47 protein-coding genes are annotated in these 57,671 nt (G+C 67.8%); 30 read left to right on the top strand and 17 right to left on the bottom strand.

Going from position 1 to position 57,671, the window contains the following annotated elements; genetic code table 11:
- Positions 1-57: 57 nt before the first annotated feature.
- The 7 genes from U858_RS0126215 to U858_RS0126185 form a co-directional block, all read right to left on the bottom strand.
- Positions 58-876: an NAD-dependent protein deacetylase gene (locus U858_RS0126215; protein ID WP_025140093.1), complete on the bottom strand. Its 819-nt coding sequence runs from the start codon at positions 874-876 to the stop codon at positions 58-60.
- 31 nt (positions 877-907) lie between these two features.
- The gene (gene epsC, locus U858_RS0126210) at positions 908-1,855 is read right to left on the bottom strand and encodes a serine O-acetyltransferase EpsC (RefSeq protein ID WP_025140092.1); all 948 of its coding nucleotides are present in this window, start codon (positions 1,853-1,855) and stop codon (positions 908-910) included.
- 194 nt (positions 1,856-2,049) lie between these two features.
- Complete coding sequence (galE, locus tag U858_RS0126205; RefSeq protein WP_025140091.1) at positions 2,050-3,102, bottom strand: UDP-glucose 4-epimerase GalE; 1,053 nt, start codon at positions 3,100-3,102, stop codon at positions 2,050-2,052.
- Positions 3,103-3,114: 12 nt separating this feature from the next.
- On the bottom strand, positions 3,115-4,788 hold the full coding sequence (pgi, locus tag U858_RS0126200) for a glucose-6-phosphate isomerase (RefSeq protein WP_025140090.1): 1,674 nt from the start codon (positions 4,786-4,788) through the stop codon (positions 3,115-3,117).
- A 13-nt stretch (positions 4,789-4,801) separates the two neighbouring features.
- Entirely contained in the window at positions 4,802-6,205 is a 1,404-nt protein-coding gene (locus U858_RS0126195) for a phosphomannomutase/phosphoglucomutase (protein WP_025140089.1), read from the bottom strand.
- A gap of 18 nt (positions 6,206-6,223) precedes the next feature.
- Positions 6,224-8,485, bottom strand: coding sequence for a GNVR domain-containing protein (locus tag U858_RS0126190; protein ID WP_025140088.1), 2,262 nt, complete (start codon positions 8,483-8,485; stop codon positions 6,224-6,226).
- A 100-nt stretch (positions 8,486-8,585) separates the two neighbouring features.
- Positions 8,586-9,722 carry a polysaccharide biosynthesis/export family protein gene (locus tag U858_RS0126185; RefSeq protein WP_025140087.1) on the bottom strand — a complete coding sequence of 379 codons (1,137 nt, stop codon included), beginning with the start codon at positions 9,720-9,722 and terminating at the stop codon, positions 8,586-8,588.
- Positions 9,723-9,969: 247 nt separating this feature from the next.
- On the opposite strand from U858_RS0126185, the gene U858_RS0126180 reads away from it, so the two are divergent.
- The 13 genes from U858_RS0126180 to U858_RS0126120 are packed head-to-tail and all read left to right on the top strand — an operon-like array spanning position 9,970 to position 23,248.
- Positions 9,970-11,379, top strand: a complete 1,410-nt coding sequence (locus tag U858_RS0126180) for an undecaprenyl-phosphate glucose phosphotransferase (protein WP_025140086.1) — start codon at positions 9,970-9,972, stop codon at positions 11,377-11,379.
- Positions 11,369-11,914 carry a GDP-mannose mannosyl hydrolase gene (locus U858_RS0126175; RefSeq protein ID WP_081821736.1) on the top strand — a complete coding sequence of 182 codons (546 nt, stop codon included), beginning with the start codon at positions 11,369-11,371 and terminating at the stop codon, positions 11,912-11,914. The genes U858_RS0126180 and U858_RS0126175 overlap by 11 nt, the downstream gene beginning before the upstream one ends.
- Positions 11,911-13,341: a mannose-1-phosphate guanylyltransferase/mannose-6-phosphate isomerase gene (locus tag U858_RS0126170; RefSeq protein WP_025140084.1), complete on the top strand. Its 1,431-nt coding sequence runs from the start codon at positions 11,911-11,913 to the stop codon at positions 13,339-13,341. The genes U858_RS0126175 and U858_RS0126170 overlap by 4 nt, the downstream gene beginning before the upstream one ends.
- Entirely contained in the window at positions 13,328-13,741 is a 414-nt protein-coding gene (locus tag U858_RS0126165; protein WP_025140083.1) for a VanZ family protein, read from the top strand. Before U858_RS0126170 ends, U858_RS0126165 begins: the two co-directional genes overlap by 14 nt.
- A gap of 10 nt (positions 13,742-13,751) precedes the next feature.
- Positions 13,752-14,861: a GDP-mannose 4,6-dehydratase gene (gene gmd, locus U858_RS0126160; protein ID WP_025140082.1), complete on the top strand. Its 1,110-nt coding sequence runs from the start codon at positions 13,752-13,754 to the stop codon at positions 14,859-14,861.
- 6 nt (positions 14,862-14,867) lie between these two features.
- On the top strand, positions 14,868-15,821 hold the full coding sequence (locus tag U858_RS0126155) for a GDP-L-fucose synthase (RefSeq protein ID WP_025140081.1): 954 nt from the start codon (positions 14,868-14,870) through the stop codon (positions 15,819-15,821).
- A gap of 31 nt (positions 15,822-15,852) precedes the next feature.
- Positions 15,853-17,169, top strand: a complete 1,317-nt coding sequence (locus U858_RS0126150; RefSeq protein ID WP_025140080.1) for a lipopolysaccharide biosynthesis protein — start codon at positions 15,853-15,855, stop codon at positions 17,167-17,169.
- Positions 17,170-17,189: 20 nt separating this feature from the next.
- Complete coding sequence (locus U858_RS0126145; protein WP_025140079.1) at positions 17,190-18,092, top strand: glycosyltransferase family 2 protein; 903 nt, start codon at positions 17,190-17,192, stop codon at positions 18,090-18,092.
- Positions 18,093-18,118: 26 nt separating this feature from the next.
- Positions 18,119-19,411 carry an O-antigen ligase family protein gene (locus tag U858_RS0126140; RefSeq protein WP_025140078.1) on the top strand — a complete coding sequence of 431 codons (1,293 nt, stop codon included), beginning with the start codon at positions 18,119-18,121 and terminating at the stop codon, positions 19,409-19,411.
- Positions 19,404-20,543: a glycosyltransferase gene (locus tag U858_RS0126135; protein ID WP_025140077.1), complete on the top strand. Its 1,140-nt coding sequence runs from the start codon at positions 19,404-19,406 to the stop codon at positions 20,541-20,543. The genes U858_RS0126140 and U858_RS0126135 overlap by 8 nt, the downstream gene beginning before the upstream one ends.
- A 13-nt stretch (positions 20,544-20,556) precedes the next feature.
- A complete protein-coding gene (locus U858_RS0126130) occupies positions 20,557-21,444 on the top strand; it encodes a glycosyltransferase family 2 protein (RefSeq protein WP_025140076.1) in 888 nt (295 codons plus the stop codon).
- Positions 21,441-22,001 (top strand): putative colanic acid biosynthesis acetyltransferase, encoded by a 561-nt coding sequence (locus tag U858_RS0126125; protein ID WP_025140075.1) that lies wholly within the window; start codon positions 21,441-21,443, stop codon positions 21,999-22,001. Before U858_RS0126130 ends, U858_RS0126125 begins: the two co-directional genes overlap by 4 nt.
- Positions 21,998-23,248 carry a glycosyltransferase WbuB gene (locus U858_RS0126120; RefSeq protein ID WP_025140074.1) on the top strand — a complete coding sequence of 417 codons (1,251 nt, stop codon included), beginning with the start codon at positions 21,998-22,000 and terminating at the stop codon, positions 23,246-23,248. The genes U858_RS0126125 and U858_RS0126120 overlap by 4 nt, the downstream gene beginning before the upstream one ends.
- On the opposite strand, the gene U858_RS0126115 is transcribed toward U858_RS0126120, so the two are convergent.
- The 3 genes from U858_RS0126115 to U858_RS0126105 all read right to left on the bottom strand — a co-directional run bounded on the left by U858_RS0126115 (position 23,226) and on the right by U858_RS0126105 (position 27,154).
- Positions 23,226-23,900: a response regulator transcription factor gene (locus tag U858_RS0126115; protein WP_025140073.1), complete on the bottom strand. Its 675-nt coding sequence runs from the start codon at positions 23,898-23,900 to the stop codon at positions 23,226-23,228. The two genes, U858_RS0126120 and U858_RS0126115, sit on opposite strands and share 23 nt — an antisense overlap.
- A gap of 346 nt (positions 23,901-24,246) precedes the next feature.
- Entirely contained in the window at positions 24,247-24,996 is a 750-nt protein-coding gene (locus U858_RS0126110; protein WP_025140072.1) for a response regulator transcription factor, read from the bottom strand.
- Between the two features lie 565 nt (positions 24,997-25,561).
- Complete coding sequence (locus tag U858_RS0126105; protein ID WP_025140071.1) at positions 25,562-27,154, bottom strand: hypothetical protein; 1,593 nt, start codon at positions 27,152-27,154, stop codon at positions 25,562-25,564.
- A gap of 324 nt (positions 27,155-27,478) precedes the next feature.
- Between U858_RS0126105 and U858_RS0126100 the strand changes: the two genes are divergently transcribed.
- The 10 genes from U858_RS0126100 to U858_RS0126055 all read left to right on the top strand — a co-directional run bounded on the left by U858_RS0126100 (position 27,479) and on the right by U858_RS0126055 (position 41,676).
- On the top strand, positions 27,479-28,150 hold the full coding sequence (locus U858_RS0126100) for a TetR/AcrR family transcriptional regulator (protein ID WP_025140070.1): 672 nt from the start codon (positions 27,479-27,481) through the stop codon (positions 28,148-28,150).
- 56 nt (positions 28,151-28,206) lie between these two features.
- A complete protein-coding gene (locus tag U858_RS0126095) occupies positions 28,207-30,555 on the top strand; it encodes an acyl-CoA dehydrogenase (RefSeq protein WP_025140069.1) in 2,349 nt (782 codons plus the stop codon).
- A gap of 16 nt (positions 30,556-30,571) precedes the next feature.
- Complete coding sequence (locus U858_RS0126090) at positions 30,572-31,867, top strand: acetyl-CoA C-acetyltransferase (RefSeq protein WP_025140068.1); 1,296 nt, start codon at positions 30,572-30,574, stop codon at positions 31,865-31,867.
- Positions 31,864-33,798: a 3-hydroxyacyl-CoA dehydrogenase NAD-binding domain-containing protein gene (locus U858_RS0126085; protein WP_025140067.1), complete on the top strand. Its 1,935-nt coding sequence runs from the start codon at positions 31,864-31,866 to the stop codon at positions 33,796-33,798. The genes U858_RS0126090 and U858_RS0126085 overlap by 4 nt, the downstream gene beginning before the upstream one ends.
- Positions 33,799-33,906: 108 nt before the next feature.
- Positions 33,907-35,217, top strand: a complete 1,311-nt coding sequence (locus tag U858_RS0126080; protein WP_025140066.1) for an OmpP1/FadL family transporter — start codon at positions 33,907-33,909, stop codon at positions 35,215-35,217.
- Positions 35,218-35,278: 61 nt separating this feature from the next.
- Entirely contained in the window at positions 35,279-37,669 is a 2,391-nt protein-coding gene (locus U858_RS0126075; RefSeq protein WP_025140065.1) for a 3-hydroxyacyl-CoA dehydrogenase/enoyl-CoA hydratase family protein, read from the top strand.
- A gap of 9 nt (positions 37,670-37,678) precedes the next feature.
- Complete coding sequence (locus U858_RS0126070; protein ID WP_025140064.1) at positions 37,679-38,878, top strand: acetyl-CoA C-acyltransferase; 1,200 nt, start codon at positions 37,679-37,681, stop codon at positions 38,876-38,878.
- A 4-nt stretch (positions 38,879-38,882) separates the two neighbouring features.
- The gene (locus U858_RS0126065) at positions 38,883-39,428 is read left to right on the top strand and encodes a DUF4442 domain-containing protein (protein ID WP_025140063.1); all 546 of its coding nucleotides are present in this window, start codon (positions 38,883-38,885) and stop codon (positions 39,426-39,428) included.
- Entirely contained in the window at positions 39,392-39,985 is a 594-nt protein-coding gene (locus tag U858_RS0126060; RefSeq protein WP_025140062.1) for a chalcone isomerase family protein, read from the top strand. Before U858_RS0126065 ends, U858_RS0126060 begins: the two co-directional genes overlap by 37 nt.
- Positions 39,986-39,987: 2 nt before the next feature.
- Positions 39,988-41,676 carry an AMP-binding protein gene (locus U858_RS0126055; protein ID WP_025140061.1) on the top strand — a complete coding sequence of 563 codons (1,689 nt, stop codon included), beginning with the start codon at positions 39,988-39,990 and terminating at the stop codon, positions 41,674-41,676.
- A gap of 48 nt (positions 41,677-41,724) precedes the next feature.
- Here U858_RS0126055 and U858_RS0126050 read toward each other — a convergent pair whose 3' ends face one another.
- Both U858_RS0126050 and U858_RS0126045 read right to left on the bottom strand, forming a co-directional pair.
- Positions 41,725-43,293 (bottom strand): sulfatase-like hydrolase/transferase, encoded by a 1,569-nt coding sequence (locus U858_RS0126050; protein WP_025140060.1) that lies wholly within the window; start codon positions 43,291-43,293, stop codon positions 41,725-41,727.
- 12 nt (positions 43,294-43,305) lie between these two features.
- Complete coding sequence (locus U858_RS0126045; protein WP_025140059.1) at positions 43,306-44,268, bottom strand: Bug family tripartite tricarboxylate transporter substrate binding protein; 963 nt, start codon at positions 44,266-44,268, stop codon at positions 43,306-43,308.
- A 143-nt stretch (positions 44,269-44,411) separates the two neighbouring features.
- Between U858_RS0126045 and U858_RS0126040 the strand changes: the two genes are divergently transcribed.
- From U858_RS0126040 to U858_RS0126015, 6 genes are all read left to right on the top strand, one after another.
- Positions 44,412-44,933, top strand: a complete 522-nt coding sequence (locus tag U858_RS0126040; RefSeq protein WP_025140058.1) for a MarR family winged helix-turn-helix transcriptional regulator — start codon at positions 44,412-44,414, stop codon at positions 44,931-44,933.
- Positions 44,934-45,004: 71 nt separating this feature from the next.
- The gene (locus U858_RS0126035) at positions 45,005-46,858 is read left to right on the top strand and encodes an ABC transporter ATP-binding protein (RefSeq protein WP_025140057.1); all 1,854 of its coding nucleotides are present in this window, start codon (positions 45,005-45,007) and stop codon (positions 46,856-46,858) included.
- A 143-nt stretch (positions 46,859-47,001) separates the two neighbouring features.
- On the top strand, positions 47,002-48,030 hold the full coding sequence (locus tag U858_RS0126030; RefSeq protein WP_025140056.1) for a 2-keto-3-deoxygluconate permease: 1,029 nt from the start codon (positions 47,002-47,004) through the stop codon (positions 48,028-48,030).
- Positions 48,027-49,247: a D-threonate kinase gene (gene dtnK / locus U858_RS0126025; RefSeq protein ID WP_025140055.1), complete on the top strand. Its 1,221-nt coding sequence runs from the start codon at positions 48,027-48,029 to the stop codon at positions 49,245-49,247. Before U858_RS0126030 ends, dtnK begins: the two co-directional genes overlap by 4 nt.
- Entirely contained in the window at positions 49,244-50,296 is a 1,053-nt protein-coding gene (gene pdxA, locus U858_RS0126020) for a 4-hydroxythreonine-4-phosphate dehydrogenase PdxA (protein ID WP_025140054.1), read from the top strand. The genes dtnK and pdxA overlap by 4 nt, the downstream gene beginning before the upstream one ends.
- Positions 50,297-50,300: 4 nt before the next feature.
- Positions 50,301-51,260, top strand: a complete 960-nt coding sequence (locus tag U858_RS0126015; RefSeq protein ID WP_025140053.1) for a GntR family transcriptional regulator — start codon at positions 50,301-50,303, stop codon at positions 51,258-51,260.
- A 13-nt stretch (positions 51,261-51,273) separates the two neighbouring features.
- Here the strand turns inward: U858_RS0126015 and U858_RS0126010 are convergent, their stop codons facing one another.
- From U858_RS0126010 to U858_RS0125990, 5 genes are all read right to left on the bottom strand, one after another.
- Positions 51,274-52,776, bottom strand: a complete 1,503-nt coding sequence (locus tag U858_RS0126010) for a class I adenylate-forming enzyme family protein (RefSeq protein ID WP_369797728.1) — start codon at positions 52,774-52,776, stop codon at positions 51,274-51,276.
- 66 nt (positions 52,777-52,842) lie between these two features.
- Positions 52,843-53,577, bottom strand: a complete 735-nt coding sequence (locus U858_RS0126005) for a CoA-transferase subunit beta (RefSeq protein WP_025140051.1) — start codon at positions 53,575-53,577, stop codon at positions 52,843-52,845.
- The gene (locus tag U858_RS0126000) at positions 53,570-54,400 is read right to left on the bottom strand and encodes a CoA transferase subunit A (RefSeq protein ID WP_025140050.1); all 831 of its coding nucleotides are present in this window, start codon (positions 54,398-54,400) and stop codon (positions 53,570-53,572) included. Before U858_RS0126000 ends, U858_RS0126005 begins: the two co-directional genes overlap by 8 nt.
- 53 nt (positions 54,401-54,453) lie before the next feature.
- Complete coding sequence (locus U858_RS0125995) at positions 54,454-55,176, bottom strand: enoyl-CoA hydratase/isomerase family protein (protein WP_025140049.1); 723 nt, start codon at positions 55,174-55,176, stop codon at positions 54,454-54,456.
- Positions 55,173-56,336, bottom strand: coding sequence for a CaiB/BaiF CoA-transferase family protein (locus U858_RS0125990; RefSeq protein WP_025140048.1), 1,164 nt, complete (start codon positions 56,334-56,336; stop codon positions 55,173-55,175). The genes U858_RS0125995 and U858_RS0125990 overlap by 4 nt, the downstream gene beginning before the upstream one ends.
- 288 nt (positions 56,337-56,624) lie before the next feature.
- On the opposite strand from U858_RS0125990, the gene U858_RS0125985 reads away from it, so the two are divergent.
- Complete coding sequence (locus U858_RS0125985) at positions 56,625-57,590, top strand: tripartite tricarboxylate transporter substrate binding protein (protein ID WP_025140047.1); 966 nt, start codon at positions 56,625-56,627, stop codon at positions 57,588-57,590.
- Positions 57,591-57,671 lie beyond the last annotated feature (81 nt).

Raw genomic sequence — 57,671 nt, 5'->3', positions numbered from 1 at the left:
CCTTACAGGGCAGGGACTTGGTTAAACCGGTCAAAAACCGGCCGGTCTCTGTCCCCGTTATAGGGCGTCCAGCGCCACTGCGCAGGGCAGTTCCACCTTGAGCGTGAGCAGGTTGTCGGCCCGGGTGCGGCCCAGGTTGATGGCGGCGATCGGCATGCCATTGCGGGATGCCGCCGTCACAAACCGGTAACCGGAATAGACCATCAGCGACGAACCTGCCACCAGCACCGCGTCGGCGGCCATGAGGCCGGCGTTGGCCCGGTCGACCCGGTCGCGCGGCACGGTTTCGCCGAAAAACACGACGTCGGGTTTGACGATGCCGCCGCAGCGCGGACAGGGCGGCACGCGGAACGACGCAAAATCCACGCCGTCCAGGTCGGCGTCGCCGTCGGGCGCATCGTCGGCCTCGAAGGCGATCCAGTCGGGATTGCGTTCGTGCAGGGCTTCCTGCCAGGCCTGGCGGCCTCCCCGCCAATCGCAGTTCATGCAGCGTACTTCGTCCAGCCGGCCGTGCAGGTCGACCACGTCGCGGCTGCCGGCAGCCTCGTGCAGGCCGTCGACGTTCTGGGTCACCAGAATGGACACCAGGCCGCGGTGCTGCAGCCGCGCCAGCGCGCGGTGCGAGGCATTGGGCTGCACCTGGCCGAAACGGCGCCAGCCCACCATGCTGCGGGCCCAGTAGCGGGCCCGGGCCAGGTCGTCGCCCATGAACGTCTGCAAGGTCATGGGCGGCTTGCGCTTCCATTCGCCGTCGGTGTCGCGGTAGTCGGGAATGCCGGAATCGGTGCTGACGCCCGCCCCGGTCAGGACGAACAGCCGCGGGTGGCGGTCGACGAAGCCGCGCAGCGCGGCCAGATCCGAAACTCGTGTGTCCATCGTGGCTCCGAGGGCGTTTGGGCCGCGGGCGTCAGCCGCCCAGGCCGCAATCCGGCATGTCGCTGACCAGGCTGGCCTGGGTGACGTTGCTGCCCGGCGGCACGCTGCGCGTGAGCCAGACGTTGCCGCCGATGGTCGAGCCCTTGCCGATGGTGACGCGACCCAGGATGGTGGCGCCCGCGTAGATCACGACATCATCTTCGATCAGCGGATGGCGCGCCAGGCCTTTCTTGAGCTCGCCGTTTTCGCCGGGCGGGAAGCGCTTGGCGCCCAGCGTGACCATCTGGTAGAGCCGCACGCGGTCGCCGATGATGGCGGTTTCGCCGATCACGACACCGGTGCCGTGGTCGATGAAGAAGCTGCGGCCGATGGTGGCGCCGGGGTGGATGTCGATGCCGGTGTCGGCATGGGCGATCTCGGCCACGATGCGCGCCAGCATGGGCACGCCCAGCCGGTACAGCACGTTGGCCAGGCGGTGGTGGATCATGGCCGCCACGCCGGGGTAGCACAGCAGCACTTCGTCGACGCTGTGCGCGGCCGGGTCGCCCTGGTAGGCGGCGGTCACATCCAGGTCAAGCGCGGCGCGTACGCGCGGCAGCTCGGCGCCGAACTGGCGCACGATCTCGATGGCGCGCTGCTGGGTATCGGCCTGCAAGGCCGGATCGTGGCGCCCGACGTATTGCAGCTCCAGCCCGACCTGGTGCAGCAAGGCATCCAGCGCCGCGCCGATGGTGTGGCCGACGTAGAAGTCTTCGACTTCCTCGCGCAGGTCGATGGGGCCCAGGCGCATCGGGAACAAGGCGCCACAGAGGTCCTTGATGATCTGGCGCAGGCTTTCCTGGGACGGGAATTCACGCAGGCCGGCGTCTTCGCGCAGACGGCCGCGGGGGCCGCGCCAGGCGACGCGGGCCTCGCGCAGGCCGGACACAATGCTGTCCAGGTTCCAGTGGGCGGGCGGCAGGTAGGTCGGGCCGCTCATTGGGGCCGTCCCGTCGGGATGGAAAAGCCGGCGCGCAGGCCGGCCTGGGAATGAGAGTCGAACATGAGGGTGCCTCGCTGACGGTGCATCGCCGGATGACGGCCGGGCCGCGCGGCGATGCTGCTTCGCAATATATCCGTCAACTGTAACCGCTTGCGCGGCATTCGCGGAATTCGTCCGACAGGCTGTTGGGGTTATGCCGCAGGCGGATCGGCGTCGTAGCCTTCGGGGTTGCCCTGCTGCCAGCGCCAGCCGTCGGCGCACATGGCGTCCACGCCATGGCGGCTGCGCCAGCCCAGCAGCGAGGCCGCCAGCGCCGGGTCGGCCCACATGCGCTCGATGTCGCCCGGCCGGCGCGCCACCGTGCGCAGCGGAATGCGGCACTGGTTGACCCGTTCGAACGCGCGCACCAGTTCCAGCACGCTGGTGCCCTGCCCCGTGCCCAGGTTGACCGCGACAAAGCCAGGATGGCCGGCCGCATAGGCCAGGGCCCGCACATGCCCCTGGGCGAGATCCATGACGTGCAGGTAATCGCGCACGCCGGTGCCGTCTGCCGTGGCGTAGTCGTCACCGAACACGTTCAGGAAGGGCCGCCGCCCCACCGCCACCTGGGTGATGAAGGGGAACAGATTGTTGGGCACATCGCGCGGGCTTTCGCCGATCTGGCCGCTGGGATGCGCGCCGATCGGGTTGAAGTAGCGCAAGGTCACCGCGCCGAAATCCGGTTCGGCCGCACACAGGTCGCGCAGCATCTGCTCGACCATCAGCTTGGTGCGGCCGTAGGGGTTGGCGGGGGCCAGCGGGTGGGCTTCGGTGAACGGCAGCGACTGGGGTTCACCGTAGACCGTGGCGGACGAGCTGAACACCAGCCGCGCCACGCCGGTTTCGCGCATGGCGCGCAGCAACGCCAGCGAGCCCGCCACGTTGTTGTCGTAGTACTTGAGCGGGTCGGCCACCGATTCGCCCACGGCCTTGCAGCCGGCCAGGTGCAGCACGGCCTGCACCGGGTCGCCGTCGGCCGCCGCCCGCGCCAGCAAGCCCTGCACCTGGCCGGGCTGGCGGATGTCCCCTTCGACCAGGGAAATCCGCGCGCCGCACAGGCGTTCGACCCGCCGCACCGCCTCGGGGCTGCCGTTGCTGAAGTTGTCCAGCACCAGCGGCCGCTGGCCCGCGGCCAGCATCGCCACCAGCGTGTGGGCGCCGATGTAGCCCGCGCCGCCGGTGACCAATACCCGCATGTCCGCCATCGCCAGGCTCCGTCAGAGATGGGCAGCCACGCCGGGCACCCAGGCATGGCGCGGACGCGGCGCCTGCGCGTGGCCACGGTAGCGGTCGATCCAGTACGAGGTCGAGGCATCGTGGCCCCAGTCGACCACGCCGGCCGACACGGGCACCGCCAGCTCGCGCTCGATGCCGGTGGCCAGCCGCTTGCCCAGTTCCACGCCCCATTGATCGAAGGGGTTGATGCCCCAGACCACGCTCTGCACGAACACCTTGTGCTCGTACAGCGCCAGCAGCGCGCCCAGGCCGCGCGGGTCCAGCTGGCGCAGCACGATCAGCGTGGACGGTCGCCCGCCCGGATGCACCTGATGGCGGGCCAGGCTCAGCGCCTTGTCCGGGTCGTCGACATGGGCGACGTCCAGCAGCGCCTGTTCCAGCGACTTGCCGCGCAAGAGCGCCTGGCGCTGCGCCAGGCAGTTGGCCAGCAGCATGCGATGGGCATCCGGGCTATCGGCATGGCCTTGCAGGCTGGCGATGAAGTCCACCGGCGCGCCCTCGGCGCTCTGGTGCAGCCATTGGAAGAAGGTGTGCTGGCCGTCGGTGCCCGGCATGCCCCAGATGATGGGGGCCGTAGGCACGCCAACCTCGGCACCGTCACCGGCGACGCGCTTGCCCAGCGATTCCATTTCCAGCTGCTGCAGGTAGGTCACCAGGTGCAGCAGCCGGGCGCTGTAAGCGGCGATGTTCAGCGAGGTATGGCCCAGCACGCTGCAGTTGACCAGCCCGGCCAAGGCGAGCTGCACCGGCGCGTTGGACGCCAGCGGCGCCTGCTGGAAGTGCTGGTCCATGGCTTCGGCGCCGGCGCGCATGCCGATCAGCACCTCGGCGCCGACGGTCAGCGCGATGGACAGGCCGGCAACCGACCAGACGGAATAGCGTCCGCCGACCCAGTCGCACATGCGGAATACCTGGCTGGACGGCACGCCCAGCGCGCGGGCGGCGGGCACGTTGGCGGTCACGGCCGCCAGGTGCGCGGACACGTCGGCCACGCCGCCCTGCTTGAGCCAGGCGATGGCGGCGCGGGCGTTGTGCAGCGTCTCGGCGGTAGTGAAGGACTTGGACGACACCACCACCAGGCAGCGGCGCGGGTCCAGCCCCGCCACTGCATCATGGAAGGCATGGCCGTCGATGTTGGACACGAAGCGGATCTGGCGGCGCTGGCCCGCGCCGCCAAAGGCCTGGATGGCCAGGCGCGGCCCCCAGTCGCTGCCGCCGATGCCGATGTGCAGCACGGTCGAGAAATCGGCCGTCTGGTCGGTGCGGCGCACGAAGTCGGCCATGCGCGAATATTCGCAGACCGAATCTTCGTCCTGCCCGTCCGGTTGTTCGCGGGTGCGGCCGGCCCGCAGCGCCGTGTGCCAGGCGGGCTTGTCTTCGGTCCAGTTGACCGGACCGCCCGCGAACAGCGCCTGGCGCGCCGCGTCCAGCCCGCGAGCGCGCAGCAGCGCCAGGGCGGCCGCGTCCAGCGCCGGCGATTGCCGTTGCATGGTCAGGTCCACGCACAGGCCCGCGGCCTCGATCACCTTGAGCGCGCTCGCATCCAGCGGCGCGTCGACCGCTGCCTGCGCATACGCCTGCCATTCGGGGCTGTCGGCCAGCCCTGCCGTCTCGCTGTCGGCCGGGGCCTCTATCGCAAAATTCGCCTTTCCCATCGCGTGATGCTCCTTAGAACGGTAAACGGATATGAGGTGCAATGCGCCGGAACGCGTTGCGAAAGTCCTCCTCGATGCGGGCCAGGGCGGCCACGGTGTCTCCTTCAAAACGCAGCACCACCGTCGACGTGGTGTTGGACGGCCGCGCCAGGCCGAAGCCGTCGGCGTAGTCGACCCGCACACCGTCCATGTTGTTGATGGAGAGCGCGCCCGGGAATTCCCCGTTTTCGCGCAGTGCCTCCACCAGTTCGACGTGTTCGCCTTCGGCGGTTTCCAGCTTGATTTCGGGGGTAGCGCAGGACTGCGGCAGGCTTTCGAGCAGCGCCGAGGGGTCCGGCGCCGCGGACAGGATCTCCAGCAGTCGGGCGGCGGCATACAGGCCGTCGTCAAAGCCGTACCAGCGTTCCTTGAAGAAGATGTGGCCGCTCATCTCGCCGGCCAGCAGCGCGCCGGTTTCGCGCATCTTCGCCTTGACCAGCGAATGGCCCGTGCGGCACATGGTGGCCTTGCCGCCCGCTTCGACGACGGCGCGGGCCACGTGGCGGCTGCACTTGACGTCGTACAGGATCTCGGCGCCCGGGTTGCGCGCCAGCACGTCGCGGGCGAACAGGATCAGCTGCCGGTCGGGCCAGATGATCTGGCCGGACTTGCTGACCACGCCCAGCCGGTCGCCGTCGCCGTCGAACGCCAGGCCGACCTCGCAATCGGAATAGCGCAGGCAATAGATCAGGTCCTGCAGGTTCTGCGGGTCGGCCGGGTCCGGATGATGGCCGGGAAACGAGCCGTCTACCTCGCAGAACAGCTCGGTGACCTCGCAGCCCAGCGCGCGGAACAGCGCCGGCGCCACCGCGCCGGCCACGCCGCTGCCGCAGTCGATCGCGATCTTCATCGGCCGCGTCATGCGGATGTCGCCCAGCAGCCGCGCCGCATAGCACGGCTGCATCTGCATCTGGGTGCGCCCGCCCGCCACGCTGGCCGATTCGATCGGCAGGCGCATGGCGTCACGCAGCGCCGTGATGCCCTCGCCGTACAGCGACGCGCCGTCCAGCACGATCTTGAAGCCGTTGTAGGCCGGCGGGTTGTGGCTGCCGGTGATAGCGATGCCGGCGCCGGTGTCCATCAGCCGCGCGGCGAAATAGACCATCGGCGTGGTCGCCATGCCGATGTCGATGACGTGCATGCCGGCCGAGCGCAGCCCGGCCTGCAGCGCCGCCGCCAATTCCACGCTGCTCAGGCGGCCGTCGCGCCCCACCACCACGGCGCGTGCGCCCAGATCGCGCGCCCGCACGCCCACCGCCATGCCCAGGCTATGGGCGAAGCGCGCGTCGATCTCGTCCGGCACCGTGCCGCGTATGTCATAAGCCTTGAAGACCGCATCCAGGATCTGCGGGGATTCCCAGCCAAAAGTTCCATGCATGCCAGTTCTCCGCGGAGGTTACTTGGGGCCGTTCTGCTTGAAATCGCCGTAGTACGCCGCCCGCGAATATCGGTAGCCACCGTACTTGGACCGGAAGCCGAACCGCTCGGGCATCAGCTTCAGGCCGTTGAACAGCACCCCGTCCACCGGCGCCCCCGCCTGGATCAGCCGCTTGGCCGTCTCGCGGATTTCGCCCACGGTATTCATGCCCGACCGCACCACCACCATGACCGCCGCCGCATGCGTGCCGACCACGGCCGCATCCGGCGAGGACAGCACCGGCGCGGTGTCCAGGATCACCATGTCGTACTGGCTGGACAGCTCGCGCAGCGTCTGGCCGAAGATCGGCGACGCCAGCAGTTCCGACGGATCGAAGGTGACCGCGCCAGTGGCGATGAAGTCCACGCCTTCGGACACGCTGTGCTTGCGCACGCGTTCCAGCGGGATGGTGCCCGACAGCACTTCGAACAGGCCGTCTTCCTTGGGCACGCCGAAATAGCGGTTCAGCTGGCCCTTGCGGAAGTCGGCATCGATCAGCAGTACGCGTTTGCCGACGCCACCCTGGATGAAGGCGAAGTTGGCCGACAGGAACGACTTGCCCACGCCCGCCACCGGCCCGGTGAACATGACCATGTTGTTGGCCGACTGGCGCAGCGACGCCTGCAACACGTTGCGGAACGACCGCAGGCTTTCGATGGGCGGCGCATTGCCCTGGCTTTGCGCCAGCAGCGCCGGCACCATGGCGTTCTTGCGCCGGCTGCGGCGCCACAGCTTGTCCTGCAGGTCGCTGTGGGGAATGGCGGCCAGCACCGGCAGGCCGGTGTAGCGTTCCACGTCGTCCGGCTCGGACAAGCCGCCGAACAGCGCATTGCGCACGAAGGCGCACAGCACGCCGAAGATCAGGCCGATGGCCGTGGCCACGCCGATGATGATGGCGGCCTTGGGGCGCACCGGCTTGTCCGGCTGCACCGCGGCATCCAGGATGCGCACGTTGCCGACCTTGCCCGCGCGGATCAGGCGCAATTGCTGCGCATTGTTCAGCAGCCCCGTGTACAGCTCGGTGTTGACGCGCACGTCGCGCACCAGGCGCACCACGTCCTGCTCCAGGTCGGGCAATTGCTTGATGTTGTTGCCGATGCGGTTGACGTCGCCCGTCAGCGACGCGATCTGGCGGTCGATGGCCACGATGCTGGGGTGGGTCGGCGCGAACCGGGTGATCAGTTCCTGGCGCTTGGCGCGCAGTTCCATCACCTTGGTCTGGGCGTCGACCGATTGCGCCAGGATCAGCTTGGCTTCTTCGCTCAGGTCGATGGTGCCGCGCTTGTTGCGCAGCGAGTTGTACTTGGTTTCGGCCGCGTCCAGTTCCTGCTTGAGCTGCGGCAATTGCTTGTCCAGGAACGCCAGCGACTTCTCGGCCTGGGCCGACTTGCGGTTGACGTTCTGCTGCACGTATTCCTGGCCGATCTGGTTCAGCACGGCGGTGGTCAGCACGGGATCATTGCCTTCCATCGTCACGCCGATGACGCCCGACGTGCGGCCGCGTTCAAAGATGCCCAGGCGCGACTGCACGTCCTCGATGGCCGCCAGGCGCGAGCTGCGTGACACGGTGAATTCCGTGCCCGGGCGGCCGCTGAGCGCATCGATGTGCACGTCCATCGCCCCGCCGCCCGGCAAGAGGAAATGTTCCGGCTTGCCCACCGTGCCCTTGAAGGTGGACCCGGTGACCTTGTCGAACAGCGTGTAGGCGCCCTCGCCCTGCGTCGTCACGCGAAACGGCTTGCCCAGCCATTCGTTGGGCACGTCCAGCTGCGAGATCGAAATGGATTCGCCGCCCCAGGCATAGCCGCCGCGCGGCAGGCCGGAGGGGTACGGCAGGCTTTCATGGCGCTGCGCCAGCCATTCGCCCACCACCGGGAAATAGCGCGGCTTGGCGTGGATGTACAGCATGAACTTGTCGACGGCCGGCCCCACCACCATGCGCGAACGCAGCACTTCCATTTCGCCGGAGGTCTCGGCCTTGGTGTCGAAAATGGCCGAGACGTCGCCCAGCAGGCTGCGGCTCTGGCCTTGCGGCAGTTCCTCCTCCACCTGGACGATGATGTCGGCCTGGTAGACCGATGGCGTCACCATCACGTAGAGGGCGGCGCCCAACAGCGCGACCAAAGTGATGGCGATGATCAGCCATCGGTTGGAGAAGATGGCGTCCACGTGCGAGGACAGCGGGGTTTCCTGCTGGCGAGCCGGGACGGAGGGCTCGAACGATTCGATAGGCAACGACATGCAGCTCTCCAAGAATAGGCGCCGCCGCGGTCGCGACGCCCCCAAAGGCGTGGGTCGGGGCCCGCACGCGCCCAGCGGCGCCGGGCGGGCCCCGGGTCGATTACTTGATGGAATGCACGGTCTGCACCGTTTGCGCGCTGGGGAACAGGTTGCTGATGAAGCGGTTCCACCGCACCAGGGCCGCTGTATCCACGAACACGACGTCTTTGGGTTGCAACTCGAACTTCTCCGCCACCGCGTAAGCCTGCGGCGATGCGGCGTTCAGATGGAACACCAGCGGCGTCGCCTGCTCGGTACTGCGCACCACAAACACCTGTGACGAGTCCGCAGTCAGCTGGTTGGGTCCTCCGGCCACACCCAGCGCTTCGTTCAGCGTCAGCCTTCCATCCCTCATCACAATCGAGGCGGGCGTAGTCACTTCGCCCGTCACGAACACCTTGCTGTCGTCTCGCGGCGTCACCCGGACGATGTCGCCCGACTTGAGCATGACATGGTTCAGGTCCTGCCCACGGTCGATCAGGGCGGGCAGGTTGACGCGGGTCGGCTTGCCTTCGCGGATGACATAGACACTGCTGCGATCGCCCGTGGGCAGGATGCCGCCCGCGCGATTGATCGCTTCCAACAGGGTCATGGGAATGTCGTTGATCGCGACGGTGCCCGGCGTCTTGACTTCACCCTCGACGTAGACTCGCTTGCTGCGGTAGCCCAGCACCCGCACCGTGATCTGCGGATCCTGGATGTATTTACCCGAACTGTTCACTATGAGATTGCGCGCCTGAAGTTCCGTCAAGCCCGCCACTTTCAGCAGTCCTGTATAGGGAAATTGGATGTATCCAGTGGATGAGACCGTATAGCCCGGAATGCCCGAGGCGGTATCCCCGAAGGCTAGTTCGGTCACCCCAGTGCCGATGGCGTAGGTTTGCGTCGGAAGCACGAGCTCGGGGTGATCCCACACGACGATCGAAAGAATGTCGCCGGGTCCGATGCGGTACGGCTCGGTCTTGTCGACCAGCTTGGACACGCCGTCGTTGTCCAGCAGCGCCTGGCGGGCGCGGTTGTCGGCCAGCACCAGGCTGGGCGTGATTTCCCGGATCTCCGCCACCGAATTCGGATCGAGCGGATCGACGCGATGCTTGGCGTCGAAGGTCATGCCGGGGGAAAGGGCGCAAGCGCCCAGCGAGGACACGAGCGCGATGGCAGCAATGGCTCGGCTCAACGTTCCGAAAAATGTCGTCATGGCAAATCCACAGTGAATGACTTCGTTGCTTGGAAAGGAGCCCGATGCGTAACGGGTTGCGACATTCCACTCTCTTTTCCAGACCCCGCACATTCGACGGATGCCCTAAGCCTTCTCCTACATCGTTTGGAGGTTTCGGGTGGCTCTTGCACTCAATAAGATTCCCACGGTAGCCACATGCTTTGCGGCAGTGCACCGTTGTTTTCCACGCGGCCGCAGGGCGACTCCCCCCACCCAGGAGTTCGCGATGGATTCGTCCCAATCGGACACGTCGGCAAGATTCAATCGTTCCAGCTATCTGTACCGCATGCTGGACGCCGCAATCGTCGTCATCTGCGGCCTGGCCGTCACCGAACTGAAGTTCGCCGACGAGACCCTGGCGGACCCGCCGCAGATCCATCTGTTCCTGATCTATCTGTGCGGCCTGGGCGTCATCGCGCTCTTTCCCGCCTTCCGCCTGTATGTGTCGTGGCGCGGGCGGATGCTGACCGACCTGGTGGTGCGCAGCCTGGCGGCGTGGGCTACCGTGTTCGCGCTGGGCATTCTGGTCAGTTTTCTCATGCATCAGAGCGCGGCGGTATCGCGCATGTGGGCGGCCACGTGGTTCGGCACGGCCGCCCTGGCGCTGGCTGGCGTACGCCTGGCGGTCTACGCCGTGCTGGGCGCGGCGCGCGACCGCGGGTTGAACCAGAAGCGTGTGCTGCTGGTGGGCTTTGGCGCGCTGGGCCATGACCTGTGGCGCCGGGTGGAACGCTATCGCGAGGCCGGCTACGAAGTGGCGGGCATCTACGCCGAACCGCACGAAAGCCTGCCCCCGCAGGTGCGGCGGCTGCATCAACTGGACGCCCTGCACGGCTTCGTGCGCGAACACAACGTGCGCGAAGTGTGGATCGTGCTGCCGATGGAGGCCGGCCAGGAACTGCGCGAAGTGCTGTATCACCTGCGCAACGACCTGGTGGACATCCGCTGGATTCCCGACGTGATGTCGATCCAGCTGCTGGGCCATCGCATCGGCGAGTTCCTGGGCTTGCCCGCCATTCAGCTGAACAGCCTGCCGGCCGCGGGCGTGCGCGGCCTGGCCAAGGAAGCCTTCGACCGCAGCTTTGCCTTCTGCGCCCTGATCGGCCTGTCGCCGCTGATGCTGGGCGTGGCCTGCCTGGTCAAGCTGACGTCGCGCGGGCCGGTGCTGTTCACCCAGCCGCGCCTGGGCGTAGACGGCAAGGTCTTCCATGTCTACAAGTTCCGCACCATGACCGTGCACCAGGAACACGGCGTGGTCACCCAGGCCACGCGCGACGATGCCCGCATCACCCGCATCGGCGGCTTCCTGCGCCGCACCAGCCTGGACGAGCTGCCGCAGTTCTTGAACGTGCTGCGCGGCGACATGTCGGTGGTCGGCCCGCGCCCGCACGCGCTGGAACACAACGAGCTGTACAAGGACCTGGTGCAGCGCTACATGATGCGGCACCGCGTCAAGCCGGGCATCACCGGCTGGGCGCAGGTCAACGGCCTGCGCGGCCAGACCGACACGCTGCGCAAGATGAGCGACCGGGTCGAGCACGACATCTACTACATCCAGCACTGGACGTTCCGGATGGACCTGATGATCATCGCCCGCACGGCGGTCTCCGGATGGACGGGCCGAAATGTCTACTGAACCCCTGGGCTGGCCCGCCCTGGCCGGCGTGCGCGCCCGCCCTGCCCCCCGCCCCGCCCCGGCCGCCCCCGGCCTGTTGCCCGAGGATGACTTTCGCCGGGCGGTGCAGATGCTGCCGCTGGTGTCCATCGACCTCTTGCTGCGCGACCCCGCCGGGCGCTACCTGACCGGCCTGCGCTGCAATCCGCCCGCCCAGGGCGCCTGGTTCGTGCCGGGCGGACGCGTGCGCAAGGACGAAACGCTGGCCCAGGCGCTGCGCCGGCTGGCCCGCGAAGAATTGGGCCTGACGCTGCCGCCGCAGGCCTGGCGCCCACGCGGCGTGTACGAACACTTCTATGGCACCAATTTTGCCGGCGAGAACGGCCGCTCCACCCATTACATCGTTCTCGCCTACGAAGCCCAGCTGGCGCTGGATACCGCCAGCCTGCCGCTGGGGCAGCACCGACGCTACCGCTGGCAGCCGCCGGCGGCGATTGCCGCCGATCCCGGCGCGCACCCGTACACCCAGGCCTACTTCAAGGAGTCAGCGCCATGACCAACCCCCATCCCCCGTACCGGGCTGTCATCCTTTGCGGCGGCTCGGGCTCGCGCCTGTGGCCGTTGTCGCGGGAACTGTTGCCCAAGCAGTTCATCCGTTTGACCGATGACCGCAGCCTGCTGCAGAACACCCTGCGGCGGCTGGGATCGGCCGGCGCGCAGGCCCGCCCGATGCTGGTCTGCAACGAGGCGCACCGCTACATTGCCGCCGAGCAGGCGCTGGAGCTGGACATCCAGGACGCCGAGATCGTGCTGGAACCCTTTGCCCGCAACACCGCCCCGGCGATTGCCGCGGCCACCCTGCGGGCGATGCGCGACGGCGAAGACCCGGTGATGCTGATCATGCCGTCGGACCACGTGCTGGAAGACGGTCCGGTGCTGGCCGAGGCCTTTGCCCAGGCCTACCAGGCCGCCCGCCAGGGCGCGCTGGTGACCTTCGGCATCACGCCCACGGCGCCGCTGAGCGGCTATGGCTACATTCAATCCGCCGAACCGGATGACCTGGCCCCTGCCCGCCGGGTGCGCCGCTTTGTCGAAAAGCCGTCGCCGGAAGTCGCCCAGCGCTTCATCGAAGACGGCGGCTATTACTGGAACAGCGGCATGTTCGCCTTCCAGGCCTCGGTCTTCCTGGCGGAAATGGAACGGCTGGCGCCCAAGATCCTGGCCCAGGTGCGCCTGGCCGTCAGCGCCGGCCACGGCGAAAGCGCCCTGTTCCAGCTGGACGGCGCCGCCTTCGAGGCCTGCCCCAGCGACTCGATGGACTACGCCATCATGGAACGCACCGACAGCGCCGTGGTGATTCCGCTGGCGGCCTCCTGGAGCGACGTCGGCGCCTGGGACGCGGTCTGGGGCATCGCCCAGAAGACGGCGGAAGGCAATTCCACCACCGGCGACGTCATGGTCGAAGACTCGCGCAACTGCCTCATCCATTCGACCAGCCGCCTGGTGGCCTCGGTGGGGCTGGACGACATCGTGGTGATCGAAACGGCCGACGCCGTGCTGGTCGCCCACAAGACGCGGTCGCAGGACGTCAAGCGGCTGGTCGAGGTCTTCAAGACCCAGCACCGGTCGGAGATGAACCATCACCGCGAAGTGCAGCGCCCCTGGGGCTCGTACGACTCGGTGGGCCACGGTCCGCGCTATCAAGTCAAGCGCATCACGGTCAAGCCTGGCGCCCGCCTGTCGTCGCAGATGCACCATCACCGCGCCGAGCACTGGGTGGTCGTGTCGGGCACCGCCCGCATCTACAACGGCGACAAGCAGTACCTGCTGACCGAGAACCAGTCGACCTACATCCCGCTGGGCGAGGTCCACAGCCTGGAGAACCCCGGCAAGATCCCGCTCGAAATCATCGAGGTGCAATCTGGCGCCTATCTGGGCGAAGACGACATCGTGCGTTTCCAGGACATGTATGGCCGGGTATGACGCGCGGGACGCGGCCTCATCCTTTTGGCGTCCCGGCGTAGCCCGCTACTGCCTGCCCGCCGCCGCGGCATTCTTCGGCGTGCTGATCACGGTGGGCAACCTGCCGGGGCTGGCGGCCCAGATGTCCGACACCTTCGGCGACAAGCGGCTGCACCTGGCCGCCTACGCCTTCCTGACCCTGCTGATCTATGCCTCGGTGCAGCGCCGGCCCGGGCTGACGGCCTTGCTGGCGGTGACGGCGCTGGGTGCGCTGGACGAATGGATCCAATCCTTTTTTGCCTATCGCCAAGCTGAACTCTTAGACCTTTTGGCCGATATCTCCGCGGCGGGTGCGACAGTAATCTCGTTGAACATCGGTTCCGCAGCCTTCGGCTCTTTTCGTGCAATGACTAAGTCTTAAGGATAAAACCATGCCAAAACGGGCACTGATTACCGGCGTTACTGGGCAAGACGGCGCATACCTGGCGGAGTTCCTGCTGGCCAAGGGCTATGAAGTCCATGGCATCAAGCGGCGCGCCTCGCTGTTCAACACCGCGCGCATCGACCACCTGTACCAGGACCCCCACGACCAGCCGCGCAACTTCGTGCTGCACCATGGCGACATGACGGACTCGTGCAGCCTGATCCGTATCGTGCAGTCGGTGCAACCCGACGAGATCTACAACCTGGCCGCGCAGAGCCACGTGGGGGTGTCGTTCGAAGAGCCTGAGTACACCGCCAACGCCGACGGCCTGGGCACGCTGCGCCTGCTGGAGGCGATCCGCATCCTGAAGCTGGAAGACAAGGCCCGCTTCTACCAGGCATCGACGTCGGAGCTGTACGGCCTGGTGCAGGAAACGCCGCAGAAGGAAACCACTCCCTTCTATCCGCGCAGCCCCTACGCCGCGGCCAAGCTGTACGCCTACTGGATCAGCGTGAACTACCGCGAAGCCTACGGCATGTATGCCTGCAACGGCATTCTGTTCAACCACGAATCGCCCAAGCGCGGCGAAACCTTCGTGACCCGCAAGATCACCCGCGGCCTGGCGCGCATCGTGCTGGGGCTGCAGGAATGCCTGTACCTGGGCAACCTGTCGGCGCTGCGAGACTGGGGCCACGCCCGCGACTACGTCGAGATGCAGTGGCTGATGCTGCAGCAGGACACGCCGGAAGACTATGTGATTGCCACCGGCATGCAGTACAGCGTGCGCGAATTCATCAATACGGCGGCGCGCGAGCTGGGCATCCTGCTGGCCTGGGAAGGCGAAGGCCTGGAAGAGACGGCGACGGTGCTGTTCAGCCCGGTGCACGACATCAAGCCCGGCCAGGTCATCGTGCGCGTCGACCCGCGCTACTTCCGCCCGACCGAGGTCGAGACCCTGCTGGGCGACCCGACCAAGGCGCGCGAAAAGCTGGGCTGGTCGCCCCGCACCACCTTCGCGCAGCTGGTCAAGGAAATGGTCGAGAGCGATCTGAAGGACGCCCGGCGCGATGCGCTGGTGGAGCAGAACGGCTACGAAATCTACGCCTACAAGGAGTAGTGCGCCATGACCAACCTGGACCAACGCGTGTTCGTGGCGGGCCACCGCGGCATGGTGGGGGCCGCGCTGGTGCGCGAGCTGCAGCGGCGCGGCTACCGCAACGTGCTGACGCGCAGCCACACCGAGCTGGACCTGGAAAACCAGAACCAGGTGCACCGCTTCTTTTCCACCACCCCGGTGGACGTGGTGTACCTGGCCGCGGCCAAGGTCGGCGGCATCCTGGCCAACCAGAACCATCCGGTGGACTTCCTGTACCACAACCTGATGATCCAGTGCAACGTGATCCGGGCCGCGTACGCGGCCGGGGTGCGCAAGCTGCTGTTCCTGGGGTCCTCGTGCATCTATCCGCGCGAGGCGTCCCAGCCGATCCGCGAAGACGCGCTGCTGACCGGTCCGCTGGAAGCGACCAACGAGCCCTACGCCATCGCCAAGATCGCCGGCCTGAAGCTGTGCGAGGCCTACCAGCGCGAGCATGGCGCCCGCTTCATCTGCGCCATGCCGACCAACCTGTACGGCCCGCATGACAACTACGACCTGCACAGCAGCCACGTGCTGCCTGCACTGATCCGCAAGTTCCATGAAGGCCGCGAGGCCAGCCAGGACAGCGTGACGCTGTGGGGCACCGGCACGCCGCTGCGCGAATTCCTGTACGTCGACGACCTGGCGCAGGCCTGCCTGATGCTGATGGAATCGCCGTCCGCCGAGGGCATCTACAACATCGGCGCCGGGCAGGACCTGTCCATCGCCGACCTGGCCCGGGTGGTGGCGCAGGTGGTGGGCTTTCAGGGCGCCGTCGTGTACGACACCAGCAAGCCCGACGGCACGCCGCGCAAGCTGCTGGATTCGTCGCGGGTGCGGGCGCTGGGCTGGAAGCCCGAAATTTCGCTGCACCACGGCGTGACGCTGGCCTACGGCCATTTCCTGCGCGAGCAGGCCGGCCAACCGCTGCCCGTGGCCTAAGGCCGATCAACAACCGACAACAGGCTATCCGATGGTCCGATTCATCAGGAAGCACATCGCCGGCAATGCCTCGTTCTGGGGGCTGGTGGAATACGGCATCGGCCCGGTCGCGGCGCTGGTGGCCCTGCCCTTGCTGTTTCGCCAGCTGGGCACGGTGGGCTTCGGCCAGTATTCCATGATCATCGCGCTGGCCGGCTTCGGCAACGCCGCCAACCTGGGCGCCGCGGTCACCGCCACCAAGCTGGTGTCCGAACGCATGCACGAACCGGGCGGCGCGCTGCGCGCGGCCGGCGTAGCCATGTCGCTGATCGGCTGCGCGCTGGGCGTGGTGACGCTGGTGGCCATGGTGCTGTGGCTGGCGGTGGACCTGGGCTGGCCGGCGGCCACCTTCGGCGGCGTGGCGGTGACGCTGCTGGCGATGCCCGCGCTGGCGATCTACCTGACCCAGCAGTATGACCAGTTGATGTCCGGCTGCCTGAAAGGCCGGGAAGACTTTCGCGCCACGGCGCTGTGCGAGGTCGTCAGCCGCAGCGGCACGATGGCGCTGGCCTGCGCCACGGCGTGGCTGACCGCCTCGCCCACCTGGACCGGGCTGGCCCAGGCCGTGGGGCTGCTGCTGGCCGGCTCCGTGAAGATGCGCGTGTTCGCCCGCCGCTATGGCCGCGTGCTGGTGCGCCCGGTGCGCGACCGCGGCGCCATGGCCGATGCCTTCCGGTTTTCGCGCTGGTCGTGGCTGAACAGCCTGAGCGCGCTGGCCTTCGGCTCGGTCGACCGGGTGCTGGTGGGCAGCCTGATGGGGCCGGCGGCGCTGGCGATCTACACCGTCGGCGTACAGGTGGGCCAGATGATCCACACCGCGTCGGTGGCGATCTTCCAGAAGGCCATGCCGCGCGTCAGCCGCCTGTCGGTGTCGCCGCCCTACCCCGGCGCGGCCGAGGCCGAAATCCGCCGCATGATGCTGTGGAACCTGGCGTTGTCGGCCAGCGCCACGCTGGCGGTGCTGGCCGTCAGCCAGCCGCTGCTGGACCTGCTGCTGGGCGACGCCGTGGCCCACGGCCATCTGGGCACCTTCCGCCTGCTGATCGTGGCGTCGGGCCTGCTGTCGCTGAACGCGGCCGCGCATTTCTCGCTGCTCGGGCTGGGCAATTCCCGCGCGGTGGCCATTCTCAATGGCCTGGGCGGCCTGGCCATGCTGTGCGTCATGGCGGGCCTGGTCCAGGCCGCCGGAGAACATGCCGCGGCCTGGGGCCGCATGGCTTACGCGGCGATCACGCTGGCCGGCGTGGCCCTCGCCATCCGTCAATCCCGACCAGACTATCCGGGCGCATTGCCTGCGGCCACCCGGTAGCCATCATGTTGAGGTCTTATATGCGCAAGCGTAACAACGAGTTTTCGCGTCAGCTCATCGACTTCGTCAGCGAGCTGCGCCCGCCCGCGCCGATCGCCGGGGGCCTGTTGCCCAAGGTGACCATCGTGACGCCCTCGTTCAACCAGGCCCGCTTTCTGGAACGCACCATCATCTCGGTGCTGAACCAGGGCTATCCGCGCCTGGAATACATCATCATCGATGGCGGCTCCACCGACGGCAGCGTGGACATCATCCGCAAATACGAGCGCTACCTGACCTATTGGGAAAGCGCGCCGGACCGCGGCCAGTCGCATGCCATCAACAAGGGCTTCGAACGCGCCACGGGCGACTATGTCGGCTGGCAGAATTCCGACGACCTGTATTACCCGGGCGCCCTGCGCAAGCTGGGCGCCGCGGCCGCCAAGGGCCGCGCGCCGATCGTCAGCGGCAACCTGTTCGTGGCCGATGCCAACAACCGCATCTTCCGCAAGATCCACTACACCCCCGTCAACCGCGGCACGCTGACGGTGGTGAAGGCGTCGATTCCGAACCAGGCCGCCATCTTCCGCCGCGACCTCTTGCGCAAGCACGGGTTGCTGCAGGAAAGCATGCGCTACTGCATGGACCTGGAACTCTGGAGCCGGCTGCTGCGCGACGGCAAGAACCTGATCGTGCCCGACGCGATGGGCGTCTACACGACGCACGACGAAACCAAGACCGCGCTGATGCAGGACGTGCTGCTGGAAGAACGTTCGCAGATCGTGGACCGCATCCGCCGCACCGAACCCGGCCTGGGCAAGCTGTTCGAACTGTCGTGCCGCGCGTCCAAGGTGGCCGCCCACGCCCGCCAGGGTGATCTGTCGTACCTGTTCGAGAAGCTGACCACCAAGCTGTTGGGACGCGACGACTGGGCCGCGCATTGACGCCTGCCACCCGCCATGGAGACGCCATGCAACCGCACCGCCGCCTTTCCACCTTGCATCTGCTGGGGCTGTTCGCGTTCACCGCGCTGGCCCTGAACGATGACCGCTTCATCCTGGGCGTGGGCAGCTTCAAGCTGTCGCCCTTTGACGTGCTGTTCGTGGCCATCGTGTTCGTCAAGATGCTGCGGCTGGCGGACCCCGGCGCCTACGCCTTGCCGCGCGGCGCGCTGGGCATGCTGCTGGGCTTGCAGACCCTGTCGGTGATCTACCTGCTGCTGGTGTCGTTGCACCATCCTGGCATCGAGACCGGCGACGTGGCCCGCGACCTGCGCATCGTCTTCTACTTCCTGTGCACGCCGTTCCTTTGCTACAAGGACATCGACAGCCCCGCAGCCTACGCGGTGCTGCAGAAGTACATCGTGGCGGCCTGCCTGGCGGTTGCCACGCTGATGCTGCTGGAACAGCTGCAAGGCTTCAACGTCGCCAATCCGCTGCGCAACGTACGGCTGGGCGTGTGGGCGATTCCGTTCGGCGTGGTGTCGCTGCTGTACTTTCGCAAGACGTTGAACGTGACGGGGCCCAAGGCCTACATGTTGACGCTGTACATGCTGCTGGCGCTGGTGTTTTCGCTGAACCGCAGCCAGTACCTGCAATTGGCGGTGTCCGTGCTGCTGGCCATGATGCTGGCGTCCGGGTCGGACATCCGGCGCCGCGTGGTGATGATCTTCGCGCCGGCCGCGGTGGCCGGGCTGCTGGTGTTCGCCAGTATCGGCTACCTCGATGTCCTGACCAATCGCGTCTTCAGCGTCGAGCGCCTGGATGAGGATTCCAGCTACGGCGCCCGCATCCAGGAGATGCAGGGCCAGATGGATTCGTTCGCCGAAAGCCCGGTGTTCGGCAAGGGCGCGGGCTTTCGCAGCTGGGTCATGGGCGAGAACGGCTTCGAGCTCAGCACCTTCGCCCACAATTCCTGGGCCTTCTACCTGATGAAGTTCGGCATCGTCGGCACCATCATGATCATGCTGCCGCCGCTGTTGATCCTGCTGCTGACGCTGTTCCCGCGCTATGCGCATCCCGGGCTGGAGCTGCACCGGCGCTACCTGCTGGCCACCGCGCCGATGTACATCTTCGTCGACTCGCTCTCCGGCGGCCTGGCGTATGCGCCCAAGACCGCCTTCACCGGTTTCCTGCTGTGCTATTGCCTGTCGCTGATGCGCAATGCCCGCGCGATGCCCGTGCCGCGGCCCGCCGCCGTGGTTCCCAGCCCTCGCCCGGACGCCGAGCGTCGGGCGCTACCGCGAGTCATGCCCCATGCCTGATGTCCTGTTCGTGGCGCCCGATCTGCACGGCGGCGTCGGAAGATGCGTTGCCTTCATCGCCGATGCCCTGCCCCAGCGCGGCGTGCCGGCCGCGCTGTTCCTGCTGCGTTCGCGCAACCGCGAATACCCGGTCGCCAATCCGCGGGTGACGCGGGCGCTGCCGGTGCTGGAATCGCCCAGCGCGCTGCGGCTGCAGCTGCCGCTCGCGTTTGCGCGCCTGGTCGCGCAGATCCGGCGCGACAAGCCCGCGGTGGTGTGTTCGCATGGGCTGTTGTGCAACATGCTGGTGGTGCTGGCCAAGAAGGTGCTGCGTGGCCAGTTCGCGACCGTCGCCTTCGAACACAGCAGCCCGGCCATTCATTACGGCGCCTCGCGCATGCGGCGCCTGAAGTGCTGGCTGGTCAGCCAGACCTACCGCCGCCATGACGCCGTGGTCGGCGTGTCGCGCGGGGTCAAGGAAGACCTGGTCAGCATGTTCCCGCCGCTGCGCGGCAAGGTGCGCACGATCTACAACGGCGTGCCGCTGGAAGACGTGCGCGAGCAAAGCGCCGCCTGGCCCGGGCCGACGCCGCCCGACGGCGCGGCAGCACCGTACCACGTGGTCGCGGTGGGGCGCCTGGAAGCCGTCAAGGACTACGCGACCCTGATCGACGCGGCCGCCCTGCTGGACGACCCGGGCATCCGGTTCACCATCCTGGGCGAAGGGTCCGAGCACGCGGCGCTGCAAAAGCGCATCGACGCCCGCGCATCGCGCAGCCCGGTGACGCTGGCCGGCCATATCGACAACCCCTTTCCCGTGATCGCCGGCGCCGGCGCCTTTGCCCTGACCTCGCTGCGCGAGAGCTTCGGCAACGTGCTGGTCGAAGCCCTGTGCCTGGGCGTGCCGGTGATTTCCACCGATTGCCCGCATGGCCCGGCCGAGATCCTGGACTCGGGCCGCTATGGCCTGCTGGTGCCGGTCGGCGACGCGGCGGCCCTGGCCGCGGCGGTGCGCCGTCTGGCCTACGACGGCGAGATGCGCGAACGGCTGGCCGCCCAAGGCCCCGAGCGCGCCGACGCCTTTTCACTCGAACGGCATTGCCACGATGTCATCGCGCTGTTCCAGCCGCTGCTGCGGCGCGGCGCGCCCTGAACAGGAAAGCACCATGTCCAAGATACCGGTATCCGTCGTCGTCATGACGAAGAACGAGGAACGCAACATCGCCAAGTGCCTGAAGGCGCTGGCCGACTTCGACGAAGTCTTCGTGGTTGACTCCAACAGCACCGACGCCACCTGCGCCATGGCCACGGCGCTGGGCGCCAAGGTGTCCAATTTCCAGTGGAACGGCAAGTACCCCAAGAAAAAGCAATGGTGCCTGGAACAGCTGCCCTTCAGCCATCCCGTGGTGCTGTACGTGGACGCCGACGAGGAAATGACGCCGGTGCTGGCCGACGAGATCCGCGCCGCGTTGCCACGCTTCGCGGCCGGCGCAGGCGGCGCCTTCGTGCCGTTCGACTACGTGTTCTGCGGCAAGAAGCTGCTGCACGGCCACCGCGTCTACAAGCTGGCGCTGCTGGCCCGCGACCGGTCCCGCTTCCTGGACTACGACGACCTGGACGTGGCCCACATGTGGGAGGTCGAAGGCCACTACCAGCCCCAGGTGCAGGGCGACACCTTCGCGCTGCGTGCCCGCATGGTGCACAACGACCACGATTCGCTCTACCACTACTTCGACAAGCACAACCGCTATTCCGACTGGGAAGCCAACCTGCGCATCAAGGGCCTGATGAACGACCCGCGCGAGGCCAACGTGGGCGCGCGCGCATTGCTCAAGCGCGTCTTCCAGGCCATGCCGTTCAAGGCGCCCATTTCGTTCCTGCACTCCTACGTGCTGCGGCTGGGTTTCCTGGACGGGCGCGCGGGCTTTGACTATGCCGTGGCCCGCGCCATGTATTACTGGCAGATCCGCATCAAGACCGAAGAGATCCGCAAGGCCCGCCAGGCCGATGCCGGGCAGGCACGCAGCGACGCCCTGCCGGGAGCCGCCAAATGAGCACGCTGCAACGGCTGGACCAGTTCGCGCTCGCGCCCGGCCAACGCGGCCGCTCAGCGCTGACCGTGCAGCTGTGGTGGCTGGTGCAGGGGTCCCTGTTCCGCTGGTCGCCGCAGGTGGCCTATGGTTTTCGCCGCTGGCTGCTGCGCCGCTTTGGCGCGCGGGTGGGCAAGAAGGTGCTGATCCGCCCCAGCGCCACGGTGACCTACCCCTGGAAGGTGGACATCGGCGACTACGCCTGGATCGGAGACGATGCGGTGATATACAGCCTGGGCCCCGTCCACATCGGCGCGCACGCCGTGGTGTCGCAGCGCAGCTACCTGTGCGCCGCCGACCACGACGCGGCGCAGCCCGACTTTCCGCTGCGCGAGCGCGCCGTGCGCATCGAGGATGGCGCCTGGGTCGCCACCGACGTGTTCGTCGGCCCCGGCGTCACCATCGGCCGCGAAGCCGTGGTGGGCGCGCGCAGTTCGGTGTTTCGCAGCCTGCCGCCCGCCATGGTGTGCCACGGCAACCCCTGCCGGCCCGTCAGGCCCCGCGTGGCGCCGCCGGCATGAAAATCCTTCTGTACGGCATCAACTACGCGCCGGAGCTCACCGGCATCGGCAAATACAGCGCCGAGCTGGCCGAATGGCTGGCCGCCCGCGGCCACGAGGTCAGCGTGGTCACCGCGCCGCCCTACTATCCGCAATGGCAGGTGCACGAAGGCTATCGCGCCGGCCGCTACCGCAAGGAAACGCGTGCCGGCGTCACGGTGCGGCGCGCCCCGCTGTGGGTGCCCAAGCGGCCCGGCGGCGCCAAGCGCCTGCTGCACCTGGCCAGCTTCGCGCTGTCCAGCCTGCCCTCACTGCTGCGCGCCGCGGCCGGTCGGCCCGACCTGATCGTGGTGGTCGAACCCGCCCTGTTCTGCGCGCCCGCCGCGTGGCTGGCGGCGCGGCTGTGCGGCGCCAAGGCCTGGCTGCACATCCAGGATTACGAAGTCGATGCGGCGTTCGACCTGGGCCTGCTCAAAGGCGCCGGGCTGCGCGCCGCGGTGCTGCGCGCCGAACGCTGGCTGATGCGGCGCTTCGACCGGGTCTCGACCATCTCCAGCCGCATGCTGGACCTGGCGCTGTACAAGGGTGTGGACCCCGATCGCGCGGTGCTGCTGCCCAACTGGATCGACGTCAACGCCATCACCCCCGACGCCGCCCACCACCTGCGCGCCGAACTGGGCATTCCCGCCGACGCCGTGGTGGCGCTGTATTCGGGCAACATGGGCGGCAAACAGGGCCTGGGCACGCTGGCGCAGGTCGCGCGGCTGCTTGAGCAGGAAGACAGGCTCTGGTTCGTCTTTTGCGGCCAGGGTCCCGAAAAAGCCCCGCTGCAAGCCCAATGCGAGGGCCTGGCGCGCGTGCGCTTCCTGGACCTGCAGCCGGCCGACCGGCTGGGCGCCCTGCTGAACACGGCCGATATCCATCTGCTGCCGCAGCGCGCCGGCGCGGCCGACCTGGTCATGCCGTCGAAGTTGACCGGCATGCTGGCCAGCGGCCGCCCAGTCGTCTGCGGCGCGGCGCGCGGCACCGAACTGGCCGGGGTGGTGGCGCGCTGCGGGCTGGTCACCCCGCCCGAAGACGCCCCCGCCATGGCCGAGGCCGTGCGCAAGCTGGCCTGCAATGGGCAGATCCGCGAAACGCTGGGCGTCGCCGCGCGCCGTTATGCGCTGGACCACCTGCATGTGGATGCGGTGCTGGCGGCGGCCGAACGCGAGTTCGCCGCCGTGGCCGGCGGCCCCGCCCGCCTCATTCCACGTCGCCGCCCTTGACCCCGCCCGGCAGCGCGGGCGCGCTGCCGCTGCGCACCAGTCCCATCTGCACCGCAATGTAGGCCGCCTCGGCCTGGTTGCGCGCATTCAGCTTCCAGTACAGCGTGCGGGCATGGCTCTTGACGGTGGCCACCGAAATGCCCACCTGCTGGCCGATCTCGCGCATGGTCTTGCCCTGCACCAACAGTTGCAGGATCTCTTCCTGGCGCTGGGTCAGTTCACGCAGTTCCTGTAGCGGCGCCGTCGATGACGCCATTGGCCGGCCACTGGGCTGGGGATAGCATTCGCCGCCCGCCAGCACCAGGCTCACGGCCGCGGCCAGCGCATCCGGGCTGGATGCCTTGGGCAGGTAGCCCGCCACGCCTGCGCGGGCGCAGGCGGCCATCACGTGCGGGTCCAGCACCGAATACAGCACCAGCACCAGGCGCGGCATGAACAGCGCCATGGCTTGTGAGAGCAGCCCGATGTCCGGCTCGGCCACGCCGCTGCAACCGACCACCAGCAACTCCACGGGCCGGTTGATAGAGCTGGACATATTAAGGAGGTGGGCTGGCGAAATGGCCAGGATTTCCTCGGCGTTCCGGACACGTTCCAGCACATGCTGGATGGCGACACGAAGCAGAGCGTAGTCTTCGATTAGAACGGTTGTCATCCCGGGGGGAACCTTGTGACGCGGAGCCCAGACACGGTTCCCATGACCAGGCTGCGCCACGCTGCAACGGCGGTTCTAGCGCGTTGCCAGACTCACGGGAATCTCGTCCACTGCGTGGCATCGCTCTGGCGGGCATTGTGATTCGCCATCTCAACCCATGCTTGCGGACACAACCCATGCTATCAGCGGCTACGTTCGCTGAATCTCGTGCAGGAGGATGATTGGAGGAGGAAGGCCGCGGCACGGCGACCGCCGATGCTGCGTTGGATGCCCTAGGCGGGATGGCCGGGTGCAGAAAGATAGCGGGCGGCCGGCTGCCGGGCCGGGGTGCCGATACGCCCTAGTGCTATCCGAGCTTGCGTCCGTAAAGCTGACCGGCATCCACGTCGCGGCCGTTCGGTTCATGCCACTCCAGCGTCGCGCCGCGTTGCAAGGCCGCGTAGACCGCTTCGCCCTTGTTCTTGACGTGCAGGCGCTGGTACAGCGTGCAGGCATGCGTCTTGGCCGTTGCGACCGAGATGTTGAGCATGCGGCTGACGGTCTTGATGGGATAGCCTCTGGCCAGCAGCACCAGCACCTCGTATTGGCGCGGCGTGATCTGCAGCAGTTGCGCTCCCGCGCTCATCGGCATCGAACCCCTGGCGGCGCCATCATCCAGCTCGCGCGTCGGCAATGCGCAAGCCGCCTGCGCCGGTGCTTGCAGCGCCTGTTCGCTGGGAAAGCACTGCCCGCCCGCCATGACCAGGCGGATGGCCGCTTCCAGGATCTCGACCGAAGCCGTCTTCATCAGGCAGCCATAGACGCTGGCGCCCGGCAACCCCTGCACCGGCATCGGCAACGGCATGACATCCGTCAGCAGCAGGATCCGCTTCGGGCTAAGCACCCGCTGGATCTCGTGCAACGTGCTCCAGGCCTCTTCGTTGTCTACCGGCAAGCCGTAGATCAACAGGTCTGCGCCGGCATGCGCGCCATCCGCCTTGGAGACGTCGGCGAGCCCCATCCCTTCGATTTCCCACACATCATCCAACTTGCTCAGAATCTGCCATAACCCCAGCCGCAAGAGCGGGTGGGCTTCAATCAGGACCATCTTGGCCATGGTGTCCTCCTGGTTGTTCAACAGGCCTAGAAGGGATCTTCGCTGTGCTGAAGACTTGTTTTTTTTCCTGCCCCGCGGGGGTGGTCCGCGTATCCCGGAATATCTAATGAAGCCGCACCGGGTCGTTTGGGCTGGGAGACTTTCGTAGCCAACATAACGGATGGCATGAAACCAATCTTATGGTTCGAAATTGGCAAAATCAAGACGCTTCGACTCGATATAATCCGACAAAAACAGAAATCATTCGTTAGCCTTAATCAGCCTCGTAAATCAGGATGAGACGGCCCCATCATCCTTTCATCCGCTAGGGTTTTCACCCCCCTTGCCCATGGGCCGGGCGGCCGTCTCCCTCTGGGGAACAGCCATAAAGGCGGGGTGTGGGGCTTGAATTCAGGCGGGTGAAAGACGGCTGCAAGCGCCGGTGGCGCTGGCCGTGGCGACGGCAAGAATCGGTCGAATTTGCCGGCAGGTCTGTCTATATGTTTCCGCGGACACATTAAGCCCCGGCACGCCGGCGGCAATCGAAATATAGGTAACATTTTTATTTTCAATTACGCCGCGTCATTTACTCCATATAGGCGAAGTCAAATACCGTGTGACCCCCCTGATGGTGCCAATGGTGCATTGAAGCATGACGCTTTTTCAGGAAACTGGCGTAGTGAATTTCGCCATCCGTCTCGACGTAGGTGGAGGGCGACAGCTCTTCGATGCGGTTCAGCGACACGCCCTTGCCGTAGTGGCAGAAGCCTTGGTACTGCGCGCAGCGCATGACCTCTCCCCCAGGCGAGACAACGATTCCCGCGTTGCGGGCCCGCATGGGGTTGCGCACGATGGGGTTGCTGGCGTGCGGCGTCCAGTGCGTGGAGCGCGGCGAATCGGCAAAGAAGGCGAACAGTTCGTCGCAATGATTCTGGCCGTCGGTGCGGTCGATATTGGTTAATAGCCACCAGTATTCGCCGCGTTTGAAAATAATGGTATCGACAGCCGAAATATTGGTCATCAAGGTTAAATCCAATTCCCATTTCAACGGAAATTCCGTGCATTTCCATAATTCTATGCTGCGGTTTCCGCACGTTTCCGGAACCATGTAGGTCACGCCTTCATATTCGAAAACATACGGAAAGGATAAATGGTAAGGCAGGTTCAAGGCCGTCCCCAGAAAGCGGAAAGCCCCGTCCTCAAAGGTTGCCACGGAGATCGTGCCCTTGCGGGAGGTGAAATCGTAATCTTCAAAAAATATATAAGGATGTTGATCTTTGGTATATACAAACGGATCCGCGAAAAACCGTCCCTTGGGGGGCTGCAATACCATGGCCTCGGATACCACCGCCTGTTGCCTGGCCGACGGAAACATACCAATCCGCCACCGCACATTGCGTTTCATGATGCGGCGCACAATCAAATCGGTCATTAACCAGGCCTGACGCGCAATATAGGCCGCGCTGTCCCACTCGGCCGGATCGTCGCGGCGCTGCCCGCTCATGATCTGCATGCCGGGCGGCGTGACGCCGGGCCGCGCGCGCGCCAGCGCCTGCAAGGCGTCGTAGACCATGAAGTTGCCCAGGCTGAAAGCGCGCGTCTGGTTCTTGAGCCAGAACACTTCGGTGTTGAAACTGCGCTGGTCCAGCAAGGTGTCCGCATCCTCGTCCAGGCCCACGCGCCACAGCTTCACCGTGGTGTGGTCCTCGCGTTGGTAGACCTCCCAGAAACCCGCATAACGGCTGGTGGCAACGGCAATGTCGGAATAGCTCAGGCGCCATAATCCCAGCCGCGCCCAGCCCGCCATGCGCGCCCGCACCGGCGGCAACGCGCCCAGCAGAATCACCAGGTCCAGCCCCAGCGCGGCCACGCCATCGTCGTCGGCCGCATCCTGCGCCAACGCCAGCACCGCGGTGGATGCGGGCACGCTGGCGCGCATGTCGTGGCACGTCAGCATCTGCCGCTGCCGGTTGGGCAACAGGCGCGATTCCAGGCGCGACAGCGTGCCGAACAGCGCCTTGGCGCCCAGCCGCGGCTTGCGGTCGGCCGGCGCCTTCTGCATGACCAGCAGCGCGGACAACTCGAAATCCTGGCTGCGCGCGAGCCACTCAGCCATGTCGTGGATCCACCCGGGCTGGTCCGTCCCGTCCAGCAACAGCCCCACTCTGTAGGTCTTCATGTCTCCTGCTCCTGTGTCAGGGCGAAATGGCCTCTCTGCACCGGAACGGCGATCGGGCTCGCCAGGTGCATACGCGGTGCAACGCTTTCAAGTCCTCGCGCTGATACTGAGGCGTTTCGGCGAGGGCTTCCAGACGGCTTTCATCCTAGGGCGGTCGTCCGAGGACAAACGGCCGGCTGCCATTCGGATGAGGGGCGGATCCCACAACGCCATTCGGATGAGCTTCTCGGACGTTAGGGGTAAACCCTATTCGGGATTGCCGGGATCGCATCCCTGCACCGGGACGCGCATACTCCTTTCAAACAAACGTTTGAATTCAACCCGATGCAAGAACTCAGATCCTCCACGACTCGCGAATCCATCCTGGACACCGCCGAAGCCCTGTTCGCGCAACAAGGGCACGACGGCACGTCCATGCGCCAGATCACCGGCGCGGCGGGCGTCAACCTGGCGTCCGTGAATTACCACTTCGGATCCAAGGAATCCCTGGTGCAGGCCGTGCTCAAGCGGCGTCTGGAAATCCTGAACCGCGAACGGCTGCGCCTGCTCGATGAACTCGAGGCCCAGGCCGACGGCAAGCCGCTCAAGCCTTCGCAGATCGTCGATGCCTTCTTCGGCACGCTGTTGCGCCTGGCGGCCGACCCCGGCCAGGCCGGCAGCACTTTCCTGCCGCTGCTCGAACGCACCATGACGGACCCGTCCGACTTCATCCGTGCGCTGTTCGCCGAGGAATACGCCGACGTGCTCGAGCGCTACCGCAACGCGCTGTTCGCCGCCCTGCCCGACGTGCCGCGCGCCGAAATCGTGTGGCGCTTTCAATTCATGCTGGGCGCAACCTCCTACGCCATCATCGGCACCGACCTGCTGCGGTCGGTGACGGGCTGGACGCTGGACGAAGCCGAGCAACCCGACAACCCCGGCCTGCTGCTGCCCCGCCTGATGAGCTTTCTGCTCGGCGGACTGCGCGCACCCTTGCCGCCGCACTGCGCCACCTAGGGCGAACGCGCGCGGCAGGTCCAAAGAACATAGAGAAAGAGAAAGGAGACAAGGAAATGAACGCAGTCATCGTCGCGCTGGTCGTCATCGCGCTCCTGGTTGCCGTCCTGCTGGGCGTACGCCCGATCAGGCGGGCCTTGCTGTCGGCCCCCATCTTCAATCTCTACCGCAAGGTGCTGCCGCAGATGTCGGACACCGAGCGCGATGCGCTGGAAGCCGGCACGGTCTGGTGGGAAGGCGAACTGTTCCGCGGCCGCCCCGACTGGAGCCGCCTGCTGGCCTATCCGCGCCCGCGCCTGACGGCAGAAGAACAGAGTTTCCTGGACAACCAGGCCGAAGAGGCCTGCCGCATGGTCAACGACTGGAGCGTCACGCAAGAGCGCTTCGACCTGCCCGCTGACGTCTGGACCTACCTGAAGCGCAACGGCTTTTTGGGCATGATCATCCCCAAGGAATACGGCGGCCTGGCGTTCTCGGCCTATGCCCATTCCGAAATCGTCACCAAGCTGTCGACGCGCTCGTCGGCGCTGGCCGTGTCCGTCATGGTGCCCAACTCGCTCGGCCCGGCCGAGCTGCTGCTGCACTACGGCACCGACGAACAGAAGAACCACTACCTGCCGCGCCTGGCGCGCGGCGACGACGTGCCCGCCTTCGCGCTGACCAGCCCCTGGGCCGGGTCCGATGCCGCCGCCATCCCCGACAGCGGCATCGTCTGCAAGGGCGAATGGCAGGGCCGCGAAGTCATCGGCATGCGGGTCAGCTGGGACAAGCGCTATATCACGCTGGCGCCGGTCTGCACGCTGCTGGGCCTGGCGTTCCGCCTCTATGACCCGGACGGCCTGCTGGGCAACAAGAAAGACCTGGGCATCACCTGCGCGCTGGTGCCGCACGACCATCCCGGCGTGGACACCGGCCGCCGCCACTTCCCGCTGAACGCCATGTTCATGAACGGCCCCACCCGCGGCCAGGACGTGTTCATGCCGCTGGACTTCATCATCGGCGGCCCGGCCATGGCGGGCCAGGGCTGGCGCATGCTGATGGAATGCCTGGCCGCCGGCCGCTCGATCTCGCTGCCGTCGTCCAACACCGGCATGTCCAAGCTGACCGCGCGCGCAGTCGGCGCCTATGCCCGCGTGCGCAGCCAGTTCCGCACGCCGGTCGGCAAGTTCGAAGGCGTGGAAGAAGCGCTGGCCCGCATCGGCGGCCACACCTACATGATGGACGCCGCCCGCAGCATGACGGCGGGCGCGGTGGACCTGGGTGAAAAGCCCTCGGTCGTATCGGCCATCGTCAAATACCACGTCACCGAACGCGCAAGGCAAGTCGTCAACGACGGCATGGACGTCATCGGCGGCAAGGGCATCTGCCTGGGGCCGTCCAATTTCCTCGGCCGCGCCTACCAGCAGATTCCCATCGGCATCACCGTCGAAGGCGCCAACATCCTGACCCGCAGCCTGATCATCTTCGGCCAGGGCGCGATCCGCTGCCATCCCTATGTGCTGGCCGAGATGCAGGCGGCCCAGTCGCCTGACCGCAAGCAGGGCCTGCACGACTTCGACCGCGCCTTCTGGGGCCATGTCGGTTTCGTGACACGCAACAAACTGCGCGCGCTGGGCACGTCCCTGACCGGCGGCCGCTGGGTCGGCGTCAATGCCGACGTGGCGCCCGAGATGAAGCGCTACTACCAGCTGCTCAGCCGTTATTCCGCCGCCTTCGCGCTGCTGGCCGACACCTCGATGCTGGTGCTGGGCGGCAGCCTGAAGCGCCGCGAGCGCCTGTCGGCGCGCCTGGGCGACATCCTGTCGCAGATGTACCTGGTCAGCGCCACGCTCAAGCGCTTCGAAGACGAAGGCCGTCAGGCCAGCGACGCGCCGCTGGCCCACTGGTCGATCCAGGACGCGCTGTTCCGGCTGCAGGACGCCTTCGAAGGCGTGCTGGAAAACTACCCGAACCGCCTGGTGGCCTGGAGCCTGCGCCGCATCGTCTTCCCGTGGGGCCATGCGCAATCGCTGCCGTCCGACCAGTTGGGCCAGGACGTCGCACAACTGCTGATCAACCCGGGCGCTGCCCGCGACCGCCTGACTGCCGGCTGCCACCTGCCCGCCACGGCCGACGAACCGGTGGGCGCGATCGAACTGGCGCTGGCCGCCACGCTGGAGGCCGAACCCATCGAATCGAAGATCCGCGCCTTCGAGAAAAGCGGCGCGCTGGACGGCAATCCGCAGGCCAATGTGCGCGACCTGGCCGACGCCGCATTTGCCGCCGGCGGCATCACCGCCGAAGAATATGCGGTGGTCAAGCGCCGCAACACCTTGCGCGATACCGTGGTGAAAGTGGATGATTTCCCCTTTGACTTCGGCATCACCGGCGCGGTCAAGCCGGCCGCCGAACGCAAAGCGGCCTGAACCAGGGAGGGATCGGATGGCATTCAAACCGGTATACGTGGTCGACGGCGCCCGCACGCCCTTCCTGAAGGCGCGCACGGGCCCCGGCCCGTTTTCGGCCGGCGACCTGGCCGTGCAGGCCGGCCGCGGCCTGCTGCTGCGCCAACCCTACGCGCCCACGGACCTGGACGAGGTCATCGTGGGTTGCGCCGCGCCTTCGCCCGACGAAATCAACATCGGCCGCGTCATCGCGCTGCGGTTGGGCTGCGGCGACAAGGTGCCCGGCTGGACCGTGATGCGCAACTGCGCCTCGGGCATGCAGGCGCTGGATTCGGCCATTGCCAACATCCAGACCGGCCGCTCGCAACTGGTGCTGGCCGGCGGCGTCGACGCCCTGTCGCGCGCGCCGTTGCTGTTTTCCGACAACATGGCGCGCTGGCTGGCGGGCTGGTATGCGGCCCGCGGCATGGGCGCCAAGCTGGCCGCGCTGCGCCGCCTGCGCCTGCGCGACCTGGCGCCGGTGATCGGCCTGCTCAAGGGCCTGACCGACCCGGTGGTGGGCCTGTCCATGGGCCAGACCGCCGAGAATGTCGCCACCCGCTTCGGCATCAGCCGCCAGGCCATGGACGCCTATTCGGCGCAAAGCCACGCCCGCGCGCTGGCCGGCCGCGCCAATGGCGCCTTCGCCGAGATCGCGCCGCTGATCGACACCCAGGGCAAGGCCTACCCCGACGATGACGGCGTGCGCGAAGACTCCACGCCCGAAAAACTCGCCAAGCTCAAACCGGTGTTCGACAAGCCCTGGGGCAACATCACCGCCGGCAACAGCTCGCAGGTGACCGACGGCGCCGCGATGCTGGTGCTGGCGTCCGAAGAAGCCGTACAGCGCTGGAACCTGCAACCGCTGGGCCGCATCCTGGACAGCCAGTGGGCCGGCCTGGACCCCGCGCAGATGGGCCTGGGCCCGGTGCACGCGGCCACGCCCATCCTGCAACGCCATGGGCTGGGCCTCAATGACCTGGACTTGTGGGAAATCAACGAGGCCTTCGCCGCCCAGGTGCTAGGCTGCCTGGCGGCCTGGCAAGACGACGCCTACTGCCAGGAACACTTCGGCACCCCCGCCTGGGGCGCGCTGGACCCTGCCCGCCTGAACGTGGACGGCGGCGCCATCGCCATCGGCCACCCGGTGGGCGCATCCGGCGCCCGCATCGTGCTGCACCTGCTGGACGCGCTCAAGCGCCGCGGCGCCAAACGCGGCATGGCCGCGATCTGCATCGGTGGCGGCATGGGCGGCGCGATGCTGGTCGAAACGCTGAACAAGGACCGCCAATGACCGCTCTGGAATCGCTTTCGCACTGGCGCCTGGAGCGAGACGCCGACGGCCTGGCGTGGCTGATCTTCGACCGCGCCGGCAGCGCGGTCAATGCCTTGTCGGCCGACACCATGGCCGAACTGGCCACGGTACTGGATGCGCTGGACGCCCAGCCGCCCAAGGGCCTGGTGATCCGCTCGGGCAAGTCGTCGGGCTTCATCGTGGGCGCCGACGTCAATGAATTCGCCGAACTCACCACCCCGGAACAAGGCCGGGCGCTGGTGGCGCGCGGCTGGAACCTGTTCAACCGCCTGGCCGCGGTGCGCTACCCGACGCTGGCCCTGATCCAGGGCCACTGCCTGGGCGGCGGCCTGGAACTGGCGCTGGCCTGCCGCTACCGGCTGGTCGAAGACGCGCCCGGCGCCTCGCTGGCGCTGCCCGAAGTGATGCTGGGCATCTTCCCCGGCTGGGGCGGCATGCTGCGCCTGGCCGAGGTCATCGGCGCGCCCGCCGCGCTGGACATGATGCTGACCGGCCGCGGCGCCGACGCGCGCCGCGCGGCCGCGCTGGGCCTGGTCGACGCCCGCGTGCCGCCGCGCCTGCTGCTGGCCGCGGCGCGCGCCACCGTGCTGTCGGGCAAGCCGCCGCGCCGCGCGCGCGGCCTGGGCGCCTGGCTGAACCGCTGGCCGCTCAAGGCCGTGGCCGCCAACCGCGCCCGCAAGCAGATCGCCGCCAAGGACCCGCAGGTGCACTACCCGGCCGCACCGGCCATTGTCGACATCTGGGAAAAACAGGGCGGCAACGCCTTGCAGGCGCCGCAACTGATCGACGGCATCATCGCGTCCGACACCGCCCGCAACCTGCTGCGCGTGTTCCGCCTGCAGGAACGCCTGAAGGCCAATGGCCGCCAGGCCGGCGCGGCGCCGGTGCGCCACGTGCACGTGGTGGGTGCCGGCGTGATGGGCGGAGACATCGCCGCCTGGTGCGCCCTGAAAGGCATGACCGTCACGTTGCAGGACCAGGACCTGGCCCGCATCGCCCCCGCCATCAAGCGCGCCGCGACGCTGTTCTCGCGCCGCCTGAAAGACCCGCGCGCCGCCCGCGCCGCCTTCGACCGGCTGGTGCCCGACCCCGCGGGCGGCGGCGTGCCGCTGGCCGACCTGGTCATCGAGGCCATCAGCGAACAGCCCGAGGCCAAGCGCGGCCTCTACCAGACGCTGGAGCCGCGCATGAAGGCCGACGCCCTGCTGGCCACCAACACGTCCAGCCTGTCGCTTGAAACGCTGCGCATCGGCCTCGCCCACCCCGAACGCCTGGTGGGCATCCATTTCTTCAACCCCGTGGCCAAGATGCCGCTGGTGGAAGTGGTGCACGCCGATGGCATCGCCGACGCCACGCTGGCCCGTGCCTGCGCCTTTGTCGGCCAGATCGGCAAGCTGGCGCTGCCCGTCAAGAGCGCGCCCGGTTTCCTGGTCAATGCCGTGCTGGCGCCGTATATGCTGCAAGCCATGCGCAGCGTCGACGAAGGCCTGTCGCCCGCCACGGTCGACGCGGCCATGGTCGCGTTCGGCATGCCCATGGGGCCGCTGGAACTGGCCGACACCGTGGGCCTGGACATCGCCCGCGCGGCGGGGCAGGAACTGGCCGGCGGCGCCGAGCCGCCGCGCTGCCTGGCCGAACGGCTGGCGCGCGGCGACCTGGGCAAGAAAAGCGGCCGCGGCTTCTATGAATGGCGCGACGGCAAGCCGGTCAAGGACAAGGCGGGCGGCCCGCCCGCGCCGGCCGGCCTGGCCGCACGCCTGATCCAGCCGCTGATCGACGCCACCCGCGAACGGGTCGACTCCGGCGTGGTCGCCGACGCCGACCTGGCCGACGCGGGCGTGATTTTTGGAACCGGGTTCGCACCGTTCACGGGCGGACCCCTGCATTACCAGAGCAGTCGCAGTACGTAGCACAGCAGACAACCGGCCAAGGGCCTTTTACCCCTGAGCCGAATAGACCGGGACACGAGACCGGCAGTGCCATAGAGACACACTCATCCAACACGAGGAGGCAGTACCATGAGCAGACGTTCATTGTCCCTGAGCACCCTGTCGGCCATTGTGGTCGGCCTGGGCGCGACCAGCGCCGCCCACGGCGCCGGCTTTCAGCTCCTTGAGCAGAATGCCAGCGGCCTGGGCAACGCCTACGCGGGCTCGGCGGCAAATCCGGAAAACGCCAGCATCATCTACTACAACCCGGCAGGCATGACCTACCTGCCCGGCATCAACGTCTCGGGCGGCGTCAACCTGATCAAGCCCTCGTTCAAGTTCTCGGACAACGGCAACAGCCGCAATCCCACGGCGCTGGGCGGCACCCGCCCCACCGGCGGCGACGGCGGCGATGCCGGCAACCTGGGCGTCGTGCCCAACCTGTACGGCTCGTGGCAACTGAGCGAAAAGTGGTTCGTCGGCCTGGGCGTCGGCGCCCCCTTCGGCCTGATGACCGAATACGACAAGGGCTGGGACGGCCAGTACCACTCGAACAAGTTCGAGATCAAGACGATCAACATCAACCCGTCGATCGCCTACAAGGTCAACGACAAGTTCTCGATGGGCTTCGGCGTGAACTGGCAGCACATCGACGCCACCTACAAGAAGAAGACCGTCGTGCCCGTGGCCCTGCCTGGCGGCCGCACGGTCTTCACCAACGGTGACGCCGACCTGAACCTGAAGGGCGACGCGTGGGGCTGGAACGTGGGCTTCATGCTGCAACCCACCGAAGACACCCGCATCGGCCTGTCGTACCGCTCCAAGATCAAGCACACCGCCAAGGGCGACACCGACATCGACAACATCGGCCCCACCGGCCAGTCGGTCTCGTTCGACGCCAAGGCCTCGGTCGACCTGCCCGACACCCTGATCCTCAGCGCCACCCACCAGCTCAACGAGAAGTGGGAACTGCTGGGCGACATCTCGTGGACGGGCTGGAGCAGCATTCCCGACCTGAAGATCCGCAACTCGGGCACCGGCGCGCGCGATGACGACCTGCCGCTGAACTTCCGCGACACCTGGCGCATCGCCGTGGGTACGTCGTACAAGTTCGCGCCCGACTGGAAGTGGAAGTTCGGCCTGGCCTACGACCAGTCGCCGGTCCACAAGGCCGAGGACCGCCCGACGTCCCTGCCCGACAACGACCGCTACTGGTTCTCGACGGGCGTGCAGTGGGCCGCCACCAAGAGCACGACGATCGACCTGGGCTACACCTATCTGTACCTGCGCAAGACGGACATCGACACCACGTCCGGCAACCAGCTGACCAAGGGCCGCGTCGCGGGCACCTATGACAGCAGCGGCCATATCTTCGGCCTGCAACTGTCGTCCCGCTTCTAGCCTTGCCTAGGGCGGCGGGCGGGCCGGTCCCGCCTGCCGCCTGCATTTTCAGGAGACTTCCTTGAGCAAGTTCGTCGTCAAACACGTCGCCGTGCTGGGTGCCGGCGTCATGGGCGCGCAGATCGCCGCCCACCTGGCCAATGCCGGCGTGCCCGTCACGCTGTTCGACCTGGCTGCGCCCGAAGGCGACCGCAACGGCATCGTCAAGAAAGCGCTGGCCGGCCTGAAGAAACTCGAGCCCGCGCCCCTGGCCGGCGCCGCCCGCCTGGCCCTCATCACCCCGGCCAACTACGACGACCACATCGAGCGCCTGCGCAGCTGCGACCTGATCATCGAAGCGATCGCCGAGCGCATGGACTGGAAGACCGCGCTGTACGAGCGCATCGCGCCCCATGTCGCCCCCGGTGCCATCGTCGCGTCCAACACGTCCGGCCTGTCGATCGACGCGCTGGCCAACGCCTTGCCCGCCACGTTGCGCGAACGCTTCTGCGGCATCCATTTCTTCAATCCGCCCCGCTACATGCGGCTGGTGGAAATCATCGCCACCTCGCACACCCAGCCCGCCGTGCTGGACGAGCTGGAAACCTGGCTCACGTCCACGCTGGGCAAGGGCGTCATCCGCGCGCTGGACACGCCCAATTTCGTGGCCAACCGGATCGGCGTGTTCTCGATCCTGGCCGCCATCCACCACACGCAGCGCCTGGGCCTGGGCTTTGACGAGGTCGACGCCCTGACCGGCCCCAAGATCGGCCGCCCCAAGAGCGCCACCTACCGCACCGCCGACGTGGTCGGCCTGGACACCCTGGCCCACGTGATCGGCACCATGGCCAAGGGCCTGCCCGACGACCCGTGGCACCGCTATTTCACCCCGCCCGCGTGGCTGTCGGCGCTGATTGCCAAGGGTGCGCTGGGCCAGAAGAGCGGCGCCGGCGTCTACCGCAAGGCGGGCCGCGACATCCTGGTGCTGGACCTGAAAGCGCAAGACTACCGGCCCAGCGCCGGCAAGCTGGCCGACGACGTGGCCGCCCTGCTCAAGGAACGCGATCCGGCCAAGCGCTTTGCCGCGCTGCGCGCCAGCAGCCACCCGCAGGCCCAGTTCCTCTGGAGCCTGTTCCGCGACATCTTCCACTACAGCGCCGTGCAGCTGGGCCAGGTGGCCGACAACGCGCGCGACGTGGACCTGGCGATGCGCTGGGGCTTCGGCTGGGCCCAGGGCCCGTTCGAAACCTGGCAGGCCGCCGGCTGGCAGGACATTGCCCGCGCCGTGGCCGAAGACATCAAGGCCGGCCAGGCCATGAGCGACGCACCGCTGCCGGCCTGGGCCCTGGAACCCGACCGCAAGGGCGTGCACACGCCTGAAGGCTCGTATTCCGCGCGCAGCGGTACGCTGCATCCGCGCTCGACGCTGCCGGTGTACCAACGCCAGCTGTTCCCCGAACGCGTGTTCGGCGAAGGCGCCGATGACCGCGGCGTCACCGTCTGGGAAAACGAAGGCGTGCGCCTGTGGAACCTGCCCGAGGTGGATGCCGGCATCGCCATCCTGTCGGTCACGTCCAAGAACCACACACTGGGCGCCGAGGTGCTCGAAGGCATCCTGCAATCGGTCGCGCGGGCCGAACGCGATTTCGACGGCCTGGTGATCTGGCATGACGCCCCCTTCGCCGTGGGCGCCAACCTGCAACAGGTGTCCGAAGCCTGCGCGGCGGGCCAATGGGACATGCTGGAAGCCACCGTCGAGAAATTCCAGCGCACCTCGCAATCGTTCAAGTACGCGCAGATCCCCACCGTGGCGGCCGTGCAGGGCATGGCGCTGGGCGGCGGCTGCGAATTCCTGATGCATGCCTCGCACCGCGTGCTGGCGCTGGAAAGCTACATCGGCCTGGTCGAGGCCGGCGTGGGCCTGATCCCGGCCGGCGGCGGCAGCAAGGAATTCGCCGGCCGCGCAGCCGCCCTGGCCGCCAGGACGGCCACGCCTGGCGAAGTCTTCCCCTACCTGCAGCCGGTGTTCCAGACCATCGCCATGGCACAGGTCGCCAAGAGCGCGCGCGAGGCCGTCGACGCCGGCTTTGCCCGCGAACACGACATCGTGCTGTTCCACCCCGGCGAACTGCTGTTCGTGGCCATCGGCCAGGCCCGCGCCGCGGCCACCGCCGGCTACGTGCCGCCGCCGCGCCTGAAGGACATTCCCGTGGCCGGCCGCAACGGCATCGCCAACTTCGAGATGGTGCTGGTCAACATGCGCGAAGGCGGCATGATCAGCGCGCACGACTACCGCGTGGCGCGCAGCGCCGCCGTGGCCCTGTGCGGCGGCGAAGTCGAGACCGGCGCGAAGGTGGACGAAGAGTGGCTGCTGGCGGTCGAGCGCAAGGAATTCGTGGCGCTCTTGCGTACCCCCGAAACGCAAGCCCGCATCCGCCACACGCTGGACACCGGCAAGCCCCTGCGAAATTGAGGAATTGACATGAGCAAGCAGATTCAAGAGGCCTACATCGTCGCCGCGACGCGCCTGCCGGTGGGCAAGCGCAATGGCGCCTACGCCACCACCCGGCCCGACGACCTGCTGGCCGCCGCCCTGCAAGGCGTGCTGGCCCAGACGCCGTGGCTGGACGCGGCCAAGATCGACGACGTCATCACCGGCTGCGCCATGCCGGAAGCCGAACAAGGCATGAACGTGGCGCGCATCGGGCTGCTGCTGGCGGGCCTGCCGCAAAGCGTGGCCGGCGTGACCGTCAACCGCTTCTGCGCGTCCGGCCTGCAAGCGGTGGCCGATGCCGCCGCCCGCATCCGCACGGGCGAAGCCGACATCATGATCGGTTCGGGCACCGAGTCCATGAGCGCCATGCCGCAGATCATGGGCAACAAGGTCTCGCTGAACCCGGCCATCTTCTCGCACCCCGAGAACATCGGCATGGCCTTCGGCATGGGCCTGACCGGCGAAAAGGTCGCCGAGCAATGGAAGGTGTCGCGCGAAGACCAGGACGCCTTCGCCCTGGCCTCGCAGCAGAAGGCCAGCGCCGCCATCGCGGCCGGCCACTTCCGCGCCGAGACTACGCCGTTCGAAGTCGTGACCCGCCTGCCGGGCGGGTCCGATGGCAACGTGCGCGAAACCCGCCGCCTGGTCGAAGTGGACGAAGGCCCGCGCCCGGACAGCACCGCCGAGGCGCTGGCGCGCCTGAAGCCGGTGTTTGCCGCGCGCGGCAGCGTCACGGCCGGCAACAGCTCGCAGATGTCCGACGGCGCCGCCGCCGTGGTGCTGGTATCCGAGCGCGTGCTGCGCGAGTTCAACCTCAGCCCGCTGGCGCGCTTTGTCGGCTTCGCCGTGGCCGGCGTGCCGCCCGAAGTGATGGGCATCGGCCCCATGGCCGCCATCCCCAAGGTGCTGACCCGCGCCGGCATCCGCCAGGAAGACCTGGACTGGATCGAACTGAACGAAGCCTTCGCCGCGCAGTCGCTGGCGGTGATCCGCGAACTCAAGCTCGATCCGTCCAAGGTCAACCCGCTGGGCGGCGCCATCGCGCTGGGCCATCCGCTGGGCGCTACCGGCGCGATCCGCACCGCCACGTTGACCCACGGCCTGCGCCGCACCGGCGGCAAGTACGGGTTGGTGACGATGTGCATCGGCACCGGCATGGGCGCGGCCGGCCTGTTCGAGGCCCTGTAAGCCGGTGAAGCCCTATTGGTTCAAACGGCTATCGCCGGCCTGGCGCGCACGCCTGATGCGGGTGGGATTCAACCTGCATCCGGCGTTTCGCGCCACCGGCGGCCGGGTGTTGCACGTGTCGCCGGATTTCCAGCACATCCGCATCAAGCTGCCGCTGCTGCGGCGCACGCGCAACATCGTGGGCTCCATGTACGGCGGCTCGCTGTTCGCGGTGACCGACGGCGCCCATCCCACCATGCTGATGGCCGCGCTGGGCGCGGACCACATCGTGTGGGACAAGGCGGCGTCCATCCGCTACCGCAAGCCCGCCTACACCACGCTGTACGTGGACTTCCGGCTGCCGCCGGGAGAAATCGCGGACATACGCAGGATTCTTGCGCAGGACCACGAGACCACCCGGACGTACACCGTGGAATTGAAGGACAAGGACGGCGTCGTCTACGCCGTCGTGGAACGCACGATCTACATCGCCGACAAGAAGTACTACAAGCAGAAAACGACTGGAGGAGACACATGCGTTGCATCCCTGGAGGGCGAGCCACCGCCCTGAGCCTTATTCTGGCCGCCTGCCTGGCAGGCGCCCCGGCGCTGGCCGCCGACATGGAAGTGGCCGGCGTGCGCGTGCCGGAACAATTGTCCGAAGGCGGCCACACGCTGGTGCTGAACGGCGCGGGTCTACGTACCAAGTTCGTGGTCAAGGTCTACGTGGCGGCGCTGTACGCCAGCGCCAAGAGCCAGGACGCCGCGACCTTGATCAACAGCAATGAACCGCGCCGCATGCGGCTGCAACTCTTGCGCGATGTCGACAGCAAGAGCCTGGACGCCGCATTGCAGGATGGATTGAACGACAATACCCACAAAGCGGAACGCGCCGCCCTGCAGGTGCACGCCGACCGCCTGTCGGCGCTGATGGCCGAGATCGGCTCGGCCCGTGAAGGCGACGTCATCGACCTGGATTTCGATGCGCGCGGCGTCACGGTCACCGACAATGGCAAGCAGCGCGGCCGCATCGACGACCCCGCCTTCGCCCGCGCGCTGCTGCGGGTCTGGCTGGGCGACAACCCGGCACAGTCTTCCCTGAAGAAAGCCCTACTGGGAACTCCGTAAAGATGGAACGAATCTGGCAAAAGAGCTACCCCCCGGGCGTGCCCGCGGAGATCGACCTGGACCCGGCGGCCACGCTGGTGTCGATCGCCCGTGACAGCTGCCGGCGGTTCGCCGACAAGACCGCGTACCTCAGCATGGGCAAGTCGCTGTCCTACGCCGAACTGGACCGACTGACCCGCGACTTCGCCGCCTGGCTGCATGCCAACGGGCTGCGCAAGGGTGACCGCGTGGCGTTGATGATGCCCAACCTGCTGCAGTATCCGGTCTGCCTGTTCGGCGCGCTGCGCGCCGGCTGCATCGTGGTCAACTGCAACCCGCTGTACACGGCGCATGAACTGGAACATCAACTGGCCGACTCGGGCGCGCGCGCCATCGTGGTGGCCGACAACTTCGCCGCCACGCTGCAAAAGGCCTTGCCCAACACCGCGATCGAACGCGTATTGGTCACCTCCATCGGCGAGCTGCTGGGCCCCGTCAAGGGCCGGCTGGTCGACTTCGTGGTGCGCCGCGTGAAACGCATGGTGCCCGCCTGGTCGATTCCCGATGCGCTGCGGCTGGGCGACGCGCTGCGCGCCGGCCACGATGCGCCGTTCAGCGAAGTGGCCTTGACGCAGGACGACCTGGCCTGCCTGCAATACACCGGCGGCACCACCGGCGTGGCCAAGGCGGCCATGCTCACGCACGGCAACCTGGCGGCCAACGTCACCCAGGCCTATACGTGGGTACGCCCGCTGGTCAAGGAAGGACAGGAATGCATCGTCACCGCACTGCCGCTCTACCATATCTTCGCGTTGACGGCGAACTGCCTGACCTTCATGAAGATCGGCGCCAGCAACCTGCTCATCATCAATCCGCGCGACATTCCCGGGCTGGTCAAGGAAATGGCCAAGGTGCCGTTCAGCGCCTTCACGGGCGTGAACACGCTGTTCAACGCGCTGCTGAACAACCCTGAATTCGCCAAGCTGGATTTTTCGCGGCTGCGGCTGACGATGGGCGGCGGCATGGCCGTGCAGCGTGCCGTGGCGGACCGCTGGCTGGCCGTCACCGGCAAGTCGCTGGCGCAGGCCTATGGCCTGACCGAAACCTCGCCGGCCGTGACCATCAACCCGCTGGACGTGCAGGTTTTCACGGGGTCCATCGGCCTGCCGGTGCCGTCCACCGATCTGTCCATCCGCAACGACGACGGCCAGGAACTGGCGGTGGGCGAAGCGGGCGAGATCTGCGTGCGCGGCCCGCAGGTCACGCAGGGCTACTGGAACCGGCCCGACGAGACCGCGCTGGTGATGTACCCCGACGGCTTCCTGCGCACCGGTGACATCGGCTATGTCGACGAAACCGGCTACGTCTACTTGATCGACCGCAAGAAAGACATGATCCTGGTGTCGGGCTTCAACGTCTATCCCAACGAGGTCGAGGACGTGGCCGCGCTGCACCCCGGCGTGCGCGAAGTGGCGGCCATCGGCGTGCCCGACGAACGCTCGGGCGAGGCCGTCAAGCTGTACGTGATCCGCAAGGACCCCAACCTGGATGCCGAGACGCTGATCGCGCATTGCCGCAGCCAGCTCACCGGCTACAAGGTGCCTCGCTACGTCGAGTTCCGCGACGACCTGCCGCGCACCAACGTGGGCAAGATCCTGCGGCGCGAGCTCAAGCCGGCCGCCCAGCCGCAAAAGGACACGGCCGGCGCCTAGCCGCCGGCGTGGGTGCTGTCGCCAGGCTGCAGCCTGGCGACAGCCCTTTTACCACTGCCCGAAGAACACCCCGGCGCGCTTGTGCGCGTTGGTGCCGCGTTCGACCGCGTCGTCGGCCATCGTGGTGCGGCGCTTGCCGCGCAGCATCCAGTCCAGCAGGCGCTGGCGCAATTCTGCACGCACCGCGGCATGGGCGCTGCTGGTGCCCAGGTCCTGGAACTCATCGGGGTCCGCGTGCAGGTCGTACAGTTGTTCGGGCTCGTCCAGCCAATGCACGTAGCGCCAGCGGTCGGTGCGCACGGACCAGGCACGCGCGTTCTGCGGCGTCTTGCCGCGCAGCAGCCGCGCCTGGCGAAAGCTGTAATCCAGCTCCGAGAACACGCAGTCGCGCCAGGGCTCGTCGGCCGCGCGGCCGTGCAGCACCGACTGCAAATCGCGCCCTTCCAGGCGGTGCCAGGGCCGCTCCACGTCCAGCGCGCGCAGCACCGTCGGCACCAGATCCACGCTTTCCACCATGTCGGCCAGCGCCTGGCCGCGGGTGGCATCGGCCGCGGCCGACGGGTCCATCACGATGAACGGCACCCGCTGCACGGTGTCGTAGAACAGTTCCTTTTCGCCCAGCCAGTGGTCGCCCAGGAAATCGCCGTGGTCGGCCGTGAACACGATCAGCGTGTTCTGCATCAGCCCGGCGCCTTCCATGTAGTCGAACAGCCGGCCCAGGTGATCGTCCAACTGGCGGATCAGCCCCTGGTAGGCGGGCCGCACCACCCGCACGCATTCGTCGGTCGAGAAGCTGACGCTTTCCTCGTGCTGCCGGTAGGCCGCCACCACGGGATGCGCGTTGGCCAGTTCCTCGCGGTTGCGGCGCACCGGCAGGCATTGGTCCGCCGTGTAGCGCGCGTGGTAAGGCGCTGGCGCCATGTAGGGCCAGTGCGGCTTCACATAGCTCAGGTGCAGCACCCAGGGTTGATCGCCGCGGCGCTTCATGAAGTCCAGCGCCTGGTCGGTCATGTAGGCGGTTTCGGAATGCGGCTCGGCCACGCGCGCCGGCAGGTGCACGTTGCGCATGTTCCAGCCGCTGGCCATACGGCCATGCGCGTCGACCCCGGCGATGACGTAGTCGGTCCAGGGGTCGGGGCTGTCGTAGCCCTGGCTGCGCAGGAAGGCGGGGTAGCCGCTTTCCTTGCCGGGTTCGTGATGGCCGTCGTAGCGGTCCGCTTCGATGAAGCCGCCGCGCGACAGCAGCGCGCCCAGTTCCGAGCCGCCGTCGATGGACAGGCGTTCCATGCCGGCCCGGTCGGGGATGACGTGGGTCTTGCCCGCCAGCACCAGGTCACGCCCCTGGCCGTCCAGGTACTCGCCCAGCGTGATCTCGTTGATGGACAGCGGCACCCGGTTCCAGGTCGCGCCGTGACGCGACGGGTAGCGGCCCGTGTAGTAGCTCATGCGCGACGGCCCGCACACGCCCGAGTTGACGAATGCCCGGTCAAAGCGCGCGCCGCGCGCCGCCAGGGCATCCAGGCTGGGGGTTTTCAGGTAGGGATGGCCATAGCAGCTCAGGTGGTCGGCCCGCAGCTGGTCGGCCATGATGAACAACACATTCTGCACCGTGCTCATCGGGGTCTGCTCCTATTGGGTGGCCGTGAAGCCGGAGGCCCGCACCACCGGCTCCCATTGCTTGCGATAGGCGTCAAGTTCGCCCGTGGTGGCGGCCACATCGGCCGACACGGGTTCCAGGTACGACTCGCGCACCGCCTGCTGCATGGCCGGTTCGCGCATCAGCGCGGCGATATCCGCGCCCAGGCGCTCGGCCTTGGCCGGCGCCATCGACGATGACGCGAAGAACGCATTCCAGCCGTCGGCCGCCAGGTTCACCCCCGCTTCGCGAAAGGTCGGCACGTCGGCCAGGTCGGCGTCGCGCGCGTCGCCCGAGGTCGCCAGGATGCGGATCTTGCCGGCGCGATGCTGCGGCAGCAGCGTGTCCAGCGTGTCGACCGCCTGCGGCAGGATGCCGCCGATCAACTCGGAAATCAGCGGCGCGGAGCCCCGGTAGCCGACCACCTCGGGCTCCTGCCCGATCTCGCGGCCCAGCATCAGTGCAAAGAAATGCGGCAGGCTGCCGGTAGCCGGCACGCCTACCGTGAACTGGCGCGGATGTTCCTGCAGCCACTGGCGCAGTCCCGCCACGTCGCGGATGGACGAGCTGGCCGGCACCGCCAGCGCGAACTTGTAGCGGCTGACCAGCGACACCGGCTTGAAATCACGGCGCGCGTCGTAGCCGGGTTCGGCGTAGACCAGCGGCGCCACCACCATCACCGCGGGATTGGCCAGCATCAGCACGTTCTGGCGGGCGGCCAGGGCATGCAGCCCCTGGGCCGCGATGCGCCCGCCGGCGCCGGTCTTGTTTTCCACCACCACCGTCACGCCCAGGCGGTCTTTCAGGCGGTCGGCCACCAGCCGCGCGATGCGGTCGGAACTGCCGCCAGGCGGGTAGCCCACCACGATGGTCAGGGCGCCGTCCAGCGGCGCGGACTGGGCACAGGCCGGGGCGGCGGCAACCGCCGCAAACGCCGCGAACGCGGCGCCGGATATCCATTTACGCACGGTAATCTCCTTGGCGACAGCGGCTGCGCTGTCGGTTATGGTTCTTGTAGTGTCAACCGGCCCGTAGACAGGCGAGACGACTGTAGCGCCGCGAAGATTGCTTGATCTAATCCAGTACCTGGCATAACGATATGACCCCTCGAGAACCCATCGAACACCCGCTGGCCGAGATGCTGATGTACCGGCTCTATCAGGCCTGGTCGCAATCCAACCCTGTTTTCGTGCGCCTGTGCGAGGGCCGCTTCGGCATCACCCGGCGCGAATGGCGCCTGTTGGCCTGTGCGGTGGAAGGCGGCATCATGACGTCGGCCGAGCTGGCGGCGGCCGCCAAGCTGGATCTGGCGCGCACCTCGCGCACGCTGGGCGCGCTGTGCGAAAAAGGCTGGCTGCGGCGCCTGCCCGACAGCGCCGACCGCCGGGTGGTGCGCATCGAGGCCACCGAACATGGCCTGAACCGCTACCGCGCCCTGCTGCCCGAAGTGCTGCACCTGAACGACCTCCTGGTGCAAGACCTGGACGCCGCCGAAGTGGCGCAACTGCGCGACCTGCTGGCCCGCATCGAGCAACGCGGCCGACGCATGGCGCAAGACAACATCGTGGCCGAGAAGGCCAGCCGGCGCGAAGGCGGAACACGGCGCGCGCAATACACCTGACGGCGCGGGACGCCTTTATTTTTAAGGGGTTTCCCTGATACGCTTGGCCGGCCTCCTCTTACGGACCTGCCATGCCCGGCGACAAACCGAATCCCGTTTTCCGCTACTTCGAGAACCTGATCGACCCGTTCCGCGACGCCCCCGACGTCACGCCGCCGGGGCGGGTCCTGCGGTTCTATGCCTATTACCTGCTTCAGGTCTGGCCCATTTTTGCCGTGCTGCTGCTGGTCGGCCTGGCCGGTGCCCTGGTGGAAGTGGCGCTGTTCAGTTTCCTGGCCGATCTGGTGGACATGGCGCAGCACACGGCGCCGGCCGATTTCTTCCGCGAACACGCCTACACGCTGGCGTGGATGGCGTTCGTGGTGATCGTGCTGCGGCCCCTGTCCATCGGCCTGCACGACCTGCTGTCGCACCAGACCATCTCGCCCAGCCTGACCACGCTGGTGCGCTGGCAGAACCACCGCTACGTGCTGAACCAGGGTTTGGCGTTCTTTCACAACGACTTCGCCGGCCGGGTCGCCAACCGGGTGCTGCAAACCGGCTATTCGCTGCGCGATTCCGCCGTGCAGTCGGTGGACGCCCTGTGGCACGTGATCCTGTACGCGGCCAGCGCGCTGTACCTGTTCGCCGAGGCCGACTGGCGCCTGGTCATCCCGCTGGTGCTGTGGATCGCCATCTACTGCTGCATGCTGGCCTACTTCGTGCCGCGCATGCAGGCGCGCGCCGTGATCGCCTCGGAAGCCCGTTCCAAGCTGATGGGCCGCATCGTCGACGGCTACACCAATATCTCCACGCTCAAGCTGTTCGCCCATACCCGCCAGGAAGAGGACTACGCCCGCCAGGCCATGACCGAGCAGACGGAAAAACAGCGCCTGTCGACCCGCGTCATCACGGCAATGGACGTGTCCATCAACACGCTCAACGGCGTGCTGATCGTCAGCACCGCCGGCCTGGCGCTATGGCTCTGGAGCATCGGCAGCATCAGCCTGGGCGCCATCACGCTGGCCCTGGGCCTGGTGATCCGCATCAACAACATGTCGGCCTGGATCATGTGGGAGGTCAACGGCATTTCGGAAAACGTCGGCATGGTGCAGGACGGCCTGGCGACCATCTCGCAGCCGCGCCAGGTGCTGGACGCGCCCGATGCGCAGCCGCTGCGCATCACCCGGGGAGAGGTGCGCTTTGACGACATGTCGTTCCACTACGGCAGCGGCCGCGAGATCATTTCGCACCTGGACCTGACGGTGCGCGCAGGCGAGAAGATCGGCCTGATCGGCCCGTCCGGCGCCGGCAAGTCCACCCTGGTCAACGTGCTGCTGCGCCTGTATGACCTGGAAGGCGGCCGCATTCTCATCGACGGCCAGGACATCGCCCACGTCACCCAGGCCAGCCTGCGCTCGCAGATCGGCGTGGTCACGCAGGACACCTCGCTGCTGCACCGGTCCATCCGCGACAACCTGCTGTACGGCCGGCCCGGCGCCACCGAAGCCCAGCTGCTGGACGCCATCCGCCGCGCCCGCGCCGACGAATTCATCGGCGCCCTGGTCGACGGCGATGGCCGCCGCGGCCTGGATGCGCATGTCGGCGAACGCGGCGTGAAGCTGTCGGGCGGCCAGCGCCAGCGCATCGCCATTGCCCGCGTGCTGCTCAAGGACGCGCCCATCCTGATCCTGGACGAGGCCACCTCGGCGCTGGATTCCGAGGTCGAAGCCGCCATCCAGGAAAGCCTGGAAACGCTGATGCAGGGCAAGACCGTCATCGCGATCGCGCACCGCCTGTCCACCATCGCCCGCATGGATCGCCTCGTGGTGCTGGACCACGGCAAGATCGTCGAATCCGGCACCCACGCCGGCCTGGTCGCCCAGGGCGGGCTGTACGCACGGCTCTGGAGCCACCAGACGGGCGGCTTCGTGGGGCTGGATTGAGTCTGCCCGGCCGGGGGCCGAACCCCTGGGGATAACCTGTACGTACAACATGTACGTACAGGTGTACACTGTCGGTTTTCAACCCCGACAGACGCGCGTACGAACGTCTGCGCCCCAGAATATCCCTCCTGGAGACTCCGATTGTGACGACCGAATCCACCCGCTCGCCTTTCTTTGGCACGATGCAGAAAATCCCTGGCGGCCTGATGCTGGTGCCGCTGATCCTGGGATCGCTGATCGGCACCTTCGCGCCCGACGCGCTGGCCATCGGCGGCTTCACGACCGCGCTGTTCAAGAACAGCGCCCTGCCCCTGATCGCCCTGTTGATCTTCGCCACCGGCACCCAGGTCAACACCCGCACCGGCGGCCCGATCCTGGCCACCGCCGGCACCATCCTGCTGATGAAGACGCTGGTGCCCGCCACCCTCATCATCATCCTGGGCAGCTACGTGGGCCTGGACGGCGTGCTGGGCATCTCCATCCTGGCGATGCTGGCCGCGTTCGACAACAGCAACGGCGGCCTGTGGCTGGCCTACACCGGCCAGTATGGCGACGCGCGTGATCGCGGCGCCTATGTCGCCAGCGCCATCAACGACGGCCCCTTCTTCAGCCTGCTGTTCCTGGGCGCGTCTGGCCTGGCCGACATTCCGATGATCGCCCTGGTCGCCGCGCTGGTGCCCTTCCTGCTGGGCGTGGTGGTCGGCAACCTGGACCCCAAGTGGCGCGACGTGCTCAAGCCCGTGCCCAACATCGTCATTCCGTTCTTCGCCTTTGCGCTGGGCACCGGCATCAACCTGGGCGCCGTGGTCAGCGGCGGCATCAGCGGCCTGATCCTGGGCCTGCTCATCAGCCCCATCACCGGCGGCCTGGTCTACCTGGGCTATCGCCTGATCCTGCGCCGCGGCGGCAAGAGCGGCCTGGGCTTTGCGGCCGGCACCACCGCCGGCAACGCCATCGCCACGCCCGCCGTGGTGGCCGCGGCCGACCCCAACTTCCAGCAATACGTGTCGACCGCCACCGCGCAGGTCGCCGCCTGCGTGCTGATCAGTTCGATCCTGGCGCCGATCCTCGCCTCGTACTTCCTGAAGCGCGCCGGTGAACTCAAACCCGCGAACGTCGACGACGACGTGCCGGCCCCCAGCCTGCGCGAAGCGCGCGGAGAGGCGTTGTGAAACCCACGATCGCCATCGTCGCCGACGACCTGACCGGTTCGGGCGATACCGCCGTGCAGTTCGTGCGCGCCGGCTGGAACACGCATCTGTCGATCGACGGCGCCGACGCGGCCCTGGCCGGGCCGGCCTCGGACGACGTCGAAGTGCTGGCCGTCACCACGCACAGCCGCGCGCTGCCGGCGGCCGAGGCCGGCAACGTGATCCGCCATAACGTCGAACGGCTGCGTGCCGCGGGCGTGACGCGGCTGTACAAGAAAGTGGATTCCACGCTGCGCGGCGCCTTCAAGGCCGAGATCGACGCGGCCCGCGGCGCCTGGCGCGGCGATGCCATCGCGGTGATCTGCCCGGCGTTTCCCGCCACCGGCCGCACGCTGGAAGACGGCGTGCTCAAGGTCAACGGCAAGCCGGTCACCGAAACGTCTGCCGCCACCGACCCGGTCACCCCCGTCACCGAAAGCCACGTGCCGACGCTGCTGGGTTGCGCCCACCTCGCGGCGCAAGGCGATGAAACGCCCGAATCGTTGGCCGCCCGCATCGAACAGGCCGGCCATACCGTGGTGGTGGATGCGCGCGACGACGCCGACCTGGAACGACTGGCCCGCGCCATCGCCCTGCTGGGCGACCGCGCGCTGCCCGTGGGCGCGGGCGGCCTGGCCGTGCCGCTGGCCCGCGTCTGGGCCGGCGCCGACCAGAGCGCCGCGGTGGTCGTGGTGGTGACCTCGCAACACAGCGCCGCGCGCGCCCAGGCCGCCGCGCTGCAGGCGGCCGGCGCCCACACCTGGGCGCCTGGCCTGGGGGCGCTTGCCGACGACGCCGCCTGGCAGGCCTGGAGCCAACCGCTGCTGGACGCCCACGCCAAGGACGGCGCGCGCGAAGCCGGCACCCTGTTGCTGCTGGCCCCTGAAGGCCAGCGCGACGGGCTCGATTCCGAAACCGTGGCCGAGCGCCTGGGCTCGCTGGCCGCGCAGGCCATCGGCGCCTCGCGCGCCGCGGGCGTGGTGGCCACCGGCGGCGACGGCGCCCGCCAGGTGTTGCTGGCGCTGGGTGCCAGCGGCATCGCCCTGGTGGATGAAGTGATGGGCGGCGTGCCCCTGGGCACGCTGACCGGGGGCACGGCCGCAGGCCTGCCCGTGGTGACCAAGGCCGGCGGCTTTGGCACCGAAGACGTACTGGTTCGCGCCGTCCGCGCGATCCGCGACAGGAGATTTTCGCGATGACACAAACCCCTCCCCGCAATCCGCCGCTGCTGGCTGTGACTCTGGGCGACGTGGCGGGCATCGGGCCCGAGATCACGGCCAAGATGCTGATGGGCCACGACGCACTGCGCCAGAAGGCACGCCTGGTGGTGGTCGGCGACGTGGACGTCATGGCCAACGCCGTGCGCCGCCTGGGCGGTGACCCCGCCATCGTGCGCCGCGTGGAACGCCCCGCGGACGCCACCAACACGCCGGGCACGATCGACGTGCTGCAAGCCGGCCCGTCGCTGGCCGACGTGAAGCTGGGCGAGATCAGCGCCGCGGCCGGAGACGGTTCGGTGCGCTTTGTCACCACCGCCTGCGCGCTGGCGCGGGCCGGCGAGGTCGACGGCATCGTCACCGCGCCGCTGAACAAGGCGGCCATGCACGCCGCCGGCCACAAGTGGCCAGGCCACACCGAGCTGCTGGCCCATGAATTCGGCGTCAAGACCTTCTCGCTGGTGCTGTCGGCCGGCGACCTCTACATCTTCCACGCCACCACACACGTATCGCTGCGCCAGGCCATCGACGACCTGACGCCGGCCCGCATGCGCGCGGTGCTGCGCCTGGCCGGTTCGTTCGCCAAGGCCCTGGGGCGCGGCGACCAGCCCGTGGCCGTCTCCGGCCTGAACCCGCACGCCGGTGAAAACGGCATCTTCGGCAGCGAAGACGCCGACATCCTGGCGCCCGCCGTGGCCGAAGCCAACGCCGCCGGCATCCTGGCCGCCGGCCCGATTCCGGCCGACGCCCTGTTCCCGCAGGCCGTGCGCGGCAAATGGCAGTTCGTGATCGCCTGTTACCACGACCAGGGCCATGCGCCCTTCAAGGCCGTGTATGGCGACGATGGCGTTAACATCACCGTCGGCCTGCCGGTGGTACGCGTGTCCGTGGACCACGGCACCGCGTTCGACATCGCGGGCCAGGGCATTGCCCGCGAAGACAGTCTGATCCTGGCCGCCGAGCGCGCCGCGCATCTGGCCCCGGGCTGGACGCATGTATGGGAAACTGCGCGGGCTCAAACAGGAGGTTGATTCCATGGCGCCCGCCACCGCTGACGATTTGCCCACGCTCGACCGCTCGGGCGACGTGCCGCTGCATGCCCAGATGGCCGCGCTGCTGCGTGGCGACATCCGCACCCGCAAGCTCGATGCCGGCGCCCTGCTGCCCAGCGAGGCCGCGTTGTGCGAGCGCTTTGGCGTGGCGCGCAGCGTGGTGCGGCAAGCCTTGTCGGCGCTGGCGGCCGAAGGCCTGATCCAGCGCGAAGCGGGCCGCCCCGCCGTGGTAGCGGCGCCGCAGGAACATCGCCGGCTGGTGCAGCGGTCCACCGGCCTGTACGAGCAATTCGCCCAGTCCGGCGTGGCGCTCAAGACCCGCGTGCTGGCGTTCGGCGCAGGTGAACCGCCCCAGGCCGTGGCCGATTTCTTCGGCACGGCCGACCTGCTGCTGCTGGAACGGCTGCGCCACGTGGCCGAGGCGCCGCTGGCCTATGTGCGCACCTGGCTGCCCGCCGCCGCCGTGCCCGGCCTGCGCGGACAAGACCTGGCCGATGCTTCGCTGCATGGTGTGCTGACCCAGCGCTTCGGCCTGCGCCCCGGCGCGGGCCGCAACCAGATCCGCGCCGTCGCCGCCGACGCGACCTTGGCCAAGCTGCTGGACACCCAGTCCGGCACGCCGCTGCTGATGCTGGAAGGCCAGGGCATGGACCAGCACGGCCAGCCGCTGGAATGGTTCACCACCTGGCATCGGGCCGAAAAGCTGGTGTTCGACGTGGACGTGAGCGTGGCCCACGAAAGCGTACAGCCACGGTTGCAGGAATGGTCGGCCCGAAGTGGGTCTGTCCATGCAGGGGCCGCCCATGCGCGGGTCGCCCATGCGGGGTCAACCGCCCCGCCGACGCCTGGCGCAACGCCCGACCCGCTGGCCCGCGCCGAAGCCCTGGTAGCCGAGCTTTCCGCCGAACTGGCGCGACTGCGCGCCGATTCCTCGTCGCGCTGACAAGGCCCGCCGTTCAGGCGCCCCCGACCTGCCCCGCCACCTGCCGGGCCAGCGCCTTGCGATCCACCTTGCCCACCGCATTCTCGGGCAGCCGGTCCACCCACCACACGTCCTTGGGCACGTAGATGCGGCCCAACCGCGCCAGCACCTCGGCGCGCACGGCGGCGTCTTGCGGGGCGTCCACGGCCACCGCCCGCTGCACGAAGGCCACCGGCACCTCGCCCAGGTCCTCGTCCGGCGCGCCGACCACGCAGCAGGCGGCCACGCCGGGCATCGCCGTCACCACGCCTTCGATCAGGGCGGGCGAAATATTCTCGCCGCCCCGGATGATCACGTCCTTGATGCGGCCGGTGATGGTGAGGTAGCCCTCGGCATCGAACCGGCCCAGGTCGCCCGTTGCCAGCCGCGCGGGCGCCAACCCGGCCGGCCCGGCTTCCACGCCCAGGTAGCCCAGCATCAGGCTGTCGCCTTCGATGCAGATCTCCCCTTCGCCCCCGGCCGGCGCTTCGCGCCCATCCGGCAGGCGCAGCGTCACGCGCTGGCCCGCCAGCACGGTGCCCACCGTCCCCACGCGGCGCGCATCCGGCGGGTTCATGGTGGACGTGCAGGTGGCTTCCGACAAGCCGTACGACACGATCAGCGGGCACCCCAGGAACGCCTCGATGCGCCGATGCAACGCCTCGGTAATCGGCGCCGAGCCGCAACGCGCGAAACGCAATCCGGCCAGGCTGTCCGGTTCGAACGCCAGGTCCAGCATGCGGGCATACATGGTGGGCACGCCCGTGATGACCGTGGGCCGCCATGTGCGCAGCAAGGCCGGCATGTCCTCGGCCCGAAAGCGCCCGGCCAGGACCACGCAGGCCCCGGCCAGCAAGGGCGCGAACACCTGGTTGTTCAGCGCGTTGGTATGGTGCAGCGGCATCACATGCAGCAAGCGGTCGGCTGGCGTCAGCCCCGTATGCGCCAGCACGCCGCGCGCGTTGTTCATCACGCCGCCGTGGCTGAGCAGCACGCCCTTGGGATGGCCGGTGCTGCCCGAAGTGAACAGCAACAGGCCCGGGTCGCGCGCACCGCGCGGCAGGCGCGGCCAGGCGGAATCGCCACGCGCCAGTTCCCGCGCCGGCAAGCACCGCGCTGGCGCCAGGCCGCAGGCCTGCGCGGTCGCGGCATGGCCGTCATCGAACAGCATCCACGCCAGCCCCACCGCCACCACGCGGCGCGCGGTTTCGGCGTGCGCCAGGCGGGGCTCCAGCGGGCAGGGACAAGCCCCTGCCCCCATCACGCCGAGTATCGCCACCAGTTGGGCGGGCGACCGTTCCATCGCCACCGCGACATAGTCCCCAGGCTGCACGCCTGCGGCCTGCAAGGCCGCGGCAGCCACGCCGACCCGCCGGTGCAGTTCGCCGTAGGTCAGCACATCGTCGGCCGCCAGGATGGCGGGGCGCGTCGCCCAGTCAGGCTGCGCCCACAGGCGCGCGCCGGCTGCCGTCACGGTGGTGTCGGTATCGCTCAGCATCAACGTTCCTTTCAGTAAGGCCTGGCGCCGCCGCCAGCCGCGACGACGGGCGGCGGGCGCCCCGCTTCAGCGCAGCGCCACCGCCGCATCGCGTTCGAATTGGCCGTCGGCATCCAGCTCGCGCAGCGCGCGGGCCTCGGCCTCGGTCGGCGGCGGCGTGGGCTCGGCGCCGGTCGCGTCGAACACGAACCCGGTGCGCTCCCGCACTTCCGACAGGCTGGATTCGGGATGCCACGACTGCAACGCCAGCCGGCCGTCGCGTTTGACGAACACCGCGATCGGCGTCACCACGCCGTGAAATCCCCCCCACGACGTCATGAAGTCCAGCTTCTCCACAAAGGCGCGGCGCGAATGCTCGGTGCGCCAGGTGCAGGCCCGCCGCGCGGTCGGCAGCATCACCGCGCCGCCGCCCCCGCCGGGCAGACGCACCTTGGGTGCATGCCAGTCGCCAATGGATGAATTGTTGGCGCAGCCGGCGCCGTCGATCTGCGCCGCGCCCAGAAACGTCAGGTCCATGCGGCCACGCGTGCACAGGTCGTAGAAATCTTCATTGGCGAAGATCGACGCGGTATGTTCCGCCAGCACCGGATCGGAGCTCGACAGCGGAATGTGCGACGGCCGCGGGTTCACGCCGCCCGCGACGTTGATGTAGACGAAGTCCCAGTCGTAGGCGCGCTTGGCCAGCAGGCAGGCCAGCATCGGCATCGTGGAATTGACGCCGCTGAAGGTGATCTCGTCGGGGCGGATGAAGCGCGCCAGGTTCGTCACCACATACGAAAAACCAGACCATTGCTCAGCCATGTGCCGCTCCCGCTTCAGGCGCCGCGGCCAGGTGGGCCGCCAGGTCGCCCTGCTTGTCCATGTAGGCCTCCACTGCCGGATAATCGATGGCGTAATCCGGCCAACAAGAGCCCGGCCACGCCGAACGCGGCAGCACCGTAAACGCCTGCACCATGAAGTACGGCACCAGCGTGGCCTCGGGCTGCGCCTCGAACACGGCGCTGTCCACGAGCTTTTCGGCCACCACCAGCACACTGCCCGCGGCGCGCGACATGATGCGGTCCCAGTGCGCGGTGCCATGCACGCGCACGTTGCCCAGCGCATCCACCTCAGACGCCTGGATCACCGCGAAGTCCGGCCGCACCGCCGGCACCACCCAGGTCTTCTGGCCGCTGCCGTAGGGGTCGTCCAGGCAGTGCCAGCCATTGAGCTGCGGCAGGTCGCTGCCATGCAGGCCGCCGCAAGGCTGGAACGGCACGCCAAAGGCCGCCGCCCGCAGCCCCGCGGTCAGGCTGGCGCAGGCGTGCTCTTCGAGTTCGACCTCGCCCTGCTCGATCGCCTTGCGATACCACGGCGCCAGGCCGAAATTGCCTTCCATGGCCACGATGCCCGCCCGCACTTTCTTCAGCGCCCCGGCGCGGCACAGGATGTCCACGTCGTAGCCGGGCGACTGCTTGACCAGTTCCAGGTCGCGCCGTCCCTGGCGGATCAGTTCACGCACGAACGCGAACGGCCCGCGGTGCAGGAAGCTGCCGCCCAGGGCAATGGATGCCCCGTTTGGCACCAATGTCGCCAGCTCCGCCAGCGTGCGCTGCTTGTCTTTCTGGTTGAATCCCGAACCCATGCTGTCTCCTCGAATTTTTTATGGTGGCGCCGGGGGGGCTGCTTGCTGGCTCGCTAACGCGCCCGCAGGTAGGCCGCGACCCGCGCCTTCAGGCCCGGCTCGGCCGCGGACCGCACCAACCGGGCCAGGTCGGTGTCGGGCTGCTCGGCCGACAGCGCGGCATACAGTTGCGTGCGGCTGGCAGCGGTAAGCGCCTTGGCCGTGTCTTCGGCCTCGCGCTCGACCTCGGGCCATTCGTCCTGCGCCGCCAGGCGGCTGGCAAAGCCATCGCGCAGCGCCTCGTCGGCGCTGAAGGTGCTGGCCTGCTCCAGGATCGTGCGGGCGCGCTCGGCGCCGACCAGCGCGCCAAAGCGGCGCGTGCCCAGCACCAGCCCGAATTTCAGGCCCGGCATGCGAAAGCTGGCGTCGGGTGCGCTGACGCGCCATTTGCAGGCGCCGAACAGGTCCACGCCCGCGCCGAAGTTGCGCCCGTGCGCCAGGCCCACCGTCAGGCAAGGCGAGGCCGCCACGCGCTGCAGCAAGGTTTCGATGCGCACGAAGCGCAGCAGCAGGTCGCCTTCGCTCTGGCTTTCCCAGTCGCCGAAATCAAAGCCGGCGCTGAAGTTGCGGCCTTCGCCGCGCAGCACGATCACCTGGGCGCCTTGCGCAGCGGCATCGTCCATGGCCGCAATCAACGCCTCGACCAACTCGGCCGACAGGGCATTCATTTTTTCAGGGCGGGCCAGCGTCAGCGCGTGCACTGCACCGCGGGTCTCGATACGCAGCGCCGCGCTCATGCCGCCACCCCTTTCTTGCGCAGCGCGCCCAGCACTTCGTCGTTGTGTTCGCCCAGCGCAGGCGGCGCACGCCGCAGCGCGGTGGTCTGACCGTCAAAGCGCACCGGCAGGCCGAAGGTACGGGTACGCACGCCGTTGGGCAGGTCGACCGGCTGCACCCAGCCCATGTGTTCGACCTGCGGATCGGCCAGCACTTCGGAATAGGTGTTGATGGGCGCGCACGGCACGCCCGCGGCGCGAAAACGCGCCAGCCAGGTGGGGGCATCGTCGGCGGCGAAGAGAACTTCGAGCATGTCGCGCAGGGCATCCTGGTTGCGGGCGCGGGCGCTGGTATCGGTAAAGCGCGGATCGGCCAGCAGGTCTTCGCGACCCACGGTGACGCAGACGCCCTTCCACAAAGCGTTGTTGCCGGCCGCCATGCCGAAGTAGCCGCCCTTGCAGCGAAACGCCTGGTAGGGCGCGTTGCGCGGATGCGCCGAACCCAGCTTGACCGGATCGCGGCCGCTGCCGAAGAACTCGGACGTCTGCAGCGCGGCGATGCCGAGCGTGGCGCCCAGCATCGGCACGTCGATATGGGTGCCCTGGCCGCTGGCCTGGGCGGCGCGCAGCGCAGAGGCAATGGCAAAGGCGCCATACAGGCCGGCCGAGAAATCGGCTACCGGCACGCCGCACTTGACGGGTTCGCCGCCGGCTTCGCCGGTGACGCTCATCAGGCCGCTCATGGCCTGGATGGTCAGGTCGAAGCCGCCTTCCTGCGCGCGCGGGCCAGACTGGCCGTAGGCCGAGATCGAGCAATACACCAGGCGCGGGTTGGCTTCGCGCAGCGCAGCGTAGCCCAGGCCCAGGCGGTCCATGACGCCGGGGCGGTTGTTTTCGATGAGCACGTCGACGCTCAGGGCCAGTTCGCGCGCGAGCGCCAGGTCGGCGGGATCTTTCAGGTTCAGGGTGACGGACCGCTTGTTGCGGTTGAGCGAGGCGAAGTTCTCGCTGTAGCCCTGGCTAAGCGGCGGCCAGCTGCGCAAGGTATCGCCGCCTTCGGGGTTTTCCAGCTTGATCACGTCGGCGCCCATGTCCGCCAGCAGCATGCCGCAGAACGGCCCGGCCGCCACGTTGCAGATCTCAAGCACGGTAATGCCGGCCAATGCCGAGCTAGGAGTCATGTCGACCTCTCGTTATAAAAATTCAATATTTAGGATTGGAAAAAAATTATATAGCGGCACCATGGTGCCTGGCATGCTACCTGGCGTGGCGGCGCGACCGAGTGGCATTTCCTAGAGCAATCCCTAGGTAAGGTGCTTAATTGTTGACCAGCATAGCACCGTGTGGAATTCTTGGTAAACCATTTGTTGAAAATCAAATCCTAATATTCAGGATTCATAAAAGGACCGCGGCGTTTCATCGCGCATCCGCGCCACGCGTGACGGCCCTGCCCCACCAAGGAGACTCGGATGAAACGTTTTTGGCGCATTGCGGCGGCGGCCACGCTGTCGCTGACGGTCGCAGCCCCAGTGCTGGCACAGTCCTGGCCGAACAAGCCCGTACGCATGGTGGTGCCGTTTCCGCCAGGCGGCGCGACCGACGCGGCGGCGCGCATCTATGCGCAGCAGCTAGGCGACTTTCTCGGGCAAAGCGTGGTGGTGGAAAACAAGGCGGGCGCGGGCGGCGAGATCGGGGCGGAATACGTGGCGAAGTCGGCACCCGACGGCTATACGCTGCTGATGGGGGCACTGGGCAGCCATGCGATCCACGCGGCGCTGCCGGACAAGCCAGGCTATGACTTCGGCACGGCGTTCGTGGGGGTGTCGATGGCAACGAGCATGCCGATGGCGTTGGCGGTGAACAGCAAGATTGCGGCGAACAATGTGCAGGAATTGATTGCGTTGGCCAAGCGCCAGCCGGGAACGTTGACGTTCGGGTCGGCGGGGCCGGGGACGTCGCAGCATATGGCGGGCGAGCTGTTCCAGGCGCTGACGGGAACGCGGCTGATGCATGTGCCTTATCGGGGCAGCGGGCCGGCGATTACGGATCTGCTGGGAGGGCAGATCGATATGGTGTTCGAGACGTTGCCGGCGTTGCTGCCGCAGGTGGCCAGCGGGAAGATCCGGCTGCTGGGGGTGACGACGGCGAAGCGGGCGACGGCACTGCCCGAGCTGCCTACGCTGATGGAACAAGGCGTGAAGGGATATTCGGTGGCGACGGCTTATGCGCTGTTGGCGCCGGCGGGGACGCCTGCGGGGATCGTGGAGCGCTTGTCGGCGGGGATGCAGCGAGCGGCTGCGTTGCCTGCGGTGCGGGAGGCGGCGTTGAAGCTGGGGGCGGATGCGGTGGGTAGTACGCCTGCGGATACGGATTTGGTGGTGAGGCAGGAGGTTGCTCGGTGGGGGGAGGTCGTCAGGGTGTCGGGGGGGCGGTAGTTTTTTGTGGGTTTTTGGTGCGCGGGGGGGTGTTGGGTTCTTAAGTCGCGCTTGGCGCCGTCGGCGGGCGTAGGGCGGGGC

Origin of the sequence: Achromobacter sp. DH1f, from assembly GCF_000633435.1 — a bacterium.
Taxonomy (GTDB): Bacteria; Pseudomonadota; Gammaproteobacteria; order Burkholderiales; family Burkholderiaceae_B; genus Achromobacter; species Achromobacter deleyi.
This window is presented reverse-complemented; position numbering and strand designations above follow the sequence as displayed.

Coding starts and splice junctions, on each gene's coding strand:
- U858_RS0126145 (WP_025140079.1), top strand. CDS start 17,190: ATGCGCAAGCGTAACAACGAGTTTTCGCGTCAGCTCATCGACTTCGTC.
- U858_RS0126215 (WP_025140093.1), bottom strand. CDS start 876: ATGGACACACGAGTTTCGGATCTGGCCGCGCTGCGCGGCTTCGTCGAC.
- U858_RS0126000 (WP_025140050.1), bottom strand. CDS start 54,400: ATGGGTTCGGGATTCAACCAGAAAGACAAGCAGCGCACGCTGGCGGAG.
- U858_RS0126125 (WP_025140075.1), top strand. CDS start 21,441: ATGAGCACGCTGCAACGGCTGGACCAGTTCGCGCTCGCGCCCGGCCAA.
- U858_RS0126130 (WP_025140076.1), top strand. CDS start 20,557: ATGTCCAAGATACCGGTATCCGTCGTCGTCATGACGAAGAACGAGGAA.
- gmd (WP_025140082.1), top strand. CDS start 13,752: ATGCCAAAACGGGCACTGATTACCGGCGTTACTGGGCAAGACGGCGCA.
- U858_RS0126175 (WP_081821736.1), top strand. CDS start 11,369: ATGTCTACTGAACCCCTGGGCTGGCCCGCCCTGGCCGGCGTGCGCGCC.
- U858_RS0126040 (WP_025140058.1), top strand. CDS start 44,412: ATGACCCCTCGAGAACCCATCGAACACCCGCTGGCCGAGATGCTGATG.
- U858_RS0126015 (WP_025140053.1), top strand. CDS start 50,301: ATGGCGCCCGCCACCGCTGACGATTTGCCCACGCTCGACCGCTCGGGC.
- U858_RS0126035 (WP_025140057.1), top strand. CDS start 45,005: ATGCCCGGCGACAAACCGAATCCCGTTTTCCGCTACTTCGAGAACCTG.
- U858_RS0126105 (WP_025140071.1), bottom strand. CDS start 27,154: ATGAAGACCTACAGAGTGGGGCTGTTGCTGGACGGGACGGACCAGCCC.
- U858_RS0126115 (WP_025140073.1), bottom strand. CDS start 23,900: ATGACAACCGTTCTAATCGAAGACTACGCTCTGCTTCGTGTCGCCATC.
- U858_RS0126085 (WP_025140067.1), top strand. CDS start 31,864: ATGACCGCTCTGGAATCGCTTTCGCACTGGCGCCTGGAGCGAGACGCC.
- U858_RS0126050 (WP_025140060.1), bottom strand. CDS start 43,293: ATGAGCACGGTGCAGAATGTGTTGTTCATCATGGCCGACCAGCTGCGG.
- U858_RS0126055 (WP_025140061.1), top strand. CDS start 39,988: ATGGAACGAATCTGGCAAAAGAGCTACCCCCCGGGCGTGCCCGCGGAG.
- U858_RS0126095 (WP_025140069.1), top strand. CDS start 28,207: ATGAACGCAGTCATCGTCGCGCTGGTCGTCATCGCGCTCCTGGTTGCC.
- U858_RS0126165 (WP_025140083.1), top strand. CDS start 13,328: ATGGCCGGGTATGACGCGCGGGACGCGGCCTCATCCTTTTGGCGTCCC.
- U858_RS0126150 (WP_025140080.1), top strand. CDS start 15,853: ATGGTCCGATTCATCAGGAAGCACATCGCCGGCAATGCCTCGTTCTGG.
- U858_RS0126110 (WP_025140072.1), bottom strand. CDS start 24,996: ATGGCCAAGATGGTCCTGATTGAAGCCCACCCGCTCTTGCGGCTGGGG.
- U858_RS0126135 (WP_025140077.1), top strand. CDS start 19,404: ATGCCTGATGTCCTGTTCGTGGCGCCCGATCTGCACGGCGGCGTCGGA.
- U858_RS0126140 (WP_025140078.1), top strand. CDS start 18,119: ATGCAACCGCACCGCCGCCTTTCCACCTTGCATCTGCTGGGGCTGTTC.
- U858_RS0125985 (WP_025140047.1), top strand. CDS start 56,625: ATGAAACGTTTTTGGCGCATTGCGGCGGCGGCCACGCTGTCGCTGACG.
- pdxA (WP_025140054.1), top strand. CDS start 49,244: ATGACACAAACCCCTCCCCGCAATCCGCCGCTGCTGGCTGTGACTCTG.
- U858_RS0126090 (WP_025140068.1), top strand. CDS start 30,572: ATGGCATTCAAACCGGTATACGTGGTCGACGGCGCCCGCACGCCCTTC.
- U858_RS0126190 (WP_025140088.1), bottom strand. CDS start 8,485: ATGTCGTTGCCTATCGAATCGTTCGAGCCCTCCGTCCCGGCTCGCCAG.
- U858_RS0126155 (WP_025140081.1), top strand. CDS start 14,868: ATGACCAACCTGGACCAACGCGTGTTCGTGGCGGGCCACCGCGGCATG.
- U858_RS0126180 (WP_025140086.1), top strand. CDS start 9,970: ATGGATTCGTCCCAATCGGACACGTCGGCAAGATTCAATCGTTCCAGC.
- U858_RS0126120 (WP_025140074.1), top strand. CDS start 21,998: ATGAAAATCCTTCTGTACGGCATCAACTACGCGCCGGAGCTCACCGGC.
- U858_RS0126080 (WP_025140066.1), top strand. CDS start 33,907: ATGAGCAGACGTTCATTGTCCCTGAGCACCCTGTCGGCCATTGTGGTC.
- galE (WP_025140091.1), bottom strand. CDS start 3,102: ATGGCGGACATGCGGGTATTGGTCACCGGCGGCGCGGGCTACATCGGC.
- U858_RS0126100 (WP_025140070.1), top strand. CDS start 27,479: ATGCAAGAACTCAGATCCTCCACGACTCGCGAATCCATCCTGGACACC.
- U858_RS0125995 (WP_025140049.1), bottom strand. CDS start 55,176: ATGAGCGCGGCGCTGCGTATCGAGACCCGCGGTGCAGTGCACGCGCTG.
- epsC (WP_025140092.1), bottom strand. CDS start 1,855: ATGAGCGGCCCGACCTACCTGCCGCCCGCCCACTGGAACCTGGACAGC.
- U858_RS0126005 (WP_025140051.1), bottom strand. CDS start 53,577: ATGGCTGAGCAATGGTCTGGTTTTTCGTATGTGGTGACGAACCTGGCG.
- U858_RS0126010 (WP_369797728.1), bottom strand. CDS start 52,776: ATGCTGAGCGATACCGACACCACCGTGACGGCAGCCGGCGCGCGCCTG.
- U858_RS0126170 (WP_025140084.1), top strand. CDS start 11,911: ATGACCAACCCCCATCCCCCGTACCGGGCTGTCATCCTTTGCGGCGGC.
- pgi (WP_025140090.1), bottom strand. CDS start 4,788: ATGGGAAAGGCGAATTTTGCGATAGAGGCCCCGGCCGACAGCGAGACG.
- U858_RS0126060 (WP_025140062.1), top strand. CDS start 39,392: ATGCGTTGCATCCCTGGAGGGCGAGCCACCGCCCTGAGCCTTATTCTG.
- U858_RS0126185 (WP_025140087.1), bottom strand. CDS start 9,722: ATGACGACATTTTTCGGAACGTTGAGCCGAGCCATTGCTGCCATCGCG.
- U858_RS0126195 (WP_025140089.1), bottom strand. CDS start 6,205: ATGCATGGAACTTTTGGCTGGGAATCCCCGCAGATCCTGGATGCGGTC.
- U858_RS0126070 (WP_025140064.1), top strand. CDS start 37,679: ATGAGCAAGCAGATTCAAGAGGCCTACATCGTCGCCGCGACGCGCCTG.
- U858_RS0125990 (WP_025140048.1), bottom strand. CDS start 56,336: ATGACTCCTAGCTCGGCATTGGCCGGCATTACCGTGCTTGAGATCTGC.